This window comes from Limisphaera sp. VF-2, assembly GCF_049537125.1.
Classification (GTDB): Bacteria; Verrucomicrobiota; Verrucomicrobiia; order Limisphaerales; family Limisphaeraceae; genus Limisphaera.
This window is the reverse complement of sequence record NZ_JBMVQY010000001.1, coordinates 57,672-114,929: the sequence shown is the minus strand read 5'-3', so window position 1 is coordinate 114,929 and position 57,258 is coordinate 57,672. Positions and strand designations below refer to the sequence as shown.

The window sequence follows — 57,258 nt, the reverse complement described above, 5'->3', positions numbered from 1 at the left end:
GCTGGCCGTGGACGAGGTAGTCCTGGGCCCCGGCGTGGACCACCTCGACCGCCAGGGCTTCGTCGTCCACGTGGCCCATCACCACCACGGGCACGCGCGGTGCCGCCTGCCTGAGGAACGGGAGGTTGGCCAGTCCCGCGCCCTCCGGCAGGAAGAACTCCAACAGCACCACGTCGAAGCGATCGGTGCCCAACCGCCGCACGCCCTCGGCCAACGAAGAAACCAGCACCACCTCCGGTGGCGTCTCCCAGCCCTGTTCGAGCAGGGGACGCAGCCTCCCGACCGTGGTCGGGTCGTGCTCGATCACCAGAATGCGCAACGGTTGTTCCGGCATGTGGAGAGATCCTCCCGGCCCGGCGCTTCATGTCGCATGCGCCGGGTCACGGAAAACATGTCAGCCCGTCGGAGTCGCCGCAAGCGGTTTGCCCTGATCCCATCGCGACGGATTTCAAGGTTTTGGACGCCCCGGAAAGCACGGGGGCGTTTCGGACGTCCTCGGCATGGGACAGCCCCGCGGAACCGGCATTTGCCGGGGATTCTTGAGTCCCGGGGGCCAAAGGCTGCCCACGCGTCCATACTTTCTACGTCCGCCGACCATCCGCGGGACATGGGTGCGGGGCGCTGTTCAGCTGCCCGGATGCCGGGGGCGGTGCTTCAGGAGGACGGCGTATTGCCGCCACCGTTCGTGGATTCCACCGGTCCCGGCCCAATGCACAGAACGCGCACGTGGCGGTCCAACTCGAGGCCGAGTCGCTGGACATTTCGATACCGGGCCGCGGGCAGATCGCTGCGCATGGGGTCATAGACGGTGACCCCGGGCCACGCGCGGCCGAAGCGAACCTGGATTTCGTCCGACCCGTGAACCCGTTCGTTCCACAGAATGAGGATCCATGTGCCGTCCCGCCTTCGCAGCAACAGGTCGTGCAGGGTGTCGGGTTGGGGTTCGAGAACATACGCCAGAGGAGCGACATGACCCCGGATGGGGGCACCGGGCTTGTCGGCCAGCAGCCTCGTCAACCGATGCAGGTAGACGGCAGCGGGTCGTGGACGATGGTCGGGTCGGTAAAAACCAAACTGTTGATTGCCGGCTTCGTCGGTTCGGTCCCGCAGCAAATACACGGCGGTGTGCGTCCAGCCGCGCTTGAACTGGGCCAGGTACATCGTCAGCAGATGCCATCCGTGGATCTCTTCGCTGACCTCGCCGCTAACGGCGACGCCGGTCTCGGTGGTCACGCGCGGGAGGGTCTGCAGCTCCGCCTCTGGGTAGCCGGCGAACCCCTTCCGCCAGGTGCGGCCGAAGTTCTTGTACAAGCCGTCCACCTTGCAGGCGGAGGTCGGATCGGCGGCGTTCCAGGTCTTGTTGTCCTCCAGGCGGGGCGCGGCCGGGTGATAAATGTAGTTGTGGACGTTGGCGCAGTCCGCATACCGCGTGCCGGGTGGCATCAACGTCCCGGCTCCGGGCGGGATGGTCAGGAATTGCAGGCCCGCGTTGTCCGTTTGCGCACCGGGCTCCGAAACCGTCCAGACGGGGTACGCCCGCAGCACCGGATCGGCCTTGACGGCCTGGAACAGGTCGCGTTGCAACCATGCCACCGGCAACCAGGAATTTGTGCCGCCTCCGGTCTGCCCGCGGTAGGTGATCGGCCAGTTGTTCGGTTCGTTGTTGCCTTCGATCGCCAGGAGGGCGCCGGCCGCGGCCAGGCGGCGGGCCCCGCGCAGTAGACGTTCCAGATCCGTTCCCCCGCTGAGCAAACCGTAGCTGAATTTCACTCCCGTTCGGCGGTGCAGTTCGAGCAGGTCCTCCAGGGGCACGTCGCTCTCGTAGCCCGAGCGAATCCACCGGATGCCCAAAAAGCGGACCGCCTCCGCGGTTCGATCCAGGCGTTCCCCGCGGCGGGACACGGCCGAATTGACCCCCAAAGAGCTCAGAAACGCGGCCGCTTCGGCCCCCGGAGGCGTCGCAGGATCGACTCCCGCCACCGGAGCCGCACTGCATTCCAGCAGTCCGCCGACGTACAGGAGGCTGGCCCATCGCCAGCAACGTCGGCTGCTGCGTCCGTGCAGCCCGCGAGGACGGGACAGCGCAGAAGTGGGCTCGGGCGCTGCGTCACGCTGTTCGGCCGGGCGATCGGTATGGGATGCCGCAGGTTCCTCGTTCCGTGGAATCGAAAAGAGACGCCGTCGCATGGGAATTGGCAGGCGGCTTTGAAACGGGTTTTTGCCCCTCAGCAGGCACGAGAGCAGGTTCATTTCACCGCAAAAATGCAGGCCCGGCGCATCGGCGCTTTGATCCGGTTGCCGTCGTAAACGGGAGAGTCGCCTCGTAGGTGCCCGGGGCGGCGAACGGCCCTGCGGGCAAACCGCCCATGGAGCCGGTGCGCGCGTCGGGGCGGAGCCGGATCGTCGCCTCCGGTTCATCGAAGCTTTTCCAGGCCTGGCAGCCGGACCCCACGATCGGGGGCTCGAGCGCTTTCTTTCGAATCCAATGGTCCATGCGCCGCAAGCACCGATCGGCGAAACGGCCGATCCGGGCAAGTCCAATTACTCCCATTCGCTGCTGTGCATCTCGCCTGAACAGGCCTCCTGATTTGAAGTTCGCGTGCATCCGGGTGCGAGTCGGCACGCCCGGCCCTCGACGGGGAACAGCCTTCTCCGGCCCGGCAGGCCTGGCGAATTCGTCATGGTCCGCCCGCAGGTCGGCGCCGCGCATCAGGTGGGGAACGTGCCGGAATTCCTCGGAACGCGCCGGTGCATTGGACGCGAGGCCACGGGGTCAACGCCCGGGGCCGTAGCGATCTCTACCAGTGCAGGGGCGGGACTGCGGGCAGAAGGGCTCGGTCTGCATGAACGGCTTGCGGGGGATGAGTCCGCTGCTAGATTGCGTGTGCTCCAAAGGATCCGTTTCATGGCTCCTTTGCGGGTCAGACTGTGTCGAACGAAAACACTATGCTTCGGGCCGGATGTACCGCGGGCGGGCGCACCAGTGCCCGGCCAACCCGTGCCGCTCCGACTCGGGTGCAACGGGCTTCCTTCTTATGAGCGGTCAGGTTCCCGGTTCCGGCCGGCCCCGGATTGCCGATCATGAGGTTCTGCGGCATCTGGCGCGCGGCACGTACGGCAGCGTCTGGCTGGTGCAGAGCGTGCTGGGTCGGTGCCGGGCCGCCAAGGTTGTGGAACGCCGCGCGTTTGCCTCCTCCAGACAGTACGAGCGGGAATGGACCGGGGTTCGCCACTTCGAGCCGATTTCGCGAACCCATCCCGGCTTTGTACACATCCTTCAGGTCGGGCGCTGTCCCGATGACACCTGGTTTTACTATGTGATGGAGCTGGCCGACGACCTGCGCCGAATGCCCGTGGAGGACTGTTCAGAGTACGTACCCCGGACGCTGCGCGCGGAGTTGGATCGCAGAAGACGGTTGCCCGTGCTGGAATGTGTCCTTGTGGCCAGGACGCTGCTGCTGGCTCTGCAGGTCTTGCATCACCGCGGCCTGGTTCATCGAGACATGAAGCCCGCGAACATCATTTACGTGGACGGCGTGCCGAAGCTGGCCGACATCGGGACGGTGGCCACGCAGCAACACGGGGGCACCTCGGTGGGCAGCGTGGGATACCATCCTCCGGAGGGCAGCGGCCGGCCGGCGGGTGACATTTTCAGCATGGGCCGGATCCTCTACGAGATGTTCAGCGGCGTGGCCGTGCAAGAACTGGCCGACAATCTGCCCGATCTGACGCCCCGCCTGAAGAACGACGTTGAGCGCCGGTTTTATCAGATCATTCAGCGCTCGTGCAGCTTCGATCCCCGCCAGCGGCCGGCCTCGGCTGGGGCCCTGGAACAGGAGCTGGCCGCCCTGTGCGAAGTATGAGCGGGAGCGTGACAGCTCGCTTGCGCGCCACCACGGCCACGGCGCCGGACTGCTTTGCTCGGAGTGGAGGCAGCCGCGGCTCCGGGCGGCGAGAGCTCGCAGGAGCTCCGGAGCCAGCACCCACAAATCCGGGCGTGACAGAATCCGTCGGCAAGGCGAAGATTGTTCATCCTATGAAGCATCGAGGTCTGTTTTGGACTGGCTTGACCTGTCTGTTTGCCGGCGTTTGGTTGCACGTCAGTGCCCAGCCCAGCCCGGGCGGCTCGAACGGGCCCGCGAACCCCGGGACCAACGCGGTTCCCGGCACTGCCCCTCGACCCGGCGCCGCAACCAACGAGGTGGCGGTGATCCAGACCTCCGAGGGCACCATGGTCCTCGAATTCTGGCCGGACGTCGCCCCCGGTCACGTGGAGAACTTCAAGAAACTGGCGCGCCAGGGTTTTTACGACGGCACCTGCTTCCACCGCGTCATCAAAGGCTTCATGATCCAGGGAGGAGATCCACTGACCAGGGACGAATCTCAAAAGGCACGATGGGGTACGGGCGGCCCCGGGTACACCATCAAGGCGGAATTCAATTCGCGCAAACACGTTCGCGGGGTCCTTTCGATGGCCCGCACCAGTGACCCAAACTCAGCCGGCAGTCAGTTCTTCATTTGCCATGCGGATGCGCCTCATCTGGACGGCCAGTACACAGCCTTTGGCAGGCTCATTCGGGGCGAAGAGGTTCTGGACCGGATTGCCAACACTCCGACGGATGCGCGCAACCGGCCCTTGAAGCGAGTCCATGTGGAAAGCATTCGGATCGTGCCGGCGGACCAGGCGCCGTGAGCGATCCTGCCCTCCGGGGCACGGGTTCCGAATCGATGCTCCCCAACGAACACCAGGTTAACACCGTCCAAACAGGGCTCCTACCATGAGCGACGAAGTGGCAGTGATTCAAACCAGCGAAGGCACCATGGTGCTGGAATTGTGGCCGGAGGTGGCCCCGCGCCACGTCGAGAACTTCAAGCAGTTGGCCCGTCAGGGGTTTTACGATGGCACTTGTTTCCATCGTGTGATCGCGGGCTTCATGATCCAGGGCGGAGATCCCCTCACGAAAGACGAATCTCAAAAGGCACGCTGGGGTACGGGCGGGCCCGCCCACCGCGTCCCGGCAGAATTCAATGACCGTCCTCACCTGCGGGGGGTGCTTTCCATGGCTCGGGCCCGGGATCCCCACTCCGCCGGAAGCCAGTTTTTTATCTGTCATGCCGATGCGCGTTTTCTGGACCGGCAATACACCGCGTTCGGCAGGTTGATCCAGGGTGAGGATGTGTTGGACCGGATCGCCAACACGCCCACCGACGCCCGCGACTGTCCCCTGCGCCGGATCCATGTGGAGAGCATTCGCATCGTGCCCTCCTCCGGTCCAGAGGGGATGCGTGCATGAACACGGGCCCCACGGAGGTTGAGCTGCAATTCCTGGCCCGCCTGTTGGAAGGGTGGGGCTGCCCGCCGCAGCGTTCGCTCGAAATGGCGCGACAACTGGATCGCCGCGCCGACCAGCTCGCCCGGCAGACGGGCCGGTCAAAACCGGACGCGATGGCTCACCTGCTGCGCCTGTTTCAGCAGGCTGCGTCCGCGCGGCAATCACCATCGTAACAGCGCGCCCGATCTTCGGACCAACCTTCAATCGGCAGATGCGCCAATGATCCAACCCTGGGCGACCCTCGAGACCGTGCCATTGGGCGATTTCAAGGTCTTTCGCCTCCGGAAAGACCTGAAACGCTCGCCCCGGACGGGCCGAACCCACGAGTTCTACATTCTGGACTCGGTGGACTGGGTGAATGTCGTGGCGATGACGCCGGATCGTCAGGTCGTCCTGGTGGAGCAGTACCGACACGGCAGCGGCACGGTCGAGCTGGAGATCCCGGGTGGCATCATGGATCCTTCCGACGCGTCCCCGATCGACACGGCAGTGCGCGAATTGCGCGAGGAAACCGGCTACACGGGTGTGCGCCCCCGCGTCATCGGCATGGTCTTGCCGAATCCCGCCATCCTGAGCAATCGCACCTACACGGTATTGGTGGAAGAATGCCGTCCGACCCACCCGGTGCAATTCGACCAGGGGGAGGACCTTGTCACGCGGCTGGTTCCCGTGGAGGACCTGCCCGGGCTGGTGGCCCGGGGCAGGATCCGTCACTGCATCGTCGTGGCAGCCCTCTACCAGTTCGAGCTGTGGCTGCGCGGTGGCAAAGAGTCGGTTCCCGCGGCGGGTTCGACCTGATCCTGCCCCCTCCGCATCCAGCCATTCCAGCGATTCTGACAGGTAGCTGCTGAGGACCTCGAGGTTCCGGACCCGGGGCAGGAGGTACTCGGCCTTCCCCGAAGTCGCCGGGTTCCCGCTTGTCAGCAGGAATCCGTCGATGGCAGGCTGCGGCGAAGCGCAGTTCGCTGCCTATGAAACCGCACGCATTGGTCCTACGGGGGTTGTTTGGATTGGCGGCCCTGGTCCTGGTGGCGGGTGCCGTCTGGCTTCAGCGGGAGCAAACCGCGATGCTGCGGCACCGGGCCGAGCAGACCCTCTTGAGCATCGCGGACCTCAAGGTGCGGCAATTGTCCGCGTGGCGCGCGGAACGCTTGGCGGATGGAGACTTGTACCGGGAAACCCCCTCCCTTGCGGTGGCGTTCACGCAGTGGCTGGCCGAGCCCCGTGCGGAGCGGGCGGCGGTATTGCAGAATCGGCTGGAGCGTCGTCGTCGGGTCGAAGGTTACGCGCAGGCGTTTTTCACCGATGTTCACGCCCAGGTGCGATTGACAGTGGGGCCCAACCTGCCGTCGCTGCCGTTGGAGCTGCTGCTTACCCTCACGAATGTCCTGCGCACGGGTGAAACGGCGTTGACGGAGCTTTTCCGTTGGGGGGCCGATCCGTTGCCGAATCTGGCGGTGGTGGCGCCGCTGGTGACGGGAGAGGTGGCCGACGCAGCCGTGGTCGGCGCGGTGGTGTTGGTGACGCGCGCGTCGGATTATGTTTATCCGCTGCTCCTGGCCTGGCCGCTGCCCTCGCAAACCGCCGAGACGTTGCTGGTGCGCCGGCGGGGCGAAGATGTTCTGTTTCTCAACGACCCCAGGGATTGGCCGGGTTCGGCGCTGCAACGGTGGCTTCCCGTGAGCGAAGGAGAGTTGGTGGAGGTCCAGGCAGTCCAGGGTGCCCGTGGATTAATCGAGGGCCGGGATTATCGAGGGGAAGCGGTGGTGGCCGCCGCGGCCCAAGTACCGGGCTCTTCATGGGTGCTGGTGGCCAAAATGGACGCTCGAGAGGCGTACGGCGCCGCCCGGCGTCGGGCCGTGGCGATCTGGTTGGGTACAGGTGCGCTGCTCGGACTGCTGGGGCTGGTGGCATGGAATCTCTGGCAGAGAGTCCATGCCCAACAACTGCGCCAACTGCTCGAAGCCGAGCGAGAACGCCGGCGTTTGGAGGAGCGCCATCAAGTGACCCTGGCCAGCATCGGCGACGCGGTGATTGTCGCCGATGCGGAGGGTCGCGTGGAGTTCCTCAACCCGGTGGCCGAAGGTCTGACCGGATGGCCGCTGGCCGAGGCGCGCGGGAAACCGCTCAGCAAGGTTTTTCACATCGTCAATGAAGAAACCCGTCAGGTGGTGGAAAGCCCCGTGTCCCGCGTGTTGCGCGAGGGTCGGGTGGTGGGTCTGGCGAATCATACCTTGTTGATTGCCCGGGATGGGCGCGAGTACCCGATTGCCGACAGCGGCGCGCCGATCCGCGACGAGGAGGGCCGCATCACCGGGGTGGTCCTTGTGTTCCGGGATCAGACCGAGGAGCGAAAGGCACAGCGGCTTTTGGCCGAAGCGCTGGCCCTCAACGAGGCGATTGTGGCCACGCTGCGGCATCCCCTGTTGGTGCTGGACCAGGGCCTGCGGATCGTCTCGGCCAACCGGGCGTTTTACCAGTCGTTCCGCTCCCGGCCGGAAACCGTGGTGGGGCAATCCCTGTATGCGCTCTGGGGCGGTGCATTGGAGCAGCCGCAACTGCGCCAGTTGCTCGAGCAGATCCTGCCGGAAGACACGCGGCTGGACGATTTCGAATTGAAGGTCTCGCTGCCGGAACTCGGCCCGCGAATCCTTCGATTGAATGCCCGGCGCCTGTACGGCGAGGCCCGTGCCTCCCAAATGATTTTGCTGGCCCTGGAGGACGTCACGGAGGCGGTTCAGGCTCGCGAGGCTCTGGCGGAGAGCCACCGCCAAATGCGCACCCTGTTGGCGAATCTGCAGGGCATGGCCTACCGATGCGTCAACGCTCCGGACTGGCCCATGGTCCTGGTGAGTGACGGGTGTGCGGATCTCACCGGTTATCCGGCAGAGGCTTTGTTGCAAGGCCGGCCTCGCTATGGAGAATTGATCCTGCCGGAGGACCGGCAGGCCGTGTGGGACGTGGTGCAGGCGGCGCTCGCACAACAGGAACCCTTCGAACTGACGTACCGGATCCAACGTGCGGACGGACAGGTGCGTTGGGTCTGGGAACGCGGCCGGGGCGTGTACGACGACTCGGGGGCACTCAAGTTCTTGGAGGGGTTTGTGGCGGATATTACTCCCAGAAAAGAGGCCGAGGAGGCCCTTTTCCGGAGCCGGGAACGACTCCGCATTACGCTCGAGAGCATTGGTGACGCGGTCTTGACCACCGACGCCGAAGGGCGCGTGGAGTATTTGAACCCGGTGGCCGAGCAATTGACCGGGTGGAAACGAGAGGAGGCCGAGGGGAAACGACTGGGTTCCGTCTTCCGCATCATCAACGAGTTCAGCCGGCAGCCCGTGGAGAACCCGGTGGAACGTGTCCTGCGCGAAGGCCGCGTGGTCGGCCTGGCAAATCACACGTTGTTGCTGAGTCGGGACGGACGGGAGATTCCGATTGCGGACAGCGCGGCGCCGATCCGGGATGCGCAGGGGCGCCTGGCCGGCGTGGTGTTGGTGTTCCGGGATCAAACTGCCGAGCGCCAGGCGCGCCGGGCCATCGAGGAAAGTGAAGCGCGCTTCCGATCCCTGTTTCAAGGTGCCGGAGAAATGATCGTACTGCACCAGTTGGTTCGAGATGCGGACGGTCGGCCGGTGGATTATCGCATCCTCGATTGTAATCCGGCGTTCGAACGGATCATGGGGTTGCGGCGCGAGGAAGTGCGAGGCCGCCTGGCCTCGGAGGTTTATGGCACCACCCCGCCGCCCTTCCTGGAGGAGTTTTCGGCCGTGGCCCTGCACGGGCGGCCCACCCGCATGGGAGTGTACTGGCCCCCCGTGGATCGGCACTTCGAAGTCTCGGTGGCGCCCTTTGGTCCGGACGGCTTTGCGACCCTCACGACCGACGTCACCGATCGCAAGCGGGCCGAGGCGGAGCTGAGTGCAAGCGAACAGCGTTTTCGAATGCTCAGCGAGCACGCCCTGGTGGGCATCTATCTATTCGACGAGGAACGTTTCCTCTACGTGAACCCGGCTCTGGCCCGGATCTTCGGGTACGCACCCGAGGAACTGGTCGGCAAGCTGAGCCCGCTGGACCTTACGTATCCCGAAGACCGAGCCCGGGTGCAGGAAAACATCCGGCGCCGGCTGAAAGGGGAGGTGGAACAGGTCTATTACCGGTTCCGCGGTCAGAGAAAGGATGGCTCCACAATCCATCTGGAAGCACATGGGGCGCGCGTGGAGTACATGGGCAGACCGGCGATTCTCGGCACTCTGCAGGACGTTACCGAACGGCAACAATGGGAGGAAAAGCTGGCGAACGAACGCGCGCTGTTGCGAACCCTGGTGGATCACCTGCCGGTGGCGCTCTACCTGAAGGACACCGAGGGACGGAAAACGCTGGTCAACCCGGTGGATCGTTTGAACCTCGGGGTGACCACGGAGGCGGAAGCGCTCGGAAAAACCGATTTCGATTTCTTTCCGCCCGATCAAGCCGCGGCGTTTTGGGAGGACGATCAGAAGGTGTTGCGCAGTGGGGAACCGGTGCTGAATCGGGAGGAGCGCCTAACCCGGCCGGATGGCTCCGAGGTCTGGCTGTTGACTTCCAAGGTTCCGCTCCGCGATGCGCAAGGCAGGATCATTGGCCTGGCCGGGATCGGCCTGGACATCACGGAATTGAAACGGGCGCGGGATCAGTTGGCGGCCGAACGCACGCTGTTGCGCACGCTCCTCCAGACGCTGCCGCTGGCCGTCTATGCCAAGGACATCACCGGCCGCAAAACGCTCACCAATCCCGTCGATTTGCAATTCATGGGTGCGCGGTCCGAGGAGGAAGTGCTGGGCAAGAGCGACTTTGACTTTTATCCGCCCGAACAGGCAGAGGTTTTCGCGGCGGAGGACCGGCAGGTACTGGAGTCTGGCGAGCCGATTCTGGGTCGAGAAGATCGCATTGTCCTGCGCGACGGTCGGGAGGCCTGGCTGTTGACCTACAAGGTGCCGCTGCGGGATGCGCAGGGGCGTGTGATCGGCCTGGCCGGCTGTGGCTTGGACATTACCGACCGCAAACGCGCGGAGGAAGCGCTGATCCGCGAACGGACGCTCCTGCGCGCCATAGTCAACACGGTGCCCATGGTCGTGTACGCGAAGGACCTGCAGGGGCGTAAAACGCTGACCAATCCGGAAGACCTGCGCTACATGGGCGCCCGGTCGGAGGAGGAAGTGCTCGGCAAGACGGACTTCGACTTTTATCCCCCGGAACAGGCTGCGGTATTTGCCGAGGAAGATCGGCGCGTTCTGGAGACGGGCCAGCCGATTCTGAATTACGAGGAACGCGTGGTGCTGCGGGACGGCAGCATTGCGTGGAAAATCGCCTCCAAAGTGCCCCTGCGCGATCCCCAGGGCCGGATCATCGGTTTGTGCGGCTGCGGCCTCGACATCACCGAGCGCAAACGGGCCGAAGCGCGCCTGCAGGAGCAGGCGACCCTGCTCGATGCGGCCAACGACGCCATCCTGGTCTGGACGCTGGATCGGCGGATCCGCTACTGCAATGCGTCGGCGGCGCGGCTGCTGGGGCGGGATCGGGAGGCCCTCGTGGGTCTGGGTTTGGAACAAGTGCCCGAGCTGCTGTTTCCCGGCTTTTCGGAGGCCGAGGCCGCCCTGCAGCGGGAAGCCCAGTGGACCGGCGAGTTCTCCATCCCCCAGGCCACCGGCGGTGAGCGGATCGTTCTGGCGCGGTGGACTCTGCTCCGAGAGCCTCCCGACACTCCGCCCCGGGTGTTGGCGATCCTCACCGACATCACCGAGCGCAAGCAAATGCAGGCCCAACTGCTGCACGCCCAGCGCATGCAGGGCATTGGCGCCCTTGCCGGCGGCATTGCGCACGACCTGAACAACCTGCTGGCGCCGATCCTGATGGCGGCACCGCTCCTGAAAGAGACCGTGGAGGATCCGGAAAGCCGGGCGATGCTCGAGACGATGGAGCAATGCGCACAACGCGGGGCCGACATCATTCGGCAGCTGCTAACCTTCGCCCGCGGAACGCCGGGAACCCGGGTCCCCGTGCCGGTGCGGCACTTGCTACGGGACATGGAAAAAATCATCCGGGAGACGTTCCCGCGAAACATCCAGACCGAGCTGCATGCCCCGCGGGAGTTGTGGTCGGTGATGGGAGATCCCACCCAGTTGCATCAGGCGCTGATGAATCTGTGCGTGAACGCCCGGGACGCCATGCCGCAGGGCGGCATCCTGCGGCTGGCCGCGGAAAACGTCCACGTGGACGAAAGCTTTGCCTCCCTGGATCCGCGCGCCAAACCCGGGCCCTACGTGTGCCTCACGGTGAGTGACACGGGCACGGGCATCGCGCCGGAGATTCAGGACCGGATCTTCGATCCTTTCTTTACCACCAAGGAGGTGGGCAAGGGCACGGGTCTGGGACTGCCGACGGTCCTGGGCATCGTGCAGGGGCACAACGGATTCCTGCGGTTCAAGAGCCTGCCCGGGCAGGGGACGACCTTCGAGTTGTATTTTCCGGCCACCATCAGCGAATCGGCGGCTGAAGAACCGGCCGAGCCACCGCTGCCACCTCCGGCCCGGGGCGAGATGGTGCTGGTCGTGGACGACGAGGCCAGCGTGCGCGACATGCTGAAGCGCACGTTGGAGAAACATGGCTACCGCGTGTTGCTGGCGGCCGAGGGCAATGAAGCGCTTGCGTTGGTCGAGCGCTATGCCAGTGAGGTCCGCCTCGTGCTGACCGACATGCTGATGCCCGGGCTGGACGGTCCGGGGTTGGTCCAGGCCCTGCGGGCGCGGGGGGTCCGCCTGCCCATCCTGGGGATGACGGGTGTGGCTGAGCGCGTGACCATCCGGAACCTGGAGAATCTGGAATTGGAGACCTTGATGACCAAGCCTTTCCTGACTCGCGACTTGCTTTGGGCACTTCATCGCGCACTGGAGCCGGGCCCATCGGGTTCAACTGCTTGACGCACGCCGCTCGAATGCGCGGGCCCTGTAGGTGCGCCGGAGCCCGAGCGCAACGCCGTGTGTCGGAGAGTCCGCCGGTGCGGGAGGAAAGGATCCACGTGCGGACACGCCGCCGGGTCAAATAAAGTGTATGTGCCCGGCCGAAGTCGGAACCGTGACCTACGGGGCCCGCGATCGGGCAGCCGCGCCGAAGCGTTTGTCGGCTTCTGAGTTGTCGCAGGGCGGTCGGGAAACGTGTCCCGCCAGGAGGTTCCCAGAATCCAATACGCACAGATAAGGGTTGCGGGACGGCTCGGGGCAAAGGACCGGGAGGAACCCATCTGTTGGTCGAGTTTCCTGACCAAGAGCGGAGGCGAGCGAGGGGCAGCAGGAAAAGAGGGGTCGTTGCCGCGTTTAGCCTTCTGCTTTATCCAGGGATTCGCACGGGTTCAGTGGCCCAATCACTCTTTCGCACCCTGAGATCCGGGAGGCCTGTGGGAGCCCGGGCTGTCCTGTTCCGGATGGCCGACTCGAAGCCCGGAACGGCTCCGAGGCCCGAGGCAAGCGACTATTTGGCACCGAACCGGCGCCACCAGCGCCACAGGGTCCAGGCCGCGGGAGCCCACCGCAGCAGTGGTTTCCAGCGCCGGGCCAACAGCAATCCCGCTGCGGCGCTGCCCAGCGTCCACCACGCCGTCCCCGGTGCCCACTTGGGCACCGCGTCCTTCCAGCCACGGGCCAGGTCGCCCCACGAAGCCAGGCGCTGCCATTCGCTGCGCAGCACGGCCCGGTGCAGCTCCGACTCGGCGGCCAGAAGGCGCTTGAGTTGCTCTCGTTCCGTCAGTCGTTGCCGGTGAGCCATGCGCGGTCCTTCCTGAACTCGGCCACGGTTTGGTGAAAGGGGATCGGGCCCTCCCGCAGAGTGCGGAGCAAACTCCGGAGGCCCCACGCTGCCCCGGCCAGGCAAAGGAGCCCGACGCCGGCGACGCCCCAAAGGCCGGCGAGCTGATAGACCAGCCAGGTGAGCAACCCGAGCATTACCAGGCCGCCGGCCGCGCCGAGGACCGCAATCACCGCCAGGCGCACGAGCAGCCACAGGAAGCGTTCCTTTTCTTCCTGCAGCTCGATGGCAAACAGCTCGAGCCGACAGCGCGCCAGTCCCCACAGCGCTTCGGCTGCGCGGCGCAGGCCGGCCCGCCAGCCGGGTGTGGCGTCCGCTTCGGGATCCATGCGCGGGGTTACTTGCGCGCGATCAGTGCGCCGATCAACAGGCCAATACCGAAGGCCAGCGCGATGGACTCGTACGGATGCTGGCGGATGACGGTGTCAGCCTTGCGTGCGGCCTCCTTCGCGCGCGTTACCACGCCTTCTTCGAATTCGGCACACGTCGCCCTGGCCCGCTCCAGGGCGGCTGCCAGTCGTTCCCGGGCCTCGCGAGCTTTCTCTGAGACGTCACTGGCCGTGGCCTGCAACAGGGACTCCGCATCGCGGGCCAGCTGACGCAGGTCCTCCAGAACCCTTTCCTTGGCCAGGGTCGTGCGGGCGCCTTCCAAATTGGCGAAGTGGGTTTCCATGGGCTCGATCCTCCGTGTTCGTTCGGGCGTTCTGTGTTGCGTTTGCGAGCCCTGTCGAGCCGACGCTGACGGGCTCGGTTTCCACGACAATTTGCTCACCGATCCGGGCCGGTGCAACCGCTAATGCCTGCTTTGTCGAGGCAGGGACGCACTTTTCGATCTGCCGGGGCCTTTCCCGGCTGTGCGACTTGCGGTGTGGCGTTCGGGGAGGTCACGGCGACCCGGAAGTCAGGGGAGTGGGTTCTCGGGGGAGGGGGCCTGGAGCCTCGCGGCTGCTTGGTGAAGCCTGTCGAGAAACCACGCCGGGGGTCGGATGGGACGGCCCTGGCCATCGACAAAGGCATGCACGGTGTAACCCCGCACGACCGGGGTGCCCCGCGGATGGAGGGACACGTGCATGTCGAAGCGCAACCGGGCACGGCCGGGCATTTCCAGAGTGGCGTCAATGGTTAACAGGTCGTCGTAGCGGGCCCGACCGAGCAGTTGCAAGTGCGCCTCGATGACCGGCAGAAACAGCCCTGCCCCCTCGAGCTCTGCATAGGACATCCCCAAATGATGCCGGATGAATTCCGAACGGGCGCACTCGAACCAGTCCAGGGCGCGCGCGTGGTAAAAGGTGCCCATCTGGTCCGTTTCCCCGTAACGGACTCGTAACGAGTGCCGGAAGGTGAGCGGCGGGTTCATGCCGGATGGACCGACGGAAGGGCATGGCGGCCGGTCGGACGCGCAGAGGCTCCCGCAGGTCCGGGACGAGCTCCGTGAGCGGTGCCATCCGGGTGCCACGGCGGCAAGCCGGCCGCGGGCCCGCCGGGGGCGTTGCGTGGGAATTGGCTTCGCGGATTGCGGAAGTCCCGGCTCACACCGCCGCATCCCCGGTTTCCTCCGTGCGAATGCGCACGGCGGTTTCCACCGGGGTCACAAAGACCTTGCCGTCGCCAATTTTCCCGGTGCGGGCGGCCTTGACGATGGCTTCGACCGCAGAGTTGACGAGATTGTCGGGCAGGACGACTTCGATTTTGATTTTGGGCAGGAAATCCACGGTGTATTCGCTGCCGCGGTAAATCTCCGTGTGCCCTTTTTGGCGGCCGAAGCCTTTGACTTCGGTGACCGTCATGCCCTGGACGCCCAGGGCAGAAAGGGCGTCCTTTACGTCCTCCAGCTTGAACGGCTTGATGATGGCCTCGATTTTCTTCATATGCCGAAAAGTCAGGGCCTCATGCTAGTCGCGGTCGGCCCGGTGTAAACGTTATTGTCGCGGTCGCCTTGCGGCGTCTTGCGATGCTGCCCGGCCGTGGGCAGGGGGAGGTCGACGAGAGCAGGTTTTTCCCGGGAGCACTGCTGCTGGCGAAAGATGTTTGGATCCTCACGAGGGGCGCCCTATGCTGCGGGCATGGCAATCGTACGAAAGCTGTTGCATACGCGGTATCGGGTCAACGACCTGGAGCGGACCGTTCGGTTTTATCGGGAGGTGCTGGGGCTGGAAGAGGTGCGCCGGCACAAGTCGCCACGCGGTTCGGAACTGGTGTTTTTGAAGGCACCGGAAAGCGAGGAGCTCATCGAGATCTGTTGTTACCCGGCCAGCGGGCCGGTGCAGGTGCAGCCGGATCTGACCCATCTGGCCTTCGAGGTGGACAGCCTGGAGGCGTTTCGGGAACACCTGCGGAAGTTCGGCCTGGATTTTTCCGAGCCGCCGCACCTGCGGGAGGATGGGAGCGGCTTTGCCTTCATCGATGCGCCGGAGGGCTACGAAATCGAACTCATCCAGCGGGGGCGCGGAGGTTCCGGTTATTAGCGATCCCTCACCGGGAACCGTGGTGTCGTTGCCCCGGCCCGGATCTTTGCGGCGCGAGGGGAAATGAAAGAAACCTGCGGGACACCCAGCGGGGAGGCTCTCACGGCAGCGTCGATGGTCTGGCAGGCGGGGCCGCATCGTTGGACGTTCCCGTCGCGGACCCTGGTGATGGGGATTGTGAACGTGACGCCGGACTCGTTTGCCGACGGGGGCCGGTACGCGGACCCGGTCCGGGCAATCGAGCACGGGTTGGAACTGGCCGCGCAGGGGGCGGACATTCTGGACGTGGGCGGCGAGTCCACGCGACCGGGGGCGACGCCGGTTAGTGCGGAGGAAGAGCGTCGGCGTGTGGTGCCCGTGATTGCGGGGTTGGTCCGGCAGTGTCGCGTACCGGTGTCGGTGGACACCATGAAGCCGGAAGTGGCCGCGGAGGCGTTGGCCGCCGGGGCGTGCATCGTCAATGACGTCGGGGCCAACCGTTCGGATCCGACGATGTGGCGCCGGGTGGCCGAGGCCGGGGCGGGCTACGTCTGCATGCACATGCAGGGGACGCCCCAGACCATGCAGGAGCGACCGGTGTACCGGGACGTCGTGGCCGAGGTGGGGGCGTTTTTCGAGGAGCGCCTCCAACGGCTGGCCGAGGCGGGCGTGAGACCGGTGCAAGTGGTGTTGGACGTGGGCATCGGCTTCGGCAAGACGGTGGCGCATAATTTGCAATTGCTGCGGGCGTTGGCGAGTTTTAGAAGGCTGGGGCGACCTCTGCTGCTGGGCGTATCGCGAAAATCCTTTTTGGGCGCGATTACCGGGGCCCCGGTGGAGGCGCGGCTGCCGGGGTCGCTGGCTTGTGCGGCGTGGGCGGTCTGCCAGGGGGTGGCCGTGCTGCGGGTGCACGATGTGGCCGAGACGGTGCAGGCGATTCGTGTGATGGAAGCCATCTTGAGCCGTTGACGGGATGGACTGGACCTGGACATCGCTGGCTGCCTGGGGCCGGCCGTTGCTGGAGATCATCATTCTGACGGTGGTGATCTACCAGGCCCTGCGGTTTGTGCGGGGTACGCGCGGCTGGCCGGTGGTGTTGGGGTTTATCCTGAGCCTGTTGAGCCTGGGCGTGGTGGTGTACCTGCTGGATCTGCAGGTCTTGCGGTGGTTGCTGGGGACCTTCTCGGCCTTTGTGGTGGTGGCGGCTCTGGTGATCTTTCAGCCGGAACTCCGGCACATGTTGGCGCAAGTGGGCCGGCTGCCGCTGTTCGCCACGCCGCAGGAGCAGCGCGAGAGCATCGAGGTCATCGTCAAGGCGTGCGAACGGTTGTCGGAACTTCGCATCGGCGCGCTGATGGCCATCGAGCAGTCCATTCGGTTGATCGACGTGGTGGAGTCCGGCATCCTGGTGGACTGCGCGGCCACCCCGGAAATGCTGGAGTGCATTTTCTTTCCCAACAATGCCATTCATGATGGTGGGGTGTTGATCAAGGGGGACCGCATCATGCATGCAGCCTGTATTTTTCCGCTCTCGCGTCGGGACGATTTGGATCCCACGCTGGGAACCCGGCATCGGGCCGCTCTGGGCTTGAGCGAGGAAACGGATGCGGTGGTGGTGGTGGTCTCGGAGGAAACCGGGGCCGTATCGTATGCCTACGGTGGTCAATTGGTGCGCGGGGTGTCGCTGGAGCAACTGCGGGCGTTCCTGACCGAGACATTGATCCAGCCGGTGCGGGCGCGGGGGTGGATCGGGTGGCTGCGGCAGCGGCTGGAGCGACCCCGGCCCGCCCCGGCGGTGTTGAGCCGGGAGGGCTCGTTTCCGACCTCTTCGAACGGTGCGTGATGGGGGCGACGTGGTGGCAACGGGCGCGGCGGGACTGGGGCTTGAAGCTGTTCGCCCTGGCGCTGGCGGTGTTGATTTGGACCACCGTGCGCGACATGATTCATCGGTCCGGTGGCGGGAGCGCGATCGGCTTTGGGCGGACGCGGACACTGGCGGACGTACCCGTCTGGGTGCTGATCCCCGCCCGAGAAGGCCAGGGTTGCCGGGTCGAGCCGGCCACGGTGGAAGTGACCGTCCGCGGTCCGCGGGAGCTGGTCGAGGGGCTCCAGCCCGAGGAGATTCGTGTGGTGGTGCGGGTTGAACCCGGCCAGAGCGGTTTGGAGCATTTGGAGCCGGTCGAGGTTCAGGCTCCGCCGGGAGTGAACGTGGTGCGCGTACAACCCCAGCGGATTCGGGTGCTGAGCCCGCCCGATTGAGCAGGGAAAGCAGTGGGGTCGGTGAAACGAGGTGGTTTCTCATGGGAAACGGAAATCGCATTTTCGGAACGGACGGTGTGCGTGGCACCGCCAATTTGGAGCCCGTCACGGCGGAGACGGCCCTGAAACTGGGCCGGGCGGCCGCCCACGTGTTCAAGCATTTGGAGGCCCAACCGCGGGGCCGCGGCCGCCACAAGATCGTCATCGGCAAGGACACCCGGCTCTCGGGCTACATGCTGGAGAACGCCTTGTCCGCGGGCATTCTCTCCATGGGGGTGGACGTTCTGTTCATCGGGCCTTTGCCCACGCCGGGAGTGGCGTATGTGACGCGGAGTCTGCGGGCGGATGCCGGCATCGTGATCACTGCGTCGCACAACCCGTACACCGACAACGGGATCAAATTCTTTCAGGCCGACGGGTACAAGCTGGACGACGCCATCGAGGCGGAGATCGAACGGCTGGTGTTCAGCGGGGAAATCGAGAACATCCGCCCCAGTGCCGAGCATATCGGCAAGGCGGTGCGCATCGACGATGCGCTGGGCCGTTACATCGAGTTCGCCAAGGCCAGTTTCCCGCGCAACCTGACCCTGGAGGGACTGCGGATCGTGGTCGATTGCGCGCATGGAGCCGCCTACAAGTCCACCCCCTGTGTGCTGCGGGAACTGGGCGCCGAGGTCATTGTGTTCGGCAATCAGCCCGACGGCATGAACATCAACAAGGACTGCGGGTCCATGCACCCGCAGCACTTCTGCAAGCTGGTCCTGGAGTACCGGGCCGACGTGGGCATCGCGCACGACGGCGACGCGGACCGGGTTCTGATGTGCGATGAGAAGGGGCGGTTGGTGGACGGGGACGACATCATGGCGATCGCCGCGCTCGAGATGCTGGCCCAGGGAACGCTGGCCGATCGCACGCTGGTGGCCACGGTCATGAGCAACGCCGGTCTGGATCGCGCCGTGGAGGCCGCCGGAGGCCGCGTGGTGCGCACCCAGGTGGGCGACAAATACGTCATCGAGGAGATGATGCGCAACGGTTACAACCTGGGCGGCGAGCAAAGTGGCCATCTCATTTTCCGGGACCACGGCACGACCGGCGACGGCCTGGTCGCCGCACTGCAAATTCTCCGGATCATGCGCACCACGGGGAAGCCGCTCAGTGAGTTGACCCGTTGTTGGGAGCGATTCCCCCAGGTGCAGATGAACATCAAAGTGCGCGAGAAACGCCCGTTCGAAGAACTGGCGGAGGTGCCGCGGCTGAAGGCGGAGGCGGAGAAGGCCCTGCAGGCGCAGGGCGGCCGGCTGTTGCTGCGCTATTCGGGGACCGAGCCGAAGGCGCGTCTGTTGTTGGAGGGCCCGGATGCCGCCCTTTTGGAACACTGGGCTGGCCGAATCGCGGCCGCCATCCGGGCCCAAATCGGGGCCTGACCGCGCAGGTTCCTCCCCTGTTTGCGCAATCCCTCGCGCTCCATGAAAGTCGGCATCATCGGCACGGGATTTGTCGGCAGCAGTGCCGCGTACGCCATGGTCCTGCGCGGGGTTGCCAGCGAACTCGTGCTGGTGGATGCCAATGCGGAGCTGGCGCGGGCGCAGGCCGAGGACATCCTGCACGCCGTCCCTTTTGGCTCGCCGGTGCGCGTGATGGCCGGGGACTATGCGGATCTGGTGGGGGCACGGGTCGTAGTGCTGGCCTGCGGCGTCAATCAGCAGCCCGGCGAGACGCGTTTGCAGCTTCTGGAGCGCAACACCGCGGTGTTCCAACAGGTGATGTCGCGCCTGCGGCCCCACGCCGCCGGGGCGATTCTCGTGGTGGCCACCAACCCGGTGGATTTGATGACCCAGATCGTGCTGCGATTGTCCGGGCTGCCGCCGGACCGCGTGGTCGGCTCGGGAACGATTTTGGACACGGCGCGGTTCCGGGCGTTGCTGGGGGAACACCTCGGGATCGCTCCCCAGTCGGTGCATGCGTACGTGTTGGGGGAGCATGGGGATTCGGAAGTGCTGGTGTGGTCGAGTGCCCGGGCAGGGGGCGTGCCCCTGGAGACCTTTGCCCGGCAAACGGGGCGGGACCTGACGCCCGAGGTGAAAGCGCGGATTGACGACGGGGTGCGACGGGCCGCCTACCGAATCATCGCCGGCAAACGGGCCACGTACTATGGCATCGGGGCGGGATTGTCCCGCATCGTGAAGGCAATCCGGGATGACGAGCGGGTGGTTCTGACCCTGAGCGCCTTTGACGGACATTTGAGCGGGTTTGCGCCGGTTTGCTTCTCCCTGCCGCGGGTGGTGGGAGCCGAGGGCATTCGGGCGACCTTGTTGCCTCCGCTCAATCGCTCCGAGAAGGCGGCTCTGCGGCGCAGCGCCGAGATCCTGCACGAAGCGGCTCGGTCTCTGCCCCTGTAGGCGAGCGCCCGACTCCGGAGGCGGGACGGCCCAACTTGTCGTCGGGGGCGGCCTCGAGCGCCTGCTCAACGTTCCAACGCTGCTGCCGCTCGCGCGGAAAGCACCCGTCGGCTGGGCACGTATCCGGCCACGAACTCGCGGCGGAAGTCCTCGAAGGCCCCGGCACGGATGGCCGCCCGGATGTCGGCCATCAGTTTCAAGTAAAGGTGAGTGTTGTGCACACTGACCATGCGCAGGCCGAGGATTTCGTTGACGTTCAACAAATGCCGCAGGTAGGCGCGGGTGAAATGGCGGCACGCAAAACACTCGCAGCCCTCCTCGATGGGGCGAAAATCGGCCTTGTAGGCGCCCCCTTTTAACGGGAAGGCGCCCCGACGGGTGAAGGCGGTTCCATTGCGGGCCACCCGGGTGGGCAGGACACAATCGAACATGTCCACCCCGCGGGCGACCAATTCCACGATTTGCGCGGGCGTGCCGAGTCCCATCGCGTAGCGGGGCTTCTCGGGCGGCAGGAACGGCACGGTCATCTCCACGGCGCGGAACATTTCCGGCTCCGGCTCGCCCACGCTGACGCCACCGATGGCGTAGCCGTCGAAGTCCATGGCCACCAGTTCGCGGGCGCAATGTTCCCGCAGTTCGGCCGAAGTGCCCCCTTGGACGATTCCGAAGACCTGTTGACCCTCGGCGCGGGGTTGCTCGCGGCACTCCCGGGCCCAGCGAAGGGTCCGCTCCACGGCCAACCGCTGTTCCCGGGGCGGGGCGTCGTAGGCCGGGCATTCATCGAAGACCATGGCAATGTCCGAGCCCAAAACCCGCTGGATGGCCATCGCCTCTTTCGGCCCCAGAAACAGCCGGGCCCCGTCCACGTGGGACCGGAACTCCACTCCGTGGGCATGGACCTTGCGAATTTTGGCCAGGCTGAAGACCTGATAGCCCCCGCTGTCAGTGAGGATCGGCTTGGACCAGTTCATGAACCGGTGGAGTCCGCCGGCCGCTTCCAGAATGTCCAGACCGGGTCGGATGTAGAGGTGGTACGTGTTGCCCAGGATGATTTGCGTGCCCATTTCCTCCAGTTCGCGAGGGTCGAGGGCTTTGACCGTGGCCTGCGTTCCGACCGGCATGAACACCGGCGTTTCCACGACTCCGTGCGCGGTGGTGAGTCGGCCCAGCCGCGCCGCGGTGCGGTTGTCGGTTTTGAGCAGCTCGAACATGCGGCGGGCGTTCTACTCAACGTCGGTCGATTCGCCAAGACCCGGTTTGCCGGAGCAGAGGGAGCCGGTCCGGAAAGACACGCGGTCGGCCGGCTGGGACGGATTCAATGCGAATTCACTTCGGGCTCCGGCAACATTTCGCGCGCGGGGTTGTGCCGTGCTTGTCGAGGCATCGGGGGAGGCTCGACTTGCGGGGCTGCGGTGCCACCCCCTCTGTTGTTCGCCGAAGACAGCGAGGCCCCTCGCAAAGTCCGGCTCCAAAATTCGCCTTTTCCGGCATGTTGGCTTGACCGGGTCGTTCTCCGGAGGGCAGCATGACGCAGTCTGCCGCGTGGTCGTGGGGATGAGTTGCGTGCCCGGGATCGGAATCCGGGCGGGGGCACCGCAACCGTTTCGTGGGCGCGGCGGCCAGGGTTGGGCCAACCCGGGCGTGCAAGGGGGGGAGTGCGTCGGGGCAGAGCCCTGCTGGGGTGGGATTCGGGGGCACGTCGCGAAAGCGCAAGATTGGCGATCGAATGGCCGACTTTTTCCAAACCGGAGCGATTGCCACGTTGCACCGGCTGGGTGTGCCGGACATCCGGCGCCTGGAACGGGAGCTCATGGTGTACGTGCAGGAGACTCCCATCGGACTGGTCCTGCCCTGTCACGTCCGCGAGTTGGGGACCAGGGCACTCCGGCTGATCGTTCGAGAGCTGAAGGAGGTCCCTTACCTGCGGCAGATCATCGTGGGGTTGGACGGGGCCACCCGAAACCGGGATTTCCAGCGCGCACGCCGGTTTTTCGCCCAACTTCCGCAGAAACCGGTGATCGTTTGGAACGACGGCCCCCGGCTCAGCGCCCTCTACCGAAAGCTGGAAGAAAACGATCTTTATCCCGGCCCTTCGGGCAAGGGCCGAAATGTCTGGATGTGCTTTGGCTACGTTCTGGCCAGCGAGCAGGTACGCATGGTGGCCCTGCACGACTGTGACATTCTCACCTACAACCGCGAACTACTGGCCCGGCTGTGTTATCCCGTGGCCCATCCCAGCCTGGGCTTTGACTTCTGCAAGGGCTACTACGCCCGCGTGACGGATCGACTCAACGGCCGGGTAATGCGCCTGCTGGTGACGCCGCTGTTGCGCGCCCTCAAGAGCATCCTGGGCCCGCACCCGTACCTGGTGTACATGGACACGTTCCGGTATCCCCTGGCCGGCGAGGTGTCCCTGGACGTGGACCTCGTGCGGCGGGTCCGAATCCCGCACGACTGGGCCCTGGAGATCGGCATGCTGGCCGAGGTGTACCGAAACTGCTCGCCCCGGGCCATCTGCCAGTCCGAGTTGTGCGAGAATTACGACCACAAACACCGGGAGTTGTCGCCACGGGACCCCGACAAGGGGCTCAATCGCATGGCGGTGGACATTGTGAAATCGTTGCTGCACCGCATGGCGGCCGAAGGGATCAAGCTCGACAGCGGTTTATTCGACACCATGCTCAGTGCCTACAGCCGTCAGGCAGAGGACACCCTTCGGTTTTACGCAGCCGATGCTGCCATCAACGGCCTGGTGTATCCGCGGCATGAGGAGGAGAGCGCCGTGACCACGTTCGTCCGCAGCATCCGCGTGGCGTGTCGGGCCTACCAGGAAGACCCGCTTTCCTCGCCGCTGATTCCGAACTGGAACCGGGTCGAAAGCGCGCTGCCCAGCTTTCTGGAAGAGCTGCGCGAGGCGGTGCACGCAGACAACGAGTTGTCCGAGACCTGAGGCCAGGTGCAAAACCGCCCACCGGGCCCGGCCCCGGGGCGAAGGGGCGGGACGAAGCAGGGGGCTGCGCCGGGGGGCGCTACGGCTTGAGGCCCGGGGTGCTGTCGCCGGCATCCGCGTGCCGACCTGCAGGTACTGGAACGCTTGTTCACGAAAAGGAAGATCTCGGCGTGCAGCCGCGGGTCGGCTGCCCCACGCAACTGGTTTGTTTAAACGACCCGGCCGTCCACGTGGATCCGAGACCGCCTCCCGTAAGCACGCTCCCGAGGGCACGTTGGAACCCGCCCGCCAGACGGGTACGACGCGCGGGCCGCCGGACGGGCGAGGGGCACCGCAGCACCAGTTGCGGACGGCGGCAGTGGTGACCAACAAGACCCGAGCAGCGGGAGCCGTTCTGCGTTTTCTCCTCCCAGGGACCGCGCGCGCCGGGCGCCTGATGCCGCCGTGGTGAGTTCGACAGGCTGTCTTCCCTTTTCGAAAAAACGGCCGTCCCAATCAGAGGCTTGCGCAGGACCCTCTTGAGAAACGGGCCATTGTGAGCATGGTGGTTGGTCCGCTGCCTTCCGGCGGCGTCTACTGCGGATCGGTAGCCGCCGACGGCAGTCGGCGGATTTCAAACAGGTAGCCACCGACGGCAGTCGGTGGACCATCCTTTCCCCTGCGTGCTCAGGGCGATTTGGGGACCTTTCCTCTGGTTCCTCGGCGGGCTCCCAACCATAGCCTGTGACAGGAATCGGCGGCCCCCCTCTCATGATCCGCCGCCTTCCGGCGGCGGCTACTGCGAATCGGTAGCCACCGACGTGAGCCGGCGGCTCAACTCCTCGTTCGCTGCATCGCCGCGGCACTCCCGTCCGGACCGGGGATCGGCGAATCGCGAACGGCCGGTGGCATGGTAGCCGGAAACGATCGCCAACCCAGGTGGTAACCGACTCGGCGAGGGCGTGTGATGCAAGACGGGCCCGAGGTGCTTTGCCAAGGGCAGATCCGCGACGCTCCCATCAATTCCATCCCACTTGTTCCCGGCATCTGTGCTCGAGTTCACACGTTACCACCGGATCTCGATTGGCCTCCGGCCTCAGCCGCAAATCGGGGGGGCAGGTGGCAGCATCGTCGCAGTGTCACGTCCTTTTTTCGCTGTCGTGCCCGGGCCCGTGGAGCATGCGCGTCCCCGGGGATCGCTCGGGGGCCTGCGGGACCGGAGGCTGGATGAACCCTCCGCTGCGCCACGGCAGGTGCGTGGTAGACTGGCAAGTATGCGGCTCCGGAGTAGATTTGGCCCACCGATGAGCGTTTTGCCGCCCAATGCGTCCGGGGGGCCGCGGGGACGTGGGACAGCTTTCAACCCACCCAACCGGTTCGAGCCCTGGCATTACGAGCCGGATCCGGATTTGCCGCCGGAGGACCAACCTCTGCCACGAACGCGGTTTCTCCATGCGGCGTCGGTACGGGTGCTCAGTTTCAACGACAGTCCCGACCTCGGTTTTTCGGTCAGCTTGAATCCCTATCGGGGCTGCGAGCACGGATGCGCCTATTGCTACGCCCGGCCCACGCACGAGTACCTGGGGTTTTCCAGCGGACTGGACTTTGAAAGCATCATTCTGGTCAAGCTCGACGCACCGGAGAGGCTTCGGGAGGAGCTCAGCTCGCCCCGGTGGGAGCCGCAGCCCATTGCCCTGAGCGGGGTCACGGACTGTTACCAGCCCATCGAGCGTCGCCTGCAGTTGACCCGGCGGTGCCTGGCGGTCCTGGCGGAGTTCCGCAATCCGGTGTGCGTGGTCACGAAGAATTACCTCGTCACCCGGGACGCCGACCTGCTGGTCGAGTTGGCCCGGGATGGGGCCGCGACCGTGTGCCTTTCGATTACGACCCTGGATGCTGAGCTGGCACGGCGATTGGAGCCCCGGGCGTCTCTGCCGGACCACCGCTTGGCGGCGATCCGCTTCCTGGCGGCGGCCGGCGTTCCGGTGGGCGTGCTGGTGGCTCCAGTGATTCCCGGGCTCACCGACCATGAGATGTTCCGGATTCTCGAGGCGGCGGCCCGCGCGGGAGCCCGTTTCGCCTGCTATTCCGTTTTGCGGTTGCCCCACGCGGTGGAGCAATTGTTCCTGGACTGGCTGGACCGAACCGTGCCGTTGCGGAAGGAGAAGATTCTCAACCGCTTGCGTCAGATTCGGGAGGGCCGGCTCACTGATGGAAGGTTCGGTACCCGTTTAACGGGCACGGGGCCGGAGGCCGAACGGCTGGCCCGGATGTTCGACGTGGCGTGTCGGCGGGCGGGTTTGATGGCGCCTTTCCCGGAGCTGTCCGCGGCGGCGTTTCGGGTGCCGAGCCCGCCGGGTGGGGCGGTCCAACCGGAGCTGCCGTTGGGGACCGAACACCACGGGTGAGGAGGTCGACCCGGAGTCCGCCTGCGTTTCGTCATGGAAGGAGAGGGATGGCGCCATGCGTGCTTCCATGTGCGCGATTTTCACGCAAGCTGCGTGTCGGGCACGCCCTTCGGCGCGAGTTTCCCCCGATGCGGCGTTTGAAAATTGGGGCTTTACAGCGCGCGCGGCAGTTGGCACCGTTCTTGCCCGCAAGTTCAGACGAACAGAACAAACCGAACGAACCATGAAACAGACACGTCGCTTCAAACTCACAGCCTTCACGCTCATCGAGCTGCTGGTCGTGATCGCCATCATTGCGATTCTGGCCGGCATGCTGCTGCCAGCCCTGGCCAAGGCCAAAGCCAAAGCCCAGCGGATCAACTGCGTCAACAACCTCAAACAGGTGGGCCTGGCCTTCCGCATATGGGCCAGTGACAACGGAGACCGGTATCCCATGCGCGTGCCGAACACCGAAGGCGGTACCGCTGGGAACCTGAACAACAACGCTCTCATTTACACACACTACGCGGTGCTCTCCAACGAATTGAGCACGCCCAAGGTGGTCGTGTGCCCGGCCGACGAACGAAACGCCCGGACCAATTTCATCACCACCGGGGCCGGCGCTGATTTTCTCAACAACCAGGCCGTCTCCTACTTCCTCGGCCAGGACGCCGACGAGACCATGCCCTCCATGTTCTTGTCCGGTGACCGAAACATTTATGGTCCCCAGACAACTGCGACTGCCAACGGTGGCTACGGCAATTCGCCCACCACTGTGGCGGGTGCAAAAGTGGCGCTGACCACGAACGCCGCCACGCTGAACAACGTGGGCTGGACCGACAAGATGCACCAACGGCAGGGGAATGTCTGCCTGGCCGATGGCAGCGTCCAGCAGTGGAGCACGGCCAAACTGCGCGAAGCCGCTCGCCAAACGGGCGACACTTCCGCCAACCCCGCACCGAACACACTGCTGTTCCCATAAGCCGGATCGGTTGAGTTTTGCCGAAGTCCGCCTGTGGAAGCAGGCGGCCTTTTTTGTCGCGCGGACATGCCCCAAAGCATCTCGCGCGCCGGGCCGAGTCGGACCCAGCGGGCAAAACCCCGTCGATGGAGTGCGCGCTACTTCTGCCCTTCGTACTGGAGCGTCTCCCACCGCCGCATCGCTAGTCCGGGCTCTTTTTGGCGGGAGACCTTGTCGGAGAAACCGAGAACCGAATTGCCTCGTACCTGCCTGCCCGGGATGCATCGGGGGCGGGCCGTTTGACCTTTTACGGGAAGAGCGGATTCTGGTTTTTTCGAGCCCCGAAGCCAGGAATTCCAAGGAGATCTGCCATTCCCTTCGGCTTCTCCGTGCCGCGGCCGGCTCAGATTCCCCCGGGCGTTTCGGGGACGTCGAGAGAATCTGAAAGCCCCATTGCGCGAACTGACTTGATTCGCGTTGGCGATACGGGGAACACTGCGCGGCCATGACGGCTGAGGAAGTGTTGCAGGTGTTCCGTGAAACCGGCGCGCTGCTCGAGGGGCATTTCATCCTGCGTAGCGGACTGCACAGCCGGCAGTACTTTCAATGTGCCCTGGCCCTGCAGGAAATGCCGGTGGTGGAGCGATTTGGAGCTGCGTTGGCCGATAAGCTGCGGTCCCTGACCCCCGCCACGGTGGTCGCTCCCGCCATGGGCGGGCTGGTCATCGGCCAGGAGGTGGCCCGACAGCTGCGGTGCCGGTTCCTGTTCACAGAAAAGGAGGAAGGACGCCTGGCGCTGCGGCGCGGGTTCCGCATCCGACCCGGCGAACGCATTGCCGTGGTGGAGGACGTGGTGACCCAGGGCGGTCGGGTGCAGGAAACCATCGACATCGTCCGCAGCCACGGCGGGGAGGTGGTCGCAGTGGCCGTACTGGTGGACCGATCTGGCGGCACGGTGCAGTTCGGCGTCCCCTTTTTCAGCTTGCTGCAGTTGAAGGTGGAGGCTTTTCCCCCGGATCAGCTCCCGCCCGACCTGGCCGCCATCCCGCCCATCAAACCCGGCAGCAAATGATCCCTGGGGTTGCGGGCGGGTCGGCGTTAACCTGCCAGAGTCTGGATTCGCAGCAATGGCTCTGGGACGTGGGAGGGCCACCGCGCCCCCACCGGCAGGGGAGGCGAAAAGCGAAACTTTCCCGACCTCTCGGCTGCCAAGCAGCTTGGAACGGTGCGCTCCCGAACGCCTCCCAGAGCACGCCATTCGGTCGCCGCCGTCGTGAGGCGGCGGACCGAAAGCCCGCATTCAGACCCGGTCGTTGGATGGCAGCCCTGCCACATCGTGGTGAATGCCCAGCAAGTTCGCCGATTCCCATCGGCGGCTACGTCCCTCGAGTGTGGTAGCTGCCGCCGGAAGGCGGGGGATTGAAATGCCCGACCGCTTTCCACCGACTCCCGTCAGTGGGTACGAATTCGGACCCGGTAGGGGACGGAAGGCAGCGAACTTCCACGTGGCGCAGCGCAAGTTTCCAACCTGCCAGACCACGGGCTTCCAGCCGCCAGAAGTCACGACAGGCAGAAAGATTGCCAGAGCCATTGAGGCACCCCACCTGCAGCTCGGGCAACCCTCGCAGCGCCGAGGACTTGGCGGCCGTTATGCAAGTCTGCACCGATCGCGAGGCCGAAATCGACAGTCCGGCCTCCACGGCCAACATGAGGACAACCGCTGCTCCGCAGGCCCCCGGCGTCTCGGAAGTTCTCTTGGCCAAGTCCGGCCGGTTCAAGGGTCCGATCGCCATGATTCGGGGACCTGCGAGAAGACCCGGACGGCGGCGTTGGAGGTGAATTCCCTCCCCAAGGGGGTACGCCGGCGCCGGTGCTCCGGGATGGCAGCCTTGGCCGGCTTCGAAGGCCCAATGCGGGGAGCGCAGTTCTGCGGTCACCTCAGGCCAGATTCGGATTGCCGGAGGAGCGGTGTTGCCGGCATGCATGGGGCATGCAGTATGCATGGGCTGCGGTGATCGGGCTGGTGAGCGGCATTGCCAGCGGCATGTTCGGCGTGGGGGGCGGTATCGTGATGGTGCCGGCGATGATGTACCTGCTGAGCCCGCCGATCCGCGACATCAAACAGGCGGTGGGCACCTCCTTGCTGGTGATCATCCCGACGGCGATGGTGGGCGCGGCGAAGCACTGGTCACAGGGCAACGTGGAGTGGCGCACGGCGCTGGCCCTGTTCCCCCTGGCGCTGGTGGGCGGATACTTCGGCGCCTGGCTGACCACACGGTTGCCTGCCGAAGATCTCAAGCGCCTCTTCGGCGGGTTCCTCATCCTCGTGGGGCTGCGGCTGATCCTGTTCCGGTGAAGTTGGGCACGGGGTCGGACGGCCCGTGCAGGCGCCAGTCGGATCCTTGCTTGACGTAGAGCGTCTGGGTCGGGAACGCAAATTCGATGCCTTCTTGATCGAAGCGCCGCTTGATCTGGAGGTTCAGCTCCTGCATGCCCTGCAGGTAGACTTTGAAGTCCGTTCCGTTCCACCAGTGCACCACGAAGATGTTCAGCGAGGCGTCGTTGAACTTGTTGAAGCTGATCCAGACATCGTGGGTCATGGGGTGGGCCCGGTAAATCTCGTAGAGAATGTCCACGGCGCGTTGGATTTTCTCGGCGGGGGTGTCGTAGGTGATGGTGATGTTCATGAGGGTGCGGATGTTGGGCCGCAGCGTGATGTTGGTGATGGTGGCATTGGTGAGGGTCTTGTTGGGCACGGTGACCAGGTGACCGTCCAGGTTGCGGATGCGGGTGCTGCGCAGCCCGATCGACTCGACGACACCGTCCACGTTTTCAAGCTGGATGCGGTCGCCGATTCGGAAGGGTTTGTCCAAAAGGATCACGATGGCCCCGATCAGATTCGCCACGGTTTCCTGGCCGGCCAGGCCCAGGGCCAGACCGCCCACGGAGAGGCCCGCCAGCACGGTTTTGATCTCGATGCCCAGGTTGTCGGCCGTGAGCAGGATCGCCCCCAGAATGATGAGAATTCGCAGCGTTTTGCGGAGTGCCGGCAACAGGGTTTCGCCAAAAACCTTGTCCTCGGTGGCGGCCACGCGCAGTCGCCACAGATTCAATCCCAGATCCGTGAGCTTGATGACCATGTAGGTGACGGAATACGCCACCAGGCAGAGGAGCCCCTTGGAAATCCAAAACCGGGCCCGTTCAGGCCAGTCGAACAGGGTGAGGCCGATGTGCAGGAAGATCACGAAGGCGACCACCCGCACGGGGCCTCGAACGGTCTCGACCACCAGGTCGTCGAACCGGGTTTGGGTTTTCTCCGCCCAGCGCCGCAGCCGGACCCCCACGAGGTAGTCGAGGAACCGCGACCCGTAGAAGGCGAGGAACAGGTAGATGCAGGAGGCGACGTATTTCCAAAGTGGCTGGCCCAGCAGGGTGTGGCGTCGAAGCGGTTCGATGCGATCCAGCCCAAAGGTCAGATAGCTGTTGGTGGCCAGGGAACGGGTCTCCACCAGCCCGGCCAGAGGGCGCGCCTGCGAGGTGAGGTCGTTTGTGGAAGTTGCTTCCGCCCCCGGCGCTGTTAGCACCAGCCCGGTCCACAACAGCAAGAGACCCAGGACCATCCACCCACCTTTGCCAGCTGTTATGCTCCACGCTCTACCGTTTTGCATGCCGGCCAAGGTACTGAGTGCGCTGCTGAACGAGCAAGAGGATCGGGTCGCCAAGGCCGGCGTGGCGAATGGTGTGGGTTTGGATGATTGTCGGAGAGGCACTTGGTCGTGGAGCGCCCGTTTGCGGCTGCGCGCGTGGATTCGCTCTCGAAGCAAGCTCCCGGAGGGCATTCCGGCCGGCCAGCGGGGTTGGGCCCGCCCGGCGCGACGATCCCGGCCTTCCCTCCTGCGTGGCGGGGCGGGGAGCGTCGGCGCACCGTCCTCATAGAGGAGCCGTGTTGGGCAGCGTCAGCTTCCCAGCCATGGCCCCCCGGCGGGCCGCAAGCTCGGTCGGTTTTTTTTCATGCTTGCTGAGGAGATTCCACGGGTGCCGCTGTCAGGCCGGGAGCCAACCATTCCAGGGCCAAGGCGGGAACCGTCGAAGAGCGGAAAGGGCGGTTCTGCTGGGCATGGGTTGCCCAGGATCAAGACGGCTGCGTGCGTCTGCTTGGGCAGATTTTGCCGCTGCTGTACAGGAACCCTCAGCTGCTTGGCTCGTAACCCGTTGGTGCGCAATTAGGTGCGTGTGTATTCTCTGGTGCCTCGGATCTTCCTCGGCAGGGCACGGAATTTGCTTCTGGTACCGGTGTGGAACCGATCCTGAGGACTGATCGTTTGCGGGTGGAGTATCCGCCGTCGCGCCGGGGCGATCCGCCGAAGGTGGCGGTGAAGGATCTGAGCCTCGAGGTTCGTCAGGGAGAAGTGTTCGGATTCCTGGGGCCGAACGGCGCGGGCAAGACCACCACGATGAATGTGTTGCTGGGCTTTCTCGCGCCCACGGCAGGGGAGGCCTATCTGTTCGGGGTCAATGTCCGCAATCCCATCGCCCGCCAACGGATCGGGTACCTGCCGGAGCTGACGTATTACTACCGATTTCTGACGGCCGAGGAGATCCTGAGGTTTTACGCCCGACTCTTTGGTTTGAACGGCGTCGAGGCGGAGCGCCGCATCGATCGGCTGTTGAAGCTGGTGGAGCTGGAGCACGCGCGCAACCGGCAGCTCAAGCATTATTCCAAGGGGATGCAGCAACGGGTCGGGCTGGCGCAGGCCCTGATCAACGATCCGGATTTGCTGATTCTGGATGAGCCGACCAGTGGACTGGATCCGCTGGGTCGAATGAAAGTCCGGGAAATCATCCAGCGCCTGAAGCAGGAGGGCAAGACGGTCTTCTTCTCCTCGCACGAGCTGGGCGAGGTGGAGACGGTGTGCGATCGGGTGGCGATCGTTCATCAGGGCGAATTGAAAGTGGTGGGTCGCGTGGACGAACTGGTGCGGACTCACCAGGCAAATCTGGAGCAGGTGTTCTTGAAGATCATCGGGTATCCGACCTGTTTGGCGGCATGAGAACGTTGCTGGCATTGGCGTGGGTGGTGATCAAGGAGCTTTACCGGCGCAAGGACTTTTACGTCCTGTTCGTGCTGACCGCGCTGATCACGTTGGTGTTGGGCTCGGTGAACTTCTTCGAGGACACGCGGATGGTGCGTTATTTGCGGGAGGTGACCCTGCTGTTGATCTGGGTGTCGGCGCTGGTGATTGCCGTGGTGACGGCGGCCCGGCAGATTCCGGCCGAACGAGAGAGTCGGACCATTTTCCCGCTGCTGGCGAAACCCGTGACGCGAGGGCAGGTGGTGCTGGGGAAATTCCTCGGGGTCTGGCTGGCCTCGGGGCTGGCCCTGGCGTTGTTTTACGGGTTCTACCTGGTGGTGGGCGCCTGGAAGGCAGCCTCTGGGTCGCTGGCCCTGGGACTGCAGGCCTTTTGGCTTCACTGGATGATGCTGGCGGTGGTGGTGGCCCTGGCGATCCTGGGTTCGCTGCTCTTCAGCGCGCCCTCGGTCAACAGCACCATCTGTTTCGTGGTGGTCACGGGGATTCTTCTACTGGCCGGTCATTTGAACACCCTGGCGGCCGCTCAACCCGGGCCCGGGGGCGCTTTGATGTACGGATTGTATTTCGCGCTGCCGCATTTGGAGTTGTTCGACGTGCGGGATCTGATGATTCACGAGCATCCGCCGGTGCCGCTGGGGCCCCTCGTGATCGCGACACTGTACGCCGCGGTCTATGCTGCCCTGTTGCTCGTGGCGGCCTGGTGGGTGTTCCGGCGCAAACCCCTTTCGACATGACGGGTCGGACAACAGCGTTGGGCTGTGCGGCCCTGTTGACAGCTGCCGTGGGCCTGGCCGCGTGGTTGGAACCGCGCTCGGAAGCCTGGCGGGGCCGACGGGCACAAGCCGACAGCTTTTTGCTGACCTTGCTGGGCGACGGCCGGCGATTGTTCGCCAACCACTTTTTTGTCAAGGCGGACGTCTATCTGCACAGTGGATTTTACCCATCCATTTTCGATCAGGCGCGCTCGGCCTGCGAGCACGGCCTGGGACAAGAGCAGGAGCCTGACCCTCGGGCCGAGGGTGGTCAGCAGGCCCATGATCATCGTGTGCACGAGGGGCATGAAAACCACGCCGCGGAGGCGCACGAACACCACGACGATCACAACTTTCCGGGCCCCCCCCGCGACTGGATCGACCGGCTGAGCCGCCACTTCCGCGTCACGGAACACACCCATCTGGCCGGGGCGCAGACCGAGGCCGAGATTCTGCCCTGGCTGCGACTGGCGGCCGAGTTCGACCCGCACCAGGTCGAGTTCTACACGGTGGCCGCTTACTGGTTGCGGAGTCGATTGGGCAAGGTGGACCAAGCCGAGGCCTTCCTGCGACGGGGGCTGCGAGTGAACCCCAATAGCGAGGAGATTCTGTTCGAGCTGGGCCGACTGGCTTGGGAGAATCGGAAGGACGCTGCGCGCGCCCGCAACCTTTGGAGCGCAGCAGAACACGCTTGGCACGCACGTTTTGGCGCGGTGGACGAGACCAATCGAGTGTCTTTGCGAAGGATCCTAGCCCACCGGGCGCAATTGGAGGAGGAGACGGGAAACGTGGATGAGGCGATCCGTTACTGGACCCGCGTTCGGGAGTTGTCGCCTCATCCCGAGGCCATCGAACAGCGCCTGGCCACGTTGCGACAGCGCCTGCCCGCGGCACATTAGCCCACGGGCAAGCCTGCCAGCCGGCGCCCCGACCCGCCACCTCACGGCAATGGCCTGCGGAAGATGCCATCGGCTTCGCGTCGGAATCCCCCCTTCGTGGATCTCGACTACAACTGGCCGATCCGGTCCAACACCCGCGTCACGTCGAGGGGACCATCCAGGACTTGAAACCGCCGGCGATACCCCAGCTCTCGATAGATCCGACGCATATCCTCCGTGGGGAACGTGGCGGAAGGACGTGCGATGAGCAGGGGTTGCGGGGCTGCCAGCAGAGCGGGCGTGGCGACGCCCCCCATGGCGAGAAAGCCGGGACAAAAAAGGTCGGGCTGCATCAGCCGTTCCGGGTCGGTGAAATCGCGGTGTTCGAGATCTGCCACCACGGCGTCGGCGGCGGGCGCGGCCAGCAGGGCCCAAAGCCCTCCAGCACCTTCGCCCCAGAGAACACGTCGGCTTGGACGGGAGGGCACGGGTGCGAGCGTGGCCACGCTGGTACACACCGTGACAAGGTCACGGACCCGGGCCTGCAAGGGGGTGCGGTTGTACGTGGGATAGAGGTTGGCCAGATAGTTGGTCGTGGGCGTCGGGGTAAAGCGGTTGACGGTGATGACGTGGTGGCCCCGGCGAAGCAGCCGTTGCACAGCCTCTGGTGGAGCGCCACCAGCGTCGGCCTTTGGTGCCGGATCGGAAATCCAGAGGATCAACAAGCCCGGGCGCGTGCCGGACCGGGGGGCTCGAGGGGCCACGTAATAGCGTCCCTCCAGGAAACCGGACTCGTCCGGGTATCGGATTTCGAAGCGCACGACATTGCCGTCGGGCGTCTCATGCAGACGGGAGAAGGAGATTCTGGGGGGTGCCTCGGGCGCGGCGAGTTGGAGCGTGTGGTGCCAAAGAGGACGTGCCATGCGTTGAAATGCAGGCAGATCGTCTCTGCGGCGCGGCCAGAGCGATCGCCAGGCCTCCTCCCGGGCCCGGATCCACGACTCGAGGAAGCCGTCGGCTGACAATGTGGTTCGGGGGACGGACGGATTAGAGCCGATGAGCAGGAGTTGTTCCGGCAGGGGATTGTAGTCGGCTTCGACGCTTCGGGGTCGATCCGGCCGACCCAGCAACCAGCGCTCGAACCACGCATACACCGCTTCGCGGCTGGCGCGATTGTAATTGTGCCCGGCATCGAGTCGCAGATAGCGAAGTCGCTCCGGCACACCCAGGAGCTGGTAGACGCTTTCGATGGCCGGGCCTTCGACTTCGAGCGTGCTGCGGGTCCAGTCGCCGGTTGCCGCCACCAGAATCTGCGGTCGGGGCGCGGCTGCGGCGGCAAAATCCATGTTGGAAAACCGCACCCGCAGGCCGGGGGCGTTTTCGCAGGCGCAGCCGCCCTGCATCGTATGGGAGACCATGCAGACGGGCCCGAGGACCCTGGGCCGGTCGTCCACTGCGGCCAGCAGGAAGGTTTGAGTGGCGCCACCGGAGGCACCCGTGACTCCGATGCGGTTGGTGTCCACGTCCGGCAAGCTTTCCAGAAAGTCGAGGGCCCTCAGGCCGTTCCACAGTTGGAAACCCAACAAGTTGACGTTCCAGAGCCAGGCCAGTTCGTTCGTGGGAAACGCGCGGTGCCGTTGATAGAAGTTGGCCGGTGCGGCCGACTCGGAGGAGGGCGATACAAAAAACGTGTCGCAATAACCCACCATGTCATAGGCGAAGGCAACCATGCCCTGCCGCGCGAAGTGAATGCACCGCGCCGGAATGCTGCCGTCGGGACTTTCAGTGACCCGGCCCCGGGCCCAGTGGCCGTGGGGATTCAGGACGGCAGGGAATGGACCGGGCCCTCGATCCCTGGGGCGGTAGAGGTTGCCGGCCAGATAAAAACCGGGCCAGGTCTCGACCAGAACCTTTTCCACGCTGTAACCGTCCTGGTCCGAGCGGTCGAAGATAACGGCGCGGACTGGAGGTGGCTTCGGGGAGGGCCAAAGACCGGCGCTGACGAGGATTTGTTCCCGGATCTCGCGGGCTCGGTCGTGCCACTCCTGCACGGATGCAGGGGGACGGAACGTTCGGGGCGTGTTCAGGGTGCGAGCCAACGGCGGCTCTTCCGCAAGGGTCAAGGATGTGCACAGGGCGCTTGTGCCGAGGATGCATAAGACCTGGCAACCGCACGGGACCCGTCCCCCTTTTGCGACCACCCGCGCGAGTGCATCACGGAGCCGGGCCGTGCAGTGGGCCACGACTCTCCTGCTGGCCGGGTGGGCTTGCCAGGGGATGGCATCGGAAAGCCGGGCAAGGCCGGGGCATGTGACGGCGAGCTTGTGCAGGAAAAGCAGTCCCATGTCGGAGAATTTGAACCGTGGGACGGCGGGGGCGCCAGTCGGAAAGTTCGGGGGCATTCAGAGGGCCCTGCAACGCTGCGCGTGGTTGGTCTGGTTGGAGCCACGGGGCCATGCAAAAATGCGGGGTGGAGCGTGCCGGTATGCGTTGATTCGAGACGACCCGGCATGCGCACCTGCCACAACGGTGTCCGGGGCCGGGCAACGCAGGCATGGAAGTTCCGCGGCCGCCGGGTGCGACCTTGTGAAAACCGGCGCCTGGCTCGCGGAGCGGCGCTGCAAAGATGGGGCGGGAGTTCGCGATTGTTCGGTGTGCAGGCGCTTTCTATGCTGACGGGGAGTTTCATGGAGCAGGAGAATCCAGGTGCCGATCGTATCGCGCCGGCAGCGGCTGGGGCCGCCGTTTCGGGGGAGTCAGCGTCCTCCGCGCCACGGTATTCCGTGATCCTGCCGGTGTTCAATGAGCGGGAGAATCTGGAGCCGCTGCTGGCCGAGCTCGCCGCCGTGTTGCCGGGGTTGAGCGGTGCGTTCGAGGTGATCGCCGTGGACGACGGCAGCACGGACGGCAGTCGCGAGGAATTGCAGCGCCTGCAAAAGCAATGGCCGTGGTTGCGCGTGATCCGACACCGGTGCAATGCCGGCCAGAGTGCCGCGTTTCTCACGGGATTTGCGCACGCCCGCGGCGAGGTGGTGATGACACTGGACGCCGACGGTCAGAACGATCCGCGGGATCTGCCCCTCCTGCTGGGCAGGTTGCAGGGCCGGGTGGCCGCCGTCTGCGGGGTGCGCCTGCATCGTCAGGACAACTGGGTGCGGCGGGTGTCCTCTCGGGTGGCCAATGCGTTTCGGAACTGGGTCACAGGGGATCGGGTGGCCGACGCCGGCTGTGCGCTGCGGGTGATGCGACGGGCGGCGCTGGCGGAGCTGGTCCCGTTCAATGGGCTCCATCGGTTCCTGCCCACGGTGCTGCGCTCCCAGGGATATGAAGTCGTGGAAGTGCCGGTGCGTCATCGGCCCCGGATCCGCGGACAGTCGAAGTACGGGATCGGGAACCGGCTCTGGCGGGGGATTCTGGACTGCTTGGCGATGCGATGGTACCGGTCCCGGGCGTTGCCGGCGGACCGGGTCGAGCCCGAGCCGTCGGGCGGTCCGTCTCCTCATGGGCCCGGTTCGGCGGCTACGCCGGGCCTGACGAACGAGGCATCGAGCCCTCGCTCCGGTGCCGCCGCCCCGGGTGTCGCGGGGCATCGTTAACAGCAAGTCAGAGGACGAATGGACGCGGGAAACCAATTCCACGGCGCCTCGGCGGAGGTGACGCAGACTGGATTTCGCCCTGCAGACCCGGTGCGGTTCGCAGAAGCTCTGCGTCGCTTTGACGAAGCCAATGCACAGGATCCCAACCGGACCCGGATTGGGGACCGGTGGGAACCGCGTGAGTTGGTTTATGCGCAGTGGCTGACGGAGTGGGTGCTGCGATTGTGTCCGGAGGCGGGCGAAGCCCTGCGATTGGCGGCCCGATGCCAGCACTTGCGGCGCTGGGAGATTCCGCGGGAGTCATATCCCATGGACCGCGCCGGTTATCTGCGGTGGCGTACGGCGCTGCAGCGGTTCCATGCGCAGGAATCGGGTCGGATTCTGCGGGAAGTGGGGTATCCGGAGGAGATGGTGCGGCGGGTACAGGAGCTGAACCTGAAGAAGGGCCTGCCCCACGATCCGGAGATGCAGGTGTTGGAGGACGCGCTGTGCCTGGTGTTTCTGGAACGGCAATTGGCCGAGTTGGCCGCCAAAACCAGTGAAGAGAAACTGATCAATGCATTGGCGCGGTCCTGGAGGAAGATGTCGCCTCGGGGACGCGAGGCCGCGCTGCAGATCTCGTATCCGGATTCGCTGCGGTCGCTGTTGGAGCGAGCCATTGCGCAGGCGGAATCGGGTGCGAGCCCGGTCGGCGAAGAGTAAGCGGCGGCCGACTCAGCGGAGGACGGGGCTGCCGCTGGTTTTGCCCTGCCAGATTGGCGAAAAGGCCACTTTTTTCCCAAGGCGTCCATCCAAGGACTTCATTGAACAGGCCGCTCTCCGGAGAAACAGGTTCTTCAGCGGCCTGTTAGAATGATGAGCCGCACTAGGCCATCTGGGGTGGACGACCAGGAATGCTGCGGCATGGCACGATGCAGCTCCTTCGTCGAACTGCCGGGTTCGACGTCGGATGCCCGCGGACCCCCCGATGGCACAAAGGGTGGCTTGCATGGAATGGTCCGCCGACTTCCGTCGGCAGCTACGACCTCCGGGCTCAGTAGGCGCCGCCGTAAGGCGGCAGAATCCTGATTCGAGTCCGAGCCTTCGCCCTGGTAGGTGGCGACCGTGTCCACAGGTGGATCGAGGGATGATCCGACGCCGTCTGGTCCCCATCGGGGAAGTGGGGAGTCTGGTCGCTGGATCCCGTGCCAGCAGAGTTCCTTCGGGAGGTGGTTTTTCAAGTTCGATCCCGCCTTCTGGCCGCACGCGGCGACCGGTGTGAGCAGTTGCGTGGCTATTGCGCCGATACGGAAGGTGCCCAGCCCGCACCGGCTCTCGTACCGGGCTCCGCGGTGAACGCGGCAATTGGCCGAATCCGGAGTGCGCAGTGCGACTTTCCGAGTGGTTGAAGGAAGGCCCCGTTCTCCAAAACCGCCTGCACAAGAGGTGGACTTTGCGGGGGCAATCTTCGGGGAACGAGGCTTTCCAATCGTCTGCGGATCGGTTGCGTGATGCGACTCTTGGCGTTTCGGCGTCGGTCGCCCGAGGGTTGCTGCAGTGCCCGATGGGGTCTGTGCAGGCTCCGGGGGCCCTTTGACAGGGGTGCGTTTCTGGGCCAACGTGCAGCTGCCATGCGAGTCGGAGCTTTTTCCCCATGCACTGTCTGGGCCCGGGCCCTGTGGATTGTCCTGGGTTTGAGTACGCCGGAAGGCCTGTGGGCGTGGGAACGAAAGGCCAACACCACCCTGGCGATGCCGCTGGTGCCGGGCCGGTTCGGCTACACGCACGAGGAAGCTTTTCCCGGCCTGACCTTCACGAACGCGGTGGCGCTGGCCAGCCCGCCGGGCGAGACCAACCGGCTGTTCGTGGTCGAAAAGCAGGGGCGAATCGTGGTCATTACGAATCTGGCGGCTCCCACACGGACCGTGTTCCTCGACATCAGTGCGCGTGTGAGCACCAGCCTCAGCGTCAGCGATGAACGCGGTTTGCTCGGGCTGGCGTTTCACCCCGGCTACGCGACGAACCGCTTGTTTTTTGTTTTTTACACGGGCCCGGCGACCACGCCCGTGCCGGGCGGCACGAATGCCCTGCACAACATTCTGGCGCGATTCCAGACCCGGGCCGACGATCCGAGTCGGGCCGATCCCGCCTCCGAGGTGCGGTTGATCGTCCAGTACGATCAAGCCAACAATCACAATGGCGGCGATCTCCACTTCGGACCGGACGGCTACCTCTATGTCTCGTTGGGAGACGAAGGGGGCGCGCACGACCAGTATCAGAACAGTCAGCGAATCGATAAGGACTTTTTCGCCGGGATCCTTCGGATCGATGTGGACCGGCGACCGGGCAGTTTGCCGCCCAACCCGCATCCGGCCGCGACCACCAACTATGCCGTGCCGCCTGACAATCCGTTCGTCGGGGCGACCCAGTTCAACGGCCGTCCGGTGGATCCGGCGAGGGTCCGGACGGAATTCTGGGCGGTGGGCCTGCGAAATCCGTGGCGCATGGCGTTCGACCCCGTCACCGGGTGGCTGTTTTGCGCGGACGTCGGACAGAATGCCCGCGAAGAGGTCAACCGCATCGAACGGGGCGGCAACTATGGATGGAGTTACTGGGAAGGGAACTTTCAGCGCACCAACACGGCGCTGATCCCGGCCGGCTTCCAACACGCGCGGCCGCTGTTGGATTACGGCCGCAGCCTGGGATATTCCGTCACCGGCGGCGTGGTGTATCGGGGGCACCGCTTCACCGATCTGCACGGCGCGTACCTCTACGGGGACTACGGCAGTGGCCGCATCTGGGCGCTGAAGACCGACGGAACCAACGTGCTGGAGAACCGCTTCCTGTTCAGCAATCCACTGGGCGGGCCGTTCAATGCCGGGGGGATTTCCGCTTTCGGCACGGACCCGCGGAACGGGGACGTGCTTTACGTGGACCTGCGCTTTGGGACCAACGCGGTGATTCGCCGGATTGTGTACAGCACCAACTTTGTCGGTGCGCCGCTGCCGGCAGACCTGGCGGGCACGGGTGCGTTCGCGGACCTGGTGACCCTGCAGGCCGCCGAGGGAATCCTGCCGTACGAACTGAACCTGCCGTTCTGGTCCGACGGCGCACGAAAGCGGCGGTGGTTTTCCATTCCGGATCCCACGCAGACCATGGAGTTTCATCCGACGGATCCGTGGCGCTTTCCAGCAGGCACGGTGTGGGTGAAACATTTCGATCTGGAGCTGACGAATGGTGTCCCGGAGTCGGCGCGGCGTCTGGAGACACGGCTCCTTGTTTATGACGGCCGGGCTGGCTATGGCGTGACCTATCGGTGGGGCGACTCCCTCACCAATGCGTGGTTGGTGCCCGAGGAAGGCCTGGACGAGTCATTCGTGGTGTTCAGCACCGATGGTTCCGTGTTGCGTACCCAGGTCTGGCACTATCCCAGCCGCGTGGAATGCCTCCAGTGTCACACGCTGGCCGCCGGGTTCGCCCTCGGGTTCAACACGCCCCAGTTGAACCGGGTGCACGATCTCGGGCACGGGCCGACCAATCAGATTCTGGACCTGGCACGGGCCGGTTACTTCCGGAATCCGCCATCCAACACGGCCGGTTGGCGCGTATTGGCCAGACCGGACGATCCCACCGCGAGTTTGGAATCCCGCGTGCGCTCCTGGCTGGCGGTCAATTGTGCGCAATGCCATTTGCCCGGCGGGGTGCAGATGGCCCAGTGGGATGCACGACTGTCCAGGCCCACAGCCCTGACCGGCTTGATCAACGGCCGGCTCGTGCACGGGCCCGAGGACGCGCGCCTGATTGTTCCGGGCGATCCGGAACGATCCGAACTGCTGCGCCGAATTGCCGTGCGCGGGCCCGGGCAGATGCCGCCGATCGCCACCACCGTCGTCGATGTCGAGGCCGTGGCGCTGATCGAGCGATGGATCCGGGATGAACTCGGTTCCTGGCAGAGCTTCGAAGATTGGCAGCGAAGCCAGTTCCCGGATCCAGCCGATCCAGCGGCTGCGCCCCAGGCCGATCCGGATCGGGACGGTGACCCGAACTACGTCGAGTATCTGGCGGGGTCGGCTCCGTGGGATAGCCGAAGTCGGTGGGTTTTCTGGCTCCACTCGGAGGGTCCGGGGACGCTGCGATTGGTGGTTTGGCAACCTGCGAACCGCGCGGTTGCCGTCGAGGCCACGGCAGATTTGACCCCGCCGGTGCAGTGGAGCCCCGTGACGACGCCGGTGGACTGGGTGAGTTTCCCTGCTCAGGCACGCTGGCTGGAACTGTCGTTGCCTTCTGCCGAGAAGGCGGCGTATTACCGGCTGGCGCTGCAGGAACCATAACTTGCGCGCGTCGCCTCGGGGCATCCTTGTGCGATCCGGGCAGCAGGCCGGGGAGCAGCGCAACCCCGTTCGGTCCACGGACCCTCGCGAGAGCCTTCATGGGGGAGATCTTCGCTGGCGCCGGCAGTTCGGCACAGGATCATCGAGATGGCCCCGCACCGCCCGGATTAGAGAGGGTTTCGGAGAAACCTGACCGCACGATGCATGCGACGAGGTTGCGGGAAGGTCAAGGCCCTGTGCGGAGTCGTCGTGTCGAGATGGCTTGGGACGCCGCACGACCTGCGGCGGAAGGAGTCGTTCGCGGACCGAGCGGATGCGCGTGGTGATGGCACTGGAGAGCGGTTCCCCCGGTGCGTCGCGCGATGCCGTACTTGAGCCGCCGTGCGGCCCTGCGTAGGCTGCGCGGCGAGTCGGGAGGCCGGCTGCGCGCTGCGTGCTGGGCCGTGGCGGCCGAGCGACTTTCCTTCCGCGCGGAAGGGGCGGGCATGGGGTATCCCGTGTGTTGCCTCATGCCCGCTGGGTTTTTTGATGGCCGGGCTGACGCAGGGCAGGGAGGGACCGCGGGCCGAACCCGGAGGCTCTACTTCGGCCGCGGCAGCAGCGGATCCAACAACCCGTTGCTGGCCACCATGCAGTAGGCTTCGCGCCCGTCGCGTCCATCGGACCACGGACGCGTCCAGAATCGTCCCCCGGCGCATTCGATCAGCAGACCACCGGCGGCGATGTCCCAGAGTCGCACCTGGCGTTCCACGTAGGCGTCGAAGCGGCCGCATGCGACGTAGGCCAGGCCCAGGCCGGCCGAGCCCATGATGCGAACCTTGCGGGCGCGGCGGCAGAGCCAGTTGAAGTAGGGGAGCGACTTTCGCAGGTTCGCCGAGGTTTTGGCGAACCCGAAGGTGACCATGGCCTCCTCCAGCCGCGTGGTACGGCTCACCCGGATCACGCGGCCGTTGAGTCGGGCCGGCTCGCCCCGAATGGCCGTCCAGAGTTCGTCACAGAACGGGTCGTACACCACGCCCACAACGGTTTGCCAGGGAGCTTCTCCACAAGACCGGGGCAGTTCACGCGGCATCAGATGCGCTTCCGCCTGCAGGGCAATGCAGACGCACGCGTGCGGAACATTGTGGGCGAAGTTGACGGTGCCGTCGATGGGATCCACAACCCACCGCAGCGGGCTGTTCGGATCGCCCACCAGTCCCTCCTCACCCACGATGGGAATCGAGGGGAACGCGCGCTGCAACTGGTGCTCGATGAGCCGCTGGGTACGCACATCGAGCTCGAGCTTGATGTCGTGGTGGGTGGCCAGTTGAACAGCCTTGGTACTGTGCAAGTGACGGCGCAGGAGTGCGCCTGCTGCGCGAGCGGTGTCCGTCGCCACGCGCAGCGCGCTGCGCAAGGTGCGGAGTTTGAGCGTCGTGTCCATGAACCCTGTGAAATGCACCCTCCGGAAGGGCCCGCACCAGCGACACCAAATCCGCGGGGGAAGGCAAGCTTTTTCCTGTGGCGCTGGCGCGGGCCTGGGATGCTGCCGGATGGGTGTCGGTCCGCGCTCCCAAAAAGCAGGGGAATCGAGCACCAGCCGGACCGCCGAAATGGGGCTTGGACAACATCGGGCAGGTCCGCATACTGGGCCCGGGTTGTCGGTGGGAGCCCCCGGGGTTGTGGCTGCACGGGCAAGGGTACGAGTGGACGAGTGGCCGCGCGACCCGCCCCGGAGCCGTAGCACCGAGCGGGTGGCTCCTTCGACACTCCATCGCACCAATGGACCTCAACCATCACACCTTGGCCATGGAATCGAAATTGGCTTCTTCGCGTGGCGATCGTACGTGTTCTGCAGCCGAGTCCCGTCCGATGCATCGTCGGCGTTTCTTGCGTCGAGTGGCGGCGGGCGCGGCCGGCCTGGCCGTGCCGTGGTTTATTCCGGCTTCCGTGCTGGGGGGTGCGGGCCGGACGCCTCCCAACGAAAAGATCCGTCTGGCGGCCATTGGGGTGGGGGGCATGGGCGCCGCCAACATCGAAGCACTGGCGCCTTACTGCGACATCGTGGCGCTTTGCGACGTGGACGAACGCCATGCCGCCGCGACCTTTGCAAAGTATCCCTCGGCCAAACGATACAGGGACTTCCGAAGGATGTTCGAGGAAATGGCCGATCGGTTCGAAGCGGTGCTGGTCGCCACGCCGGACCACACGCACGCCGTTGCCAGCATGATGGCCATCAAGCACCGGAAACATGTGTACTGCGAAAAGCCCCTGGCCCATTCCGTGGTCGAGGTACGGGCGCTGATGCAGGCGGCCCGGCAGTACGGGGTGGTCACGCAATTGGGCAACCAGGGGCATTCCTTCGACTCGATCCGGGATTGCGTGGAGTGGCTCCAGGCCGGGGCGATCGGCCGGGTGCACACGATCTATTGCGGCTGCGAGGCGGTCAATTCCGGCCTGGACCGGCTGGCGGAGGTGCGGCAGGGTCAGCCGGTCCCGCCGACGTTGGACTGGGATTTGTGGCTGGGGCCGGTCCCGTACCGACCTTATCACTCCGCTTACTTGCCGGGATCTTGGCGCGGGTGGACGGCCTTTGGCAGCGGTACGATCGGAGACTGGGTGTGTCACGTGGTCGACCCGGTGTTCTGGGCACTGGATTTGGGCGCGCCCCGCACCATCGTCGCGCAAGTGAAGGATTGGGATCCTCGCACGCAGGGCGAAGCCTATCCCAAGGGCGACATCGTCACTTTCGAATTCCCCGCCAAAGGGACGCGCGGCCCCATCACGCTGCACTGGTACAGCGGCACGGAAAAGATTCCGCGGCCGGAAGGCTTCGATCCCCAGGAGCCGAACGTGCGGACCGGTGCCATCGTCGTCGGCGACCGCGGCATGATGGTCTACGGATCGCACGGCGCTTCGCACGTTCACCTGGTGCCGGACAAGTTGATGGCGGAGTTTCAACGGCCGCCCAAACGGTTGCCGCGTGGCCTGGAGCATCATCGGGATTGGATCGAGGCCATTCGGGAGGGGCGCAAAGCGGGGTCGGATTTTTCCTATGGCGGGCCACTGACCGAGCTGGCCATGTTGGGCATCATTGCCATCAAGATGCCGGGGGTGAAACTCGAATGGGACGCGGAGCGGATGCGGTTCACCAATTCGTCGGAGGCCAACCAGCTCTTGCACACGCCGTATCGGGAGGGATGGACCCTGTAAGGCGAGGATTGGTGTGGATCCTTCGACCCTGCAAGGGGCGGGGAGCATCCCTGACTCGAGCGGTGCATGGCCTGGGGATGGCTGCACTGCTGCTTTGCACTCCGGCGGAGCCCGCAGCCCGGGCGCAACCGCCGCCGGCCGTTCCCTGCGGAGAGGGGCGAACGTTTCAGAACCCTCTGCTGGAAGGAACGCTGGCCGACCCCATGGTGCTGGCGTACCAGGGGACTTTTTATCTCTACGCCACCGGGGAGGTCGACGGAGACCGGGGCACGCGCGTGTACACCTCGACGAACCTGGTGGATTGGACGAGGGGGCCGGTGGTGTTCCGTCCCGGCCGGCCCCATGTATGGGCACCCGACGTGTGGCGGGACCCGCGCTCGGGGCGGTTTTATCTCTACTGGACGGTGAGCGAGACAGTGGGCGTCGCGGTCTCGGATGCGCCGGTGGGACCGTTTCGCGAGGTGGCCTCCTGGTTTCCACGGGCCATCGATGCGCATTTGTTCCGGGACGACGACGGCCGGCTGTACCTGTATTTTGTTCAACTGCCCGACTTCCGCATCATGGTGCAGCGGATGGCCTCGCCCACCGAGCCGGAGGGACCCCCGGTGGAGCTGCTGCGGCCCGAATCCGACTGGGAAACTCGCGCCGGCCGTGTGACGGAGGGTCCGTGGATGCTGAAACATCAGGGCAGATACTACCTGCTCTACAGCGGCTCGGGGGCCAACACGCCGGATTACGCCGTGGGATACGCAGTGGCGGAGCGGCCCACCGGTCCGTTCCGGCGTGCGCCGCACAACCCGATCGTGCGCCGCGGCGAGGGCGTGTACGGGCCGGGCCACGGCTGTGCCCTGCAGGATCACGCGGGACAGTGGTGACACATTTACCATCAAAAACGCACGGACCGAATTGCCTGGGACCGGTTCATTGCCATGGACCGGCTGTGGTTCGACGGAGAGGGACGTCTGTTCGGGCGCGCGACCCGCGGCGTGGCGCAACCGGCCCCGGTCATCCTTCCCACCCGACCGTGAGGCCCGGACTGGATTTGTGCCGGCCCTCTGCTATGGTGCGCCCGTATGCTGGGTGAAGGGTTGGTTCAGGGCTTGTTGACCACCGCGCGGAATTTCGTCGGAAGCTATGTTTCCGAAGAGCGGCTGGTCACCGTGCAATATCCGGAAGAGCGCCGGCCGTTGCCGGAGGCGGCGCGTTCCTTTCCCTTCCTGGTGTATGACGGAGACGATCCGGTGGCGGGGCTCCGTTGCGTGGCCTGCAAGATTTGCGAGGCCGAATGCCCGCCCCAGTGCATCTACATCGTCAAGGACAAGACCAAGAAGCCGGATCACACGGGCAAACTGCAAAACCAGCCGCTCATTTTCGACATCGACCTCTCGGTTTGTATGAGTTGTCAGATCTGTGTGGAAGTCTGTCCGTTCGACGCCATCAAAATGGACGTGGTGTACGAGTTGAGCACGCACGACCGGTTCGAGGGATTGCTCTGGCACAAGGAACAGCTGAGCAAGCCCAACAGCTACTTCCACAAAATCCATCCCACGGAGGCTGCGGAGACGGACGCCAGACTGGCCGAACAGCGGGCACGGGCCCAGGGGCGCAGTGCGGAGGCGGCACCGGCGGGACGGGCCGCGACCGCGATCGCCCGACCCGCCGGGGCCGCAGCCGCCGCAAAGTCCGAGGGTTGAGCCATGATGGAAACACTTCCCGTGCAGCTGAAGGCGGCCCTGGTGCACGGCCTGATGCGTGTGCTGCCGGCCGGGGCCGAACCGTGGGTGTCCGCCTTTCTTTCCGCCGCCGCCATTCTGGCCGTGTTTGGCCTCATGTTCGGGGTGGTGACCGTTCTGGAGCGGAAGGGCCTGGCACGGATGCAGAATCGTTACGGGCCGAATCGGGTGGGTGTGCCGTTGACTTCGATCCGGCTGGCGGGTTTCGGGCAGTTTCTGGCCGACGGAATCAAGGCGTTGACCAAAGAGGACGTTGTGCCGCGGGCGGCGGATCGGATCGTGCACGCCCTGGCGCCGGTGGTGATGGTGGTGCCGGCGGTGCTGGCGTTGGCCGTCGTGCCCATGGGGCGCCACCTGGTGGCGATGGATTTCGAGGCCGGCCTGTTGTTTTTCTTTGCCGTCGGAGCATCCACGGAGCTGGCCGTGTTCATGGCCGGATGGTCGAGCCGGAACAAGTACTCCCTGCTGGGGGCGATGCGTGGCATCGCCCAGATGCTCAGCTACGAGGTGCCTCTGGTCCTGGCCGTGGTGCCCGTGGTGATGGCGGCCGGCTCGTTGTCGCTGGTCCGGATCGTGGAGTCACAAGGGAATCCTGCCCTGGGGTGGATGGCCTGGCATGTGGCAACACCGTGGGGGTTGGCGGGTTTCTTGTTGTTTCTGGCCGCCGCGCTGGCGGAGGCGAATCGATCGCCGTTCGATCTGCCGGAAGGCGAGTCGGAAATCGTCGCAGGCTATTTCATCGAGTACTCCGGCTTCAAATTCGCGCTGTTCTTTCTGGGAGAGTACCTGGGATTGTTCGCGGCCCTGGGTCTGGCGGTCACGTTGTTCCTGGGAGGATGGCATGCGCCCTGGGCGGAATTGGCGTGGGTGCCGTCGTGGATGTGGTTTTTCGGGAAGCTGTTGGCATTGGTGGCGGTGGCGATTTGGGTGCGCGGCTCATGGCCGCGGCTGAGGGTGGACCAGCTCATGAGCCTGGCCTGGAAGTTCATGCTCCCGCTGGCGTTGGTGAACCTGGGGAGCGCAGTGCTGTGGCGCTACGTGCCGGGTACGGCGCTGCGGTGGCTGGTTTGCGGCGGCTTGTGGCTGTTGGCCTATGTGGGGTTGGCGCGCGGCCTGGCCGCGGCGCGCCAGTTGGGGCCCCGGGTGTATCGATGGGCCGAGTGATCGATCAGGGGGCCGCACGCGGTGCCGGCGCCCTCAGACCGCGTCGCGTTCGAACGCCAGGGGCGGGTTGGCCGAGGGAATCTGCAACCGCTCCGGAGTTACCTCCACCGGCCACTCCAGGTTCTGCCCGTCGAGTTGGAACCGCAGCAGGTATTGCCCCCCTTCATTCTGCCAGCGGCCGGTCAGGGTCCGATGCTCCACGGCAGGACCGGCCTCGCCCGGCTTGGGCGGGCGCGTCACGGGATAGTTCTTGAGCGCGACGAACCCGGAAGGCGCAACCACCAGGGAGGTGTTGAGGAAGATGCCGGAGAGATGTTTCCGAGCGTCCCGCAGCTGCAGAGCGGTCATCCGCGGGTTGGCCTTGCGATAAAGGGTAAACGCGGTGGGAAAATCAAATGCCCAGACACCGAGGATTGGCTCGCGATCGTATTTGGCGGATTTTCCGCTCTCCAGGTACGCCATCAGGTCCTCCAGGTCCGGCTCGATCGTGGTCCAGATTTCTCGCAAAAGGTCGGTGTTTTGGAACAGGGCGGCCACTTGCGGGTGGGCCAACACCTCGCGCAAGGGGGCCCGGCTCTGACGGAGCTGCGCATACGTAAGGTCCTGGGCGAAGCCCTGCAGCTCGGGGCGCTCCGCAATCTCCAACAGGGCCGGATAACGCGCCAGCCGCCCTTCAAGGAGGGGATTGTGAAACAGGATGCCCGCCAGGTCGGCCGCGTCATAGTAACGCTCTGGCAGGGGATCCAGCGCGCGGGCCACGCGATGGAGTTTCGTTTCCTCCAGGTCCCGTGCCACGCGATTGAAGAACCGCAGCGTCCAGGGGTCTTGTTCGGAATTGGCCAACTGCGCGGTCCAGTAGCCGAAGATGTAGATGCCCATGCAGACCAACAACGTGTACAACGTCCCGTTCACCAGACCCAGGCAGGCGCCCAGCCGTGCGTTGAGTCGCTCGAACAACGCGCGGTGCAGGTCGCTGGCGTGATACTTGAAAAACACATCCACCTTTTTGTGCACGGGCACGGCCGCGGCCTTGAACAGGCCGTTGACGATCCAGAACGCGACCACCGGCGGCAGCAGCCAGGCCAGGACGGGATGTTTCACGCCCAAAAACGCCAGCACGGGCCTCAACCAGGGGCTCAACGGCAGTGCGAGAACCATACCCAACAGAATACCGACCAGCGAGAAGGCCACCCGGACGGCACCCTGGCGATATCCCAGCGCTGTGACGCTCGCCAGCAACAACAACACCAAGATCCAGATCGTCATACCCGCAAATTATGGAAAGCCGGCTCGAAGGCGCACGCGGAAAATCGCCCGTCCCGCCGACTCGCACTCAGAGTTGATCCGGGGCTTGGCACCGGCCCCTCGGGTGAGAACCCGGCGGAGCGGCAAGGCTTCGAGCTCCCGCGTACGACTGCCAGCGGCCGGACCGAAAGCATTGCACGCGCAGCCGGGGCCTCTTCAGGATGCTCTGACGCAGTTCGGGTCCCGCCGACGCGCTTGTGCGACCTCCTGATCCGCCAAACGGGTGGGTTCGGGAAGTCGATACCGAAAAGCACACGCCAGCACCACCGCAATTGCGTCGTTGAGATCGCACCGGTGGCCCACGCTGACGTAAACCGGTTTGATTCCGGTTTGCGTGCGAAGCACGGCGCCGATGGTTTGCCCGTCTTCTTTCAACTCCGTGAAGGCGCCCCGCTGCGGCGGTGGAGGCTCGGCCTGACCGCAGAGACGGCTTTTGGCGCATCCGATGGACGGCAGGTCGCAAAGCACCCCCAGATGGCAGGCCAAGCCGAAGCGGCGTGGATGTGCCAGACCCTGGCCGTCACAGAGCAGGAGGTCGGGCGTTCGACGAAGCCGTCGCAACGCAGCCAGCAATACCGGAACCTCGCGGAACGAGAGCAAACCCGGCACGTAGGGGAAGCGCACCTGCCGCTTCACGGAGTGCGCTTCCACCACGGTGCGCGTTTGCAGATCCCAAAGAACCACACCGCCGAAGATTTGGCTGCCATCGGTGCTGAAGGCGGCGTCCAGACCGGCAATCCAGCGTGGCCAGCGCTCCAAGGGGGCAATCCGCACTCTCGGGGCCAGCTCGGCCTGGAGCTTGCGCGCCGCAGCCGGCGTGCGCGGCCAGGGATGAAACGGGGGTGGCAGTTTCATGGCATTGACCAGAGGTTCCCGAGAGGCGCGCGGGCCGTCCGGGATCGGCTTTCGGCGGATACGCCCATGGGTTCGACGACGCGGCGGGGTCCACGCCTCGCGGCCAACCCTTTGACACGGCGCGCGTTCGCTGTCGACTGCCGACTTCCGGAGCCGGCCCGGCCCGGTCGCGGGGCGCAACGTTGCTTGTACGTCCGTGCGATCACAGCGGAGCCCCTTTCAGGGAATGCATTTGCGCTTCGCAGCGCAACCTTTCACGCCATTGGTTCCCAAACGGGCACATTGATCGCGCAGCCGCGGCGGCGTCCGGCCGGCCCGCTTCCGGCTTGAACCCCCGGACCTGGGTCGTAGTGTAAAGGCCATGAACTTGGAAGACCACCTGGGCGATGTCATCCGCAAAGCCCGGGCCATGTCTGGCGTGCAGTTGGGCGAGGCCGCTCGCGCCGCCGGGTTGACCGAGTCGGAATTCCGGCTGTTGGAAGAGTCGGGGCAAATCCCTCGCACTGTGGACTGGGGACGATTGGCGTGCCGGGTGGGGTTGCATCCCCAGAAGCTCGAGCATCTGGCCCGTGGATGGCTTCCCCGCGTGCCACCGCTGGATCGTTGGCGCCGACTGCGGATGTTCACCACCCAACAAGGCGCCAACACGGTGAACGCATATCTGGTGTGGGATGAACAGACGCTCGAGGCGGCCCTGTTCGATACGGGGTGGGATCCCTCCGAAGTACTGGCGGCACTCGAACAGTCGGGGTTGAAGCTCAAGTATCTTTTTCTCACCCATGGCCATTTGGACCACGTCAGCGGCGTGGAGGCCGTGCAAGATGCCGTGCGCGGTGTCGAAGTGCGCGCACACCCAAAACCCGCACCCAGGGATTTGCCAGAGGTGGAGGGCCTCCCCCTGGGCCGACTCCGGATCTGGTTTCGGCCCACGCCCGGTCATGCGGCCGATGGCGTGACCTATGTGATTCGCGGATGGCCGGGCGAAGCCCCGCCGGTGGCGATTGTGGGCGATGCCATTTTCGCAGGTTCCATCGGCCGCGGCAATCAATCGTGGGAGCTGGCCCGGCAGGCGGTGAAAGATCAGATCCTCAGTTTGCCGCCGGAAACCCTGCTTTGCCCGGGCCACGGACCGTTGACCACCGTGGCGGAAGAAATCGCGCACAATCCGTTTTTTTGAGGCCCGTTCGGCGCCCACCCTGCCACCGGGCAAGGGGCGGCCCGCAAGGACAGACAAGGTCTGGTGCGGCTCTCCGGGAAGTGGAGTTCCGCGACCCAACGCAGGAACCCTTTCGACTTCCAGGGGTTGGCGAGGTCGGCACCGAGGGATCCGGGCCGGCCGATTCGGAACGCACGCGGAGACGGTCGTACGATCTGTCGTGCGGCGCCTGCGGCCGCATGAGACCAAACGAGGCATGAGGCCGACCGGCGCCTTGGAAGATCGCTTTTCGGGATGTTCCCCATGGCCGGAGGCGGCCGGGCAGGGGAGCCCGAAAACGCGCCCCTTGGCACGTCGCTGGCTTCGGAAGAGTTTTTCCGAGAGCTTGCCCGCCTCAGAGTGGTTACTGGCGGCCCTTCCGGGGGCCTTGTTACCATGGAACTTGTGAACGGGCCGGAGTCCCATCGCATGCGAATCCGCCGGTGGCAACGCACTCTGGAGGTGCTTTGGCACCGGTATTGGCGGCGGGCCCTGCGCTGGCGGGAACGTCTCTGGATCAGCGAGGAGGCGTTGCATCTGCTGCTGGCGGCCGGGGTTGGCGTGGTGGGCGGCCTGGTGAATCTCGTGTTTTATTACGCCATCGAGGCGGTCACGTTGTTGTTTCTGCATCAACCGGGCGATCCGGTGGAAGTGGCCGAGCTCCTCGGCCCTTGGGAGCGGTTGTTCACCCCCGCGCTGGGAGGATTGTTGGCCGGGCTCGTGTTGCATTGGGGACTGCAATGGGTGAAGCGTCCGGGCACCACCAATCTGCTGGAGGCCGTGGCGGCCGGGGACGGTCGACTGCCCTTCCGTCCGAACCTGGTACGGGCCCTGTCGTCCTTGATCAGCATTGGGACGGGGGCGTCGGTTGGGCGAGAGGGCGGCATCACGCAGCTGTCGGCCACCCTGGCGTCGAAGTGGGGCCAGTGGCGGAGGTGGCCGCCGTACCGGTTGCGGTTGTTGGTGGGATGTGGGGCAGCGGCCGGGATTGCTGCTGCGTACAACGCCCCGATCTCCGGCGCCGTGTTCGCGGCGTGGATCGTGCTGGGCAACTTTTCCATGTTGCTGTTCGCCCCCCTGGTGGTGTCCGCCGTGGTGGCCAGTGTGTTGTCCCGGAGTTTCTTCGGGATCCGCTCATGGTACGAGGTCCCGGTGGTCGAGTTCACGCGGCTGGGACAGTTGCCGTGGTTTTTGTTGCTGGGAATCGTCGGGGGTGTGACCGGCGTGCTGTTTTTGAAGATGTTGCGGTTTACCGAGGAGAGGTTTCGACGGATCCCCTGGCCGGTGTACGGGCGCATGGCGCTGGGCGGGCTCATCGTGGGCTTGATTGCCCTGGCCTACCCGGGGGTATGGGGCAATGGCTATGTGGTGGCCAACCGGATTCTCCATGGCGAATTCGAGCGGCTGACCGCGGACTGGGTCAGCGCCGGGCTCACCGGCGAGCGTTGGGGCCTGGTCTTTCTGGCGGGATTGTTGTCGGCCAAACTGCTGGCCACGGTGGTAACTGTCGGCTCGGGGGCCGTCGGTGGCGTGTTTACTCCGACATTGTTTCTGGGTGCGGCGGTCGGAGCGGCGTTCGGCCTGAGTCTGCACCTGCTGGGCGCGGCCTTGCATCTTCCGGTCAGTACGTTCGCGCTGGTGGGCATGGGCTGCGTGTTCTCCGCCACGACCCGCTCTCCGTTGTTGGCCATGATTTTGGTCTTCGAAATTTCCTTGAACTATTCGTTGATGCCGCCGCTGATGCTGGGCTGCGTGGTGGCGGCCCTGGTGGCCGGACGACTCCATCCGGACTCCGTGTACACCGAGACCCTGCGCGTGCGCGGCCTCGATACCACGACCGAGGTCACGCTGGACTGCCGCGTGGGCGATCTGATGCGCGATCCGGTGCCGCCGGTGCGGGAGACGGCGACCCTGCAGGAGATGGCGCAGCGGTTTCTGACGCGGACCAACAACTTTTTGCCGGTGGTGGATGGCGAGAACCGTCTCCTCGGTGTGGTCGCGCTGCATGATCTGAAGCCCTTCCTGAACGCCGGGGAGGAATTGCGCGCTGTGATTGCATACGACGTGATGCGGCCGCCGCCGGCGTGGTTGACGCCCAATCAGACCCTGTTCGAGGCGTTGCCGGTGGTGTTGCGCAGCGAACAGCAGCACATCCCGGTGGTGAACAGCCCTTCGGAACGCAAGCTGGTGGGTGCCCTGGTGCGGGCCGAAGTGCTGGGATTGTTGACGGAAGCCATGGCCCGCAGCGCCGAGGCCCGGTTGACCGGTCAAACCGGACCGGCTCCGGCGCGTCGATGAGCTCCGGCTTGACCTCCGCGGTGAGCCTTCTAATGTCCCGCGCATGCACGGGGGACTTGTCGAGCCCAATCCCTGGATGATCGCGCCATTCGTGCTGCTGCTGGCGGCCATTGCGATGGGGCCGCTGGCCTGGCCGCACGGATGGCACCGACATTACCCGAAAGTGGCTCTCACGTTGGGGGCCATCACGCTTCTCTATTACTGGCTGGGATTGTCCGCCGTGCAGCGCATCCTCCACACCGCCCACGAATACGTCAGTTTCATCGCGCTGATCGGCTCGCTGTTTGTCGTCTCCGGCGGGATTCACATCACGGTGAAGGGCGAGGCCACGCCCCTGGCCAACGTGATCTTTCTGCTGGTGGGCGCGGTGGTTGCCAATCTGTTGGGGACCACGGGGGCCTCCATGCTGCTGATCCGTCCCTGGCTGCGCATGAACAAATACCGCCTGACGGCGCATCACGTGGTGTTTTTCATCTTCATCGTGGCCAACGTGGGCGGGTGCCTGACCCCCATCGGCGACCCGCCTTTGTTCCTGGGTTACTTGAAGGGCATTCCCTTCTGGTGGGTGGCGGAGCACTGCTGGCCGATGTGGCTGGTCGGGGTGGGCTCATTACTGGCCATCTTTTACGTGTTGGACCGGCGGAACTATCTGCGTGCGCCGCTGGAGGTGCGCGTTCGCGAGACGGGGGCCGGAGAGCAATGGCAATTCCGGGGGCTGCACAACGTGGGGTTCCTTGCGGTGATCCTGGGAGCGGTCTTCCTGCAGCACCCGCCATTTTTGCGGGAGGTCCTCATGCTCGCGGCCGCGGTGGCCTCGTATCTGACCACGCCGCGACCGGTGCACGAGGCGAATGATTTCAATTTCGAGCCGGTTCGGGAGGTGGGGATTCTGTTTGCCGGAATTTTTGCGACGATGATGCCCGCGCTGGACTGGTTACAGGGCCACGCAGGACAGCTCGGGCTGGCCAGCCCCGGCCTGTTTTATTGGGCGGCCGGCGTGTTGAGCAGTTGTTTGGACAACGCACCCACGTTCCTTACGTTTTTGAGTGCGGAGATGGGCATGTTCGCGCCCGGAGACGTTGTGGCGGGTGTGCAGACCGCGCTGGGTCAGGGGATGACGAATGCGGCCTCCCTCGGCGGCGGCGTCCCACCCCCCGCGCAGGCGGCGTTGCAAGCACTGCGGGAGCATTTCGCAGGGGAGCTGGCCACGGGACAGGTGCCCGTCGAACACATTCAGGTGGGCGTATTACTGGGCGTGGCCGAGTACAACCGTTACGTGGTCGCGATCGCTGTGGGCGCAGTGTTCTTCGGTGCCTGCACGTACATCGGCAACGGACCGAACTTCATGGTCAAAAGCATCGCCGAGCAGCAAAAGGCTCATGTGCCCTCCTTTTTGGGTTACATCGGGCGGTTTGTGTTTCCCTATTTGTTACCGGTGCTGACCGTGGTTTGGTGGCTGTTTTTCCGCTCCTGACCCCCCGGGGGGAGACCCCGCACGGGACCGAATGCCTCTTGATCTGCGAGGTGTACTGGCAGGCGGTGTGGGAGGGGCGTCGGCGGGGCTGCGAGGGAGAGCCAGAAAGAGCGCGATCGAGAGTAAGGGAGGTGGGGGCCGGCGGAGAGGCCCGGGGCCCTGACCAAGCCCGTCAAGCCGGTTCCGTTTGACGAAGTGCATGGGCTCTCGGCACACTCAAGGGGCGCAATCCGAGGAGCCGGTTTCTTGTCTATAGCAGGAGGAGGTCAGACGCGGCCCCGTTGTCGGGCCCGGGAAGCCACGGCTCCCCGGAAGGATCGAAACGCGCACGTCCCGCGGCGGACAGTGGGGGAATCCGGGGAAGCCGATTGCGGGGGGAAGACCTGGAACGGTTCGCGATGAAGACGGAGGTTCTACTCGGCCTTGCGCTCGGGCTGCCCTTGATGGCGGCGCCCGGGCTGGCTCTGCTGGAGCGCTGGCTGGGTCGGCGCGTGGGTTGGATCGCGTCGATTCTGCCGGTGATCTCGACGCTCTGCCTGTTGAGCATGCTGGCCCGGACCGAGTTGCCGGCGGGGACGGTGGTGACCTGGCCCTGGGTTCCGTCCCTTGGGGTGTCACTGTCGTTCCTCGTGGACGGACTTTCACTGTTCTTCGGCCTGGTGGTGTGCGGGGTGGGCATCCTGATCTTCTGGTATGCCAACTTTTACCTCGACGACCATTGCGAGCATCCCGGGCGTTTCTACGCATACCTGACCCTGTTCATGGGGGCCATGCTCGGGACCGTCCTGGCCAACAACTTGGTGTTGCTGTTTGTGTTTTGGGAGCTGACCGGACTGGCGTCCTTTCTGTTGATCGGCTTCTTGCATGAGGAAGAGCGGGCCCGCGTGGGAGCCAGGCAGGCACTTCTGGTAACAGGCGTGACGGGTTTGTGCCTGCTGGCCGGTGTCGTGATGTTGGGGCAGGCGACCGGCACCTTTCAGTGGGATCGCCTGCGCGCCGAGGGATTGCCGTGGGCGAGGCATGGGGAATGGCTGCAGGTCTCGCTGCTCTTGCTGGTCCTGGGAGCGTTGGGCAAGTCGGCGCAGATTCCCTTCCACTTCTGGTTGCCCAACGCCATGGTGGCACCAACCCCGGTGAGCGCCTATCTGCACTCGGCGACCATGGTGAAGTTGGGCGTGTTCCTGTGTGCGCGTCTGTTTCCCTTGTTTGCCGGACAGGAACTCTGGGCGCCGCTGCTGTCGTGGGTGGGCTTTGGAACCATGTTGTTCGGGGCGATTGCCGCCTTCCGGTCGCACGACTTGAAGGCCATCCTGGCCTGGTCCACCGTCAGTCAACTGGGTTATCTAATCGGTTATTACGGCCTGGGCCCTGCGGGAGGGGTGGCCCATGATTATTTGCACATCTTGAATCACGTGTTTTACAAGGGCAGTCTGTTCATGATTGCAGGAGTCATCCTTCACAGCACGGGGGTGCAGGACGTTCGGCAGCTTGGCGGTCTTTGGCGTCGGTTGCCGGTCGTGGGTGTGGCTTGTGCGGTGGCGGCCGCGACCATGGGCGGATGGATGGGTACGACGGGCTTTCTCAGCAAAGAGGTGATGCTTCAGGAAGTTCTTGAGGCGCGGGCAACCCATGCCTCCCTGGGCGGGTATGCCCTGACATGCGTGGTGGCGACGTCGCTGATCAAAATCGCCTTTGCTTTGCGCATTTTTGTGGAGGTATTCCTGGGACCGGAGCCGGCCGGTTTGGCTGCTCGTTTTCACCGACCGCCGCTGGCCATGCAAATCCCTCCGCTGCTGCTGGCCGCGGCTGCCCTGGGGTTGGGGTTGGCGCCCGGGGGAGTGGTTGCCTTGCGCGAACGATTTGCCGTCCCGGGCCTGCACACCGCCGGTCCCCCATTGGCGCTGTGGCACGGAGTTACACCCGAGTGGCTCTTGAGCCTGGCACTGATGGCCGCAGGGGTCGTGGTGTACGTGTGGGCCCGCCGACGCGGCTGGCCGTGGGAGGGGCTGCCCAGGGCGATGCGGCTGGACGATTCCTTTGAAAGGTTCCTGACGCTGTTCGGCCGGGTGACGAAGACGGTAACCCGGGCCCTGCAGGCGGACCGTCCCACGCGCTACCTCCCGATCGTATTGGGGTTGGTCGTCGGCCTTCAATGGACCTGGCTGGGTTGGGTGTGGATCACGGGCCGGGCCAATCTGCCGGCGCAGTTGGTGGCCGGAATGGAGGATTCCGGCGGCTGGTTGCGTAGCTTTGCCGCTGGGTTGATCGGTCTTTCCGCGGTCCTGGTACTGGTGTTGAAACGCTGGACGACGCAGGTGGTCTGTCTCTCGGTGGCGGGCTTTTTGATCACCTTTTACTTTGTACTGTACCGCGCGCCCGACCTGGCGCTGACCCAGATTCTCGTAGAGGCGGTGACCCTGATCCTGGTCCTTGTCCTGCTCGGTCGATTCCCGCGTTCGGCAGAGCAGGGCGAATGGATCCACCGGGGCGGGCTGGGACAACGGGTGTTCCACGGCGCTCTGTCATTGGGCGTGGGCGCCATGATGACCGTGCTGGCGGTATGGGTCAGCAACCGGCCCAGACCGCGCCTGGGAGAGTGGTATGGAGACCATACGGTCGAGTTGGCACAGGGAAACAATGCAGTGAACACGATTCTGGTCGACTTTCGTGGTTTTGACACCCTGGGAGAAATCACCGTGTTGGTGATTGCAGCCTTGGGGGCGCTGGGCCTGTTGATGAGATACAAGCGCACCCCCGAAGAGTATCGTCAGGGCCCGCTGGGAGCTCCCGGCATGGGCGTTCATCATCCGGAGGCACAACGATGACGGACGTGCGTTCCTACATCTTCGATCGGCTGGTGCGCGG

45 protein-coding genes (2 of these 45 running past the window's edge) are annotated in these 57,258 nt (G+C 65.1%); 32 read left to right on the top strand and 13 right to left on the bottom strand.

Annotated elements, in window-relative coordinates; genetic code table 11:
• Positions 1–334, bottom strand: the beginning of a protein-coding gene (locus tag ACPDIT_RS00420) for a SpoIIE family protein phosphatase (protein ID WP_423440561.1). 1,691 nt of this gene lie to the left of the window's left edge; only the first 334 of its 2,025 coding nucleotides appear in the window; the start codon lies at positions 332–334; the stop codon falls past the left edge of the window.
• A gap of 320 nt (positions 335–654) precedes the next feature.
• Positions 655–2,250, bottom strand: coding sequence for a glycosyl hydrolase (locus ACPDIT_RS00415; RefSeq protein WP_423440559.1), 1,596 nt, complete (start codon positions 2,248–2,250; stop codon positions 655–657).
• A gap of 785 nt (positions 2,251–3,035) precedes the next feature.
• Here ACPDIT_RS00415 and ACPDIT_RS00410 point away from each other — a divergent pair.
• The 6 genes from ACPDIT_RS00410 to ACPDIT_RS00385 all read left to right on the top strand — a co-directional run bounded on the left by ACPDIT_RS00410 (position 3,036) and on the right by ACPDIT_RS00385 (position 12,289).
• A complete protein-coding gene (locus ACPDIT_RS00410) occupies positions 3,036–3,863 on the top strand; it encodes a protein kinase domain-containing protein (RefSeq protein WP_423440558.1) in 828 nt (275 codons plus the stop codon).
• Between the two features lie 173 nt (positions 3,864–4,036).
• A complete protein-coding gene (locus tag ACPDIT_RS00405) occupies positions 4,037–4,693 on the top strand; it encodes a peptidylprolyl isomerase (RefSeq protein WP_423440556.1) in 657 nt (218 codons plus the stop codon).
• Positions 4,694–4,778: 85 nt separating this feature from the next.
• A complete protein-coding gene (locus tag ACPDIT_RS00400; RefSeq protein WP_423440554.1) occupies positions 4,779–5,294 on the top strand; it encodes a peptidylprolyl isomerase in 516 nt (171 codons plus the stop codon).
• Positions 5,291–5,506, top strand: coding sequence for a hypothetical protein (locus tag ACPDIT_RS00395; RefSeq protein ID WP_423440553.1), 216 nt, complete (start codon positions 5,291–5,293; stop codon positions 5,504–5,506). The genes ACPDIT_RS00400 and ACPDIT_RS00395 overlap by 4 nt, the downstream gene beginning before the upstream one ends.
• A 46-nt stretch (positions 5,507–5,552) precedes the next feature.
• Positions 5,553–6,131, top strand: a complete 579-nt coding sequence (locus ACPDIT_RS00390; protein WP_423440551.1) for an NUDIX hydrolase — start codon at positions 5,553–5,555, stop codon at positions 6,129–6,131.
• A 173-nt stretch (positions 6,132–6,304) separates the two neighbouring features.
• The gene (locus ACPDIT_RS00385; protein WP_423440550.1) at positions 6,305–12,289 is read left to right on the top strand and encodes a PAS domain S-box protein; all 5,985 of its coding nucleotides are present in this window, start codon (positions 6,305–6,307) and stop codon (positions 12,287–12,289) included.
• A 547-nt stretch (positions 12,290–12,836) separates the two neighbouring features.
• Here ACPDIT_RS00385 and ACPDIT_RS00380 read toward each other — a convergent pair.
• The 5 genes from ACPDIT_RS00380 to ACPDIT_RS00360 form a co-directional block, all read right to left on the bottom strand.
• Positions 12,837–13,130 (bottom strand): hypothetical protein, encoded by a 294-nt coding sequence (locus ACPDIT_RS00380; protein WP_423440549.1) that lies wholly within the window; start codon positions 13,128–13,130, stop codon positions 12,837–12,839.
• Positions 13,109–13,498, bottom strand: coding sequence for a phage holin family protein (locus ACPDIT_RS00375; RefSeq protein WP_423440547.1), 390 nt, complete (start codon positions 13,496–13,498; stop codon positions 13,109–13,111). Before ACPDIT_RS00375 ends, ACPDIT_RS00380 begins: the two co-directional genes overlap by 22 nt.
• 8 nt (positions 13,499–13,506) lie before the next feature.
• Positions 13,507–13,842 (bottom strand): DUF883 family protein, encoded by a 336-nt coding sequence (locus ACPDIT_RS00370; RefSeq protein ID WP_423440545.1) that lies wholly within the window; start codon positions 13,840–13,842, stop codon positions 13,507–13,509.
• Positions 13,843–14,070: 228 nt separating this feature from the next.
• Positions 14,071–14,526 carry an acyl-CoA thioesterase gene (locus ACPDIT_RS00365; protein ID WP_423440543.1) on the bottom strand — a complete coding sequence of 152 codons (456 nt, stop codon included), beginning with the start codon at positions 14,524–14,526 and terminating at the stop codon, positions 14,071–14,073.
• 172 nt (positions 14,527–14,698) lie between these two features.
• A complete protein-coding gene (locus ACPDIT_RS00360) occupies positions 14,699–15,037 on the bottom strand; it encodes a P-II family nitrogen regulator (RefSeq protein ID WP_423440541.1) in 339 nt (112 codons plus the stop codon).
• 195 nt (positions 15,038–15,232) lie between these two features.
• Between ACPDIT_RS00360 and ACPDIT_RS00355 the strand changes: the two genes are divergently transcribed.
• From ACPDIT_RS00355 to ACPDIT_RS00330, 6 genes are all read left to right on the top strand, one after another.
• Positions 15,233–15,634: a VOC family protein gene (locus ACPDIT_RS00355; RefSeq protein ID WP_423440539.1), complete on the top strand. Its 402-nt coding sequence runs from the start codon at positions 15,233–15,235 to the stop codon at positions 15,632–15,634.
• Between the two features lie 63 nt (positions 15,635–15,697).
• On the top strand, positions 15,698–16,582 hold the full coding sequence (gene folP, locus ACPDIT_RS00350) for a dihydropteroate synthase (protein ID WP_423440537.1): 885 nt from the start codon (positions 15,698–15,700) through the stop codon (positions 16,580–16,582).
• A 4-nt stretch (positions 16,583–16,586) separates the two neighbouring features.
• Positions 16,587–17,456 (top strand): diadenylate cyclase CdaA, encoded by an 870-nt coding sequence (cdaA, locus tag ACPDIT_RS00345; protein ID WP_423440536.1) that lies wholly within the window; start codon positions 16,587–16,589, stop codon positions 17,454–17,456.
• A complete protein-coding gene (locus tag ACPDIT_RS00340) occupies positions 17,456–17,872 on the top strand; it encodes a hypothetical protein (protein ID WP_423440534.1) in 417 nt (138 codons plus the stop codon). The genes cdaA and ACPDIT_RS00340 overlap by 1 nt, the downstream gene beginning before the upstream one ends.
• A 41-nt stretch (positions 17,873–17,913) precedes the next feature.
• Complete coding sequence (gene glmM / locus ACPDIT_RS00335; protein WP_423440532.1) at positions 17,914–19,296, top strand: phosphoglucosamine mutase; 1,383 nt, start codon at positions 17,914–17,916, stop codon at positions 19,294–19,296.
• Positions 19,297–19,338: 42 nt separating this feature from the next.
• Positions 19,339–20,271, top strand: coding sequence for an L-lactate dehydrogenase (locus ACPDIT_RS00330; protein ID WP_423440530.1), 933 nt, complete (start codon positions 19,339–19,341; stop codon positions 20,269–20,271).
• 65 nt (positions 20,272–20,336) lie between these two features.
• Here ACPDIT_RS00330 and tgt read toward each other — a convergent pair whose 3' ends face one another.
• The gene (tgt, locus tag ACPDIT_RS00325; protein ID WP_423440528.1) at positions 20,337–21,482 is read right to left on the bottom strand and encodes a tRNA guanosine(34) transglycosylase Tgt; all 1,146 of its coding nucleotides are present in this window, start codon (positions 21,480–21,482) and stop codon (positions 20,337–20,339) included.
• Between the two features lie 515 nt (positions 21,483–21,997).
• On the opposite strand from tgt, the gene ACPDIT_RS00320 reads away from it, so the two are divergent.
• The 5 genes from ACPDIT_RS00320 to ACPDIT_RS00300 all read left to right on the top strand — a co-directional run bounded on the left by ACPDIT_RS00320 (position 21,998) and on the right by ACPDIT_RS00300 (position 28,904).
• Positions 21,998–23,221, top strand: coding sequence for a glycosyl transferase (locus ACPDIT_RS00320; RefSeq protein ID WP_423440527.1), 1,224 nt, complete (start codon positions 21,998–22,000; stop codon positions 23,219–23,221).
• A 1,283-nt stretch (positions 23,222–24,504) separates the two neighbouring features.
• Positions 24,505–25,608, top strand: coding sequence for a PA0069 family radical SAM protein (locus tag ACPDIT_RS00315; protein ID WP_423440525.1), 1,104 nt, complete (start codon positions 24,505–24,507; stop codon positions 25,606–25,608).
• Positions 25,609–25,831: 223 nt separating this feature from the next.
• Positions 25,832–26,569, top strand: a complete 738-nt coding sequence (locus ACPDIT_RS00310) for a type II secretion system protein (protein ID WP_423440523.1) — start codon at positions 25,832–25,834, stop codon at positions 26,567–26,569.
• A gap of 484 nt (positions 26,570–27,053) precedes the next feature.
• Entirely contained in the window at positions 27,054–27,620 is a 567-nt protein-coding gene (gene pyrE, locus ACPDIT_RS00305) for an orotate phosphoribosyltransferase (protein ID WP_423440521.1), read from the top strand.
• A 918-nt stretch (positions 27,621–28,538) separates the two neighbouring features.
• Entirely contained in the window at positions 28,539–28,904 is a 366-nt protein-coding gene (locus ACPDIT_RS00300) for a sulfite exporter TauE/SafE family protein (RefSeq protein ID WP_423440519.1), read from the top strand.
• On the opposite strand, the gene ACPDIT_RS00295 is transcribed toward ACPDIT_RS00300, so the two are convergent.
• Positions 28,867–30,168 (bottom strand): mechanosensitive ion channel family protein, encoded by a 1,302-nt coding sequence (locus ACPDIT_RS00295; protein WP_423440517.1) that lies wholly within the window; start codon positions 30,166–30,168, stop codon positions 28,867–28,869. The two genes, ACPDIT_RS00300 and ACPDIT_RS00295, sit on opposite strands and share 38 nt — an antisense overlap.
• Positions 30,169–30,843: 675 nt before the next feature.
• On the opposite strand from ACPDIT_RS00295, the gene ACPDIT_RS00290 reads away from it, so the two are divergent.
• The 3 genes from ACPDIT_RS00290 to ACPDIT_RS00280 are packed head-to-tail and all read left to right on the top strand — an operon-like array spanning position 30,844 to position 33,292.
• Positions 30,844–31,599: an ABC transporter ATP-binding protein gene (locus tag ACPDIT_RS00290; RefSeq protein ID WP_423440515.1), complete on the top strand. Its 756-nt coding sequence runs from the start codon at positions 30,844–30,846 to the stop codon at positions 31,597–31,599.
• Positions 31,596–32,375 carry an ABC transporter permease gene (locus ACPDIT_RS00285; protein ID WP_423440513.1) on the top strand — a complete coding sequence of 260 codons (780 nt, stop codon included), beginning with the start codon at positions 31,596–31,598 and terminating at the stop codon, positions 32,373–32,375. Before ACPDIT_RS00290 ends, ACPDIT_RS00285 begins: the two co-directional genes overlap by 4 nt.
• Positions 32,372–33,292, top strand: coding sequence for a tetratricopeptide repeat protein (locus ACPDIT_RS00280; RefSeq protein ID WP_423440511.1), 921 nt, complete (start codon positions 32,372–32,374; stop codon positions 33,290–33,292). Before ACPDIT_RS00285 ends, ACPDIT_RS00280 begins: the two co-directional genes overlap by 4 nt.
• A gap of 107 nt (positions 33,293–33,399) precedes the next feature.
• Here ACPDIT_RS00280 and ACPDIT_RS00275 read toward each other — a convergent pair whose 3' ends face one another.
• A complete protein-coding gene (locus ACPDIT_RS00275; protein WP_423440510.1) occupies positions 33,400–35,394 on the bottom strand; it encodes an alpha/beta hydrolase family protein in 1,995 nt (664 codons plus the stop codon).
• A 660-nt stretch (positions 35,395–36,054) separates the two neighbouring features.
• On the opposite strand from ACPDIT_RS00275, the gene ACPDIT_RS00270 reads away from it, so the two are divergent.
• The 3 genes from ACPDIT_RS00270 to ACPDIT_RS00260 all read left to right on the top strand — a co-directional run bounded on the left by ACPDIT_RS00270 (position 36,055) and on the right by ACPDIT_RS00260 (position 41,177).
• Positions 36,055–36,867 carry a glycosyltransferase family 2 protein gene (locus ACPDIT_RS00270; RefSeq protein ID WP_423440508.1) on the top strand — a complete coding sequence of 271 codons (813 nt, stop codon included), beginning with the start codon at positions 36,055–36,057 and terminating at the stop codon, positions 36,865–36,867.
• An 18-nt stretch (positions 36,868–36,885) separates the two neighbouring features.
• A complete protein-coding gene (locus tag ACPDIT_RS00265) occupies positions 36,886–37,569 on the top strand; it encodes a DUF4202 domain-containing protein (RefSeq protein ID WP_423440507.1) in 684 nt (227 codons plus the stop codon).
• 908 nt (positions 37,570–38,477) lie between these two features.
• Entirely contained in the window at positions 38,478–41,177 is a 2,700-nt protein-coding gene (locus ACPDIT_RS00260; RefSeq protein ID WP_423440505.1) for a PQQ-dependent sugar dehydrogenase, read from the top strand.
• Between the two features lie 580 nt (positions 41,178–41,757).
• Here ACPDIT_RS00260 and ACPDIT_RS00255 read toward each other — a convergent pair.
• A complete protein-coding gene (locus ACPDIT_RS00255; RefSeq protein ID WP_423440503.1) occupies positions 41,758–42,600 on the bottom strand; it encodes an inositol monophosphatase family protein in 843 nt (280 codons plus the stop codon).
• Positions 42,601–43,028: 428 nt separating this feature from the next.
• Here ACPDIT_RS00255 and ACPDIT_RS00250 point away from each other — a divergent pair, with 428 nt between their 5' ends.
• From ACPDIT_RS00250 to nuoH, 4 genes are all read left to right on the top strand, one after another.
• Positions 43,029–44,369 (top strand): Gfo/Idh/MocA family protein, encoded by a 1,341-nt coding sequence (locus ACPDIT_RS00250; RefSeq protein WP_423440501.1) that lies wholly within the window; start codon positions 43,029–43,031, stop codon positions 44,367–44,369.
• Between the two features lie 77 nt (positions 44,370–44,446).
• Positions 44,447–45,244: a glycoside hydrolase family 43 protein gene (locus tag ACPDIT_RS00245; RefSeq protein ID WP_423440499.1), complete on the top strand. Its 798-nt coding sequence runs from the start codon at positions 44,447–44,449 to the stop codon at positions 45,242–45,244.
• 198 nt (positions 45,245–45,442) lie between these two features.
• Positions 45,443–46,063 carry a 4Fe-4S dicluster domain-containing protein gene (locus ACPDIT_RS00240; RefSeq protein ID WP_423440497.1) on the top strand — a complete coding sequence of 207 codons (621 nt, stop codon included), beginning with the start codon at positions 45,443–45,445 and terminating at the stop codon, positions 46,061–46,063.
• 3 nt (positions 46,064–46,066) lie between these two features.
• On the top strand, positions 46,067–47,266 hold the full coding sequence (nuoH, locus tag ACPDIT_RS00235; protein WP_423440495.1) for an NADH-quinone oxidoreductase subunit NuoH: 1,200 nt from the start codon (positions 46,067–46,069) through the stop codon (positions 47,264–47,266).
• A gap of 33 nt (positions 47,267–47,299) precedes the next feature.
• On the opposite strand, the gene ACPDIT_RS00230 is transcribed toward nuoH, so the two are convergent.
• Together ACPDIT_RS00230 and nfi are read right to left on the bottom strand one after the other, a co-directional pair.
• A complete protein-coding gene (locus tag ACPDIT_RS00230) occupies positions 47,300–48,532 on the bottom strand; it encodes a CvpA family protein (RefSeq protein WP_423440494.1) in 1,233 nt (410 codons plus the stop codon).
• A 195-nt stretch (positions 48,533–48,727) separates the two neighbouring features.
• Entirely contained in the window at positions 48,728–49,426 is a 699-nt protein-coding gene (gene nfi, locus ACPDIT_RS00225; RefSeq protein ID WP_423440493.1) for a deoxyribonuclease V, read from the bottom strand.
• 361 nt (positions 49,427–49,787) lie between these two features.
• On the opposite strand from nfi, the gene ACPDIT_RS00220 reads away from it, so the two are divergent.
• From ACPDIT_RS00220 to ACPDIT_RS00200, 5 genes are all read left to right on the top strand, one after another.
• Entirely contained in the window at positions 49,788–50,603 is an 816-nt protein-coding gene (locus ACPDIT_RS00220; RefSeq protein WP_423440491.1) for an MBL fold metallo-hydrolase, read from the top strand.
• Positions 50,604–51,017: 414 nt separating this feature from the next.
• Entirely contained in the window at positions 51,018–52,919 is a 1,902-nt protein-coding gene (locus tag ACPDIT_RS00215) for a ClcB-like voltage-gated chloride channel protein (RefSeq protein ID WP_423440489.1), read from the top strand.
• Between the two features lie 43 nt (positions 52,920–52,962).
• Positions 52,963–54,393 carry a sodium:proton antiporter gene (locus ACPDIT_RS00210; RefSeq protein WP_423440487.1) on the top strand — a complete coding sequence of 477 codons (1,431 nt, stop codon included), beginning with the start codon at positions 52,963–52,965 and terminating at the stop codon, positions 54,391–54,393.
• A gap of 398 nt (positions 54,394–54,791) precedes the next feature.
• On the top strand, positions 54,792–57,218 hold the full coding sequence (gene mbhE / locus ACPDIT_RS00205) for a hydrogen gas-evolving membrane-bound hydrogenase subunit E (RefSeq protein ID WP_423440486.1): 2,427 nt from the start codon (positions 54,792–54,794) through the stop codon (positions 57,216–57,218).
• Positions 57,215–57,258: the 5' portion of an MnhB domain-containing protein gene (locus ACPDIT_RS00200; protein ID WP_423440484.1), read on the top strand. 499 nt of this gene lie beyond the right edge of the window; only the first 44 of its 543 coding nucleotides appear in the window; its start codon is at positions 57,215–57,217; its stop codon lies off the right edge, out of view. Before mbhE ends, ACPDIT_RS00200 begins: the two co-directional genes overlap by 4 nt.

What these genes read in the sequence shown, in the direction of transcription:
- folP (WP_423440537.1), top strand. Translation starts at nt 15,698, where the DNA reads ATGAAAGAAACCTGCGGGACACCCAGCGGGGAGGCTCTCACGGCAGCG.
- ACPDIT_RS00410 (WP_423440558.1), top strand. Translation starts at nt 3,036, where the DNA reads ATGAGCGGTCAGGTTCCCGGTTCCGGCCGGCCCCGGATTGCCGATCAT.
- glmM (WP_423440532.1), top strand. Translation starts at nt 17,914, where the DNA reads ATGGGAAACGGAAATCGCATTTTCGGAACGGACGGTGTGCGTGGCACC.
- ACPDIT_RS00355 (WP_423440539.1), top strand. Translation starts at nt 15,233, where the DNA reads ATGGCAATCGTACGAAAGCTGTTGCATACGCGGTATCGGGTCAACGAC.
- ACPDIT_RS00295 (WP_423440517.1), bottom strand. Translation starts at nt 30,168, where the DNA reads ATGGTCCTGGGTCTCTTGCTGTTGTGGACCGGGCTGGTGCTAACAGCG.
- ACPDIT_RS00230 (WP_423440494.1), bottom strand. Translation starts at nt 48,532, where the DNA reads ATGACGATCTGGATCTTGGTGTTGTTGTTGCTGGCGAGCGTCACAGCG.
- ACPDIT_RS00330 (WP_423440530.1), top strand. Translation starts at nt 19,339, where the DNA reads ATGAAAGTCGGCATCATCGGCACGGGATTTGTCGGCAGCAGTGCCGCG.
- ACPDIT_RS00320 (WP_423440527.1), top strand. Translation starts at nt 21,998, where the DNA reads ATGGCCGACTTTTTCCAAACCGGAGCGATTGCCACGTTGCACCGGCTG.
- ACPDIT_RS00385 (WP_423440550.1), top strand. Translation starts at nt 6,305, where the DNA reads ATGAAACCGCACGCATTGGTCCTACGGGGGTTGTTTGGATTGGCGGCC.
- ACPDIT_RS00370 (WP_423440545.1), bottom strand. Translation starts at nt 13,842, where the DNA reads ATGGAAACCCACTTCGCCAATTTGGAAGGCGCCCGCACGACCCTGGCC.
- ACPDIT_RS00315 (WP_423440525.1), top strand. Translation starts at nt 24,505, where the DNA reads ATGAGCGTTTTGCCGCCCAATGCGTCCGGGGGGCCGCGGGGACGTGGG.
- cdaA (WP_423440536.1), top strand. Translation starts at nt 16,587, where the DNA reads ATGGACTGGACCTGGACATCGCTGGCTGCCTGGGGCCGGCCGTTGCTG.
- pyrE (WP_423440521.1), top strand. Translation starts at nt 27,054, where the DNA reads ATGACGGCTGAGGAAGTGTTGCAGGTGTTCCGTGAAACCGGCGCGCTG.
- ACPDIT_RS00340 (WP_423440534.1), top strand. Translation starts at nt 17,456, where the DNA reads ATGGGGGCGACGTGGTGGCAACGGGCGCGGCGGGACTGGGGCTTGAAG.
- ACPDIT_RS00405 (WP_423440556.1), top strand. Translation starts at nt 4,037, where the DNA reads ATGAAGCATCGAGGTCTGTTTTGGACTGGCTTGACCTGTCTGTTTGCC.
- ACPDIT_RS00380 (WP_423440549.1), bottom strand. Translation starts at nt 13,130, where the DNA reads ATGGCTCACCGGCAACGACTGACGGAACGAGAGCAACTCAAGCGCCTT.
- ACPDIT_RS00395 (WP_423440553.1), top strand. Translation starts at nt 5,291, where the DNA reads ATGAACACGGGCCCCACGGAGGTTGAGCTGCAATTCCTGGCCCGCCTG.
- ACPDIT_RS00360 (WP_423440541.1), bottom strand. Translation starts at nt 15,037, where the DNA reads ATGAAGAAAATCGAGGCCATCATCAAGCCGTTCAAGCTGGAGGACGTA.
- ACPDIT_RS00215 (WP_423440489.1), top strand. Translation starts at nt 51,018, where the DNA reads ATGGAACTTGTGAACGGGCCGGAGTCCCATCGCATGCGAATCCGCCGG.
- ACPDIT_RS00240 (WP_423440497.1), top strand. Translation starts at nt 45,443, where the DNA reads ATGCTGGGTGAAGGGTTGGTTCAGGGCTTGTTGACCACCGCGCGGAAT.
- ACPDIT_RS00285 (WP_423440513.1), top strand. Translation starts at nt 31,596, where the DNA reads ATGAGAACGTTGCTGGCATTGGCGTGGGTGGTGATCAAGGAGCTTTAC.
- ACPDIT_RS00245 (WP_423440499.1), top strand. Translation starts at nt 44,447, where the DNA reads ATGGCTGCACTGCTGCTTTGCACTCCGGCGGAGCCCGCAGCCCGGGCG.
- tgt (WP_423440528.1), bottom strand. Translation starts at nt 21,482, where the DNA reads ATGTTCGAGCTGCTCAAAACCGACAACCGCACCGCGGCGCGGCTGGGC.
- ACPDIT_RS00415 (WP_423440559.1), bottom strand. Translation starts at nt 2,250, where the DNA reads ATGAACCTGCTCTCGTGCCTGCTGAGGGGCAAAAACCCGTTTCAAAGC.
- ACPDIT_RS00260 (WP_423440505.1), top strand. Translation starts at nt 38,478, where the DNA reads ATGCGAGTCGGAGCTTTTTCCCCATGCACTGTCTGGGCCCGGGCCCTG.
- ACPDIT_RS00390 (WP_423440551.1), top strand. Translation starts at nt 5,553, where the DNA reads ATGATCCAACCCTGGGCGACCCTCGAGACCGTGCCATTGGGCGATTTC.
- ACPDIT_RS00310 (WP_423440523.1), top strand. Translation starts at nt 25,832, where the DNA reads ATGAAACAGACACGTCGCTTCAAACTCACAGCCTTCACGCTCATCGAG.
- ACPDIT_RS00400 (WP_423440554.1), top strand. Translation starts at nt 4,779, where the DNA reads ATGAGCGACGAAGTGGCAGTGATTCAAACCAGCGAAGGCACCATGGTG.
- ACPDIT_RS00255 (WP_423440503.1), bottom strand. Translation starts at nt 42,600, where the DNA reads ATGGACACGACGCTCAAACTCCGCACCTTGCGCAGCGCGCTGCGCGTG.
- ACPDIT_RS00365 (WP_423440543.1), bottom strand. Translation starts at nt 14,526, where the DNA reads ATGAACCCGCCGCTCACCTTCCGGCACTCGTTACGAGTCCGTTACGGG.
- ACPDIT_RS00210 (WP_423440487.1), top strand. Translation starts at nt 52,963, where the DNA reads ATGCACGGGGGACTTGTCGAGCCCAATCCCTGGATGATCGCGCCATTC.
- ACPDIT_RS00250 (WP_423440501.1), top strand. Translation starts at nt 43,029, where the DNA reads ATGCATCGTCGGCGTTTCTTGCGTCGAGTGGCGGCGGGCGCGGCCGGC.
- nuoH (WP_423440495.1), top strand. Translation starts at nt 46,067, where the DNA reads ATGATGGAAACACTTCCCGTGCAGCTGAAGGCGGCCCTGGTGCACGGC.
- ACPDIT_RS00300 (WP_423440519.1), top strand. Translation starts at nt 28,539, where the DNA reads ATGCAGTATGCATGGGCTGCGGTGATCGGGCTGGTGAGCGGCATTGCC.
- ACPDIT_RS00265 (WP_423440507.1), top strand. Translation starts at nt 36,886, where the DNA reads ATGGACGCGGGAAACCAATTCCACGGCGCCTCGGCGGAGGTGACGCAG.
- ACPDIT_RS00375 (WP_423440547.1), bottom strand. Translation starts at nt 13,498, where the DNA reads ATGGATCCCGAAGCGGACGCCACACCCGGCTGGCGGGCCGGCCTGCGC.
- ACPDIT_RS00220 (WP_423440491.1), top strand. Translation starts at nt 49,788, where the DNA reads ATGAACTTGGAAGACCACCTGGGCGATGTCATCCGCAAAGCCCGGGCC.
- nfi (WP_423440493.1), bottom strand. Translation starts at nt 49,426, where the DNA reads ATGAAACTGCCACCCCCGTTTCATCCCTGGCCGCGCACGCCGGCTGCG.
- mbhE (WP_423440486.1), top strand. Translation starts at nt 54,792, where the DNA reads ATGAAGACGGAGGTTCTACTCGGCCTTGCGCTCGGGCTGCCCTTGATG.
- ACPDIT_RS00280 (WP_423440511.1), top strand. Translation starts at nt 32,372, where the DNA reads ATGACGGGTCGGACAACAGCGTTGGGCTGTGCGGCCCTGTTGACAGCT.